The sequence below is a fragment of the Streptomyces sp. NPDC001920 genome (genome assembly GCF_053594495.1).
This window is the reverse complement of sequence record NZ_JBSFEP010000012.1, coordinates 230,403-286,882: the sequence shown is the minus strand read 5'-3', so window position 1 is coordinate 286,882 and position 56,480 is coordinate 230,403. Positions and strand designations below refer to the sequence as shown.

53 protein-coding genes (2 of these 53 cut by a window edge) are annotated in these 56,480 nt (G+C 70.4%); 16 read left to right on the top strand and 37 right to left on the bottom strand.

Going from position 1 to position 56,480, the window contains the following annotated elements; translation table 11 throughout:
- Positions 1-947: the 5' portion of a sensor histidine kinase gene (locus tag ACWCPI_RS22390; RefSeq protein ID WP_451039755.1), read on the bottom strand. Its footprint begins 520 nt before the window's first position; 947 of the gene's 1,467 nt are visible here — the first part of the coding sequence; the start codon lies at positions 945-947; its stop codon lies beyond the left edge, outside the window.
- Positions 944-1,612 carry a response regulator transcription factor gene (locus ACWCPI_RS22385; protein ID WP_451039754.1) on the bottom strand — a complete coding sequence of 223 codons (669 nt, stop codon included), beginning with the start codon at positions 1,610-1,612 and terminating at the stop codon, positions 944-946. Before ACWCPI_RS22385 ends, ACWCPI_RS22390 begins: the two co-directional genes overlap by 4 nt.
- A gap of 150 nt (positions 1,613-1,762) precedes the next feature.
- On the opposite strand from ACWCPI_RS22385, the gene ACWCPI_RS22380 reads away from it, so the two are divergent.
- Positions 1,763-2,422, top strand: coding sequence for a PepSY domain-containing protein (locus ACWCPI_RS22380; RefSeq protein WP_451039753.1), 660 nt, complete (start codon positions 1,763-1,765; stop codon positions 2,420-2,422).
- Here the strand turns inward: ACWCPI_RS22380 and ACWCPI_RS22375 are convergent.
- From ACWCPI_RS22375 to ACWCPI_RS22365, 3 genes are all read right to left on the bottom strand, one after another.
- Complete coding sequence (locus tag ACWCPI_RS22375) at positions 2,392-3,663, bottom strand: MFS transporter (RefSeq protein ID WP_451039752.1); 1,272 nt, start codon at positions 3,661-3,663, stop codon at positions 2,392-2,394. The two genes, ACWCPI_RS22380 and ACWCPI_RS22375, sit on opposite strands and share 31 nt — an antisense overlap.
- 142 nt (positions 3,664-3,805) lie before the next feature.
- Positions 3,806-4,762: a methylmalonyl Co-A mutase-associated GTPase MeaB gene (gene meaB, locus ACWCPI_RS22370; protein ID WP_451039751.1), complete on the bottom strand. Its 957-nt coding sequence runs from the start codon at positions 4,760-4,762 to the stop codon at positions 3,806-3,808.
- Between the two features lie 39 nt (positions 4,763-4,801).
- Complete coding sequence (locus tag ACWCPI_RS22365; protein WP_451039750.1) at positions 4,802-6,004, bottom strand: acetyl-CoA C-acetyltransferase; 1,203 nt, start codon at positions 6,002-6,004, stop codon at positions 4,802-4,804.
- 148 nt (positions 6,005-6,152) lie between these two features.
- On the opposite strand from ACWCPI_RS22365, the gene mce reads away from it, so the two are divergent.
- The 7 genes from mce (at position 6,153) to ACWCPI_RS22330 (ending at position 15,869) form a co-directional block, all read left to right on the top strand.
- The gene (mce, locus tag ACWCPI_RS22360) at positions 6,153-6,593 is read left to right on the top strand and encodes a methylmalonyl-CoA epimerase (RefSeq protein ID WP_451039749.1); all 441 of its coding nucleotides are present in this window, start codon (positions 6,153-6,155) and stop codon (positions 6,591-6,593) included.
- Between the two features lie 233 nt (positions 6,594-6,826).
- Positions 6,827-10,675, top strand: coding sequence for a polarized growth protein Scy (gene scy / locus ACWCPI_RS22355; protein WP_451039801.1), 3,849 nt, complete (start codon positions 6,827-6,829; stop codon positions 10,673-10,675).
- 183 nt (positions 10,676-10,858) lie between these two features.
- Complete coding sequence (locus ACWCPI_RS22350) at positions 10,859-11,794, top strand: coiled-coil domain-containing protein (protein ID WP_381347630.1); 936 nt, start codon at positions 10,859-10,861, stop codon at positions 11,792-11,794.
- Positions 11,795-11,881: 87 nt separating this feature from the next.
- A complete protein-coding gene (locus ACWCPI_RS22345; RefSeq protein ID WP_451039748.1) occupies positions 11,882-12,838 on the top strand; it encodes an ABC transporter ATP-binding protein in 957 nt (318 codons plus the stop codon).
- Between the two features lie 2 nt (positions 12,839-12,840).
- Positions 12,841-13,611, top strand: coding sequence for an ABC transporter permease (locus ACWCPI_RS22340; protein WP_451039747.1), 771 nt, complete (start codon positions 12,841-12,843; stop codon positions 13,609-13,611).
- A gap of 123 nt (positions 13,612-13,734) precedes the next feature.
- Positions 13,735-15,000 (top strand): ATP-binding cassette domain-containing protein, encoded by a 1,266-nt coding sequence (locus ACWCPI_RS22335; protein ID WP_451039746.1) that lies wholly within the window; start codon positions 13,735-13,737, stop codon positions 14,998-15,000.
- Complete coding sequence (locus tag ACWCPI_RS22330) at positions 14,997-15,869, top strand: ABC transporter permease subunit (RefSeq protein ID WP_451039745.1); 873 nt, start codon at positions 14,997-14,999, stop codon at positions 15,867-15,869. The genes ACWCPI_RS22335 and ACWCPI_RS22330 overlap by 4 nt, the downstream gene beginning before the upstream one ends.
- A 25-nt stretch (positions 15,870-15,894) precedes the next feature.
- Here ACWCPI_RS22330 and ACWCPI_RS22325 read toward each other — a convergent pair whose 3' ends face one another.
- A complete protein-coding gene (locus tag ACWCPI_RS22325; RefSeq protein ID WP_451039744.1) occupies positions 15,895-16,236 on the bottom strand; it encodes an ATP/GTP-binding protein in 342 nt (113 codons plus the stop codon).
- Positions 16,237-16,458: 222 nt separating this feature from the next.
- Between ACWCPI_RS22325 and ACWCPI_RS22320 the strand changes: the two genes are divergently transcribed.
- Positions 16,459-17,490 (top strand): LLM class flavin-dependent oxidoreductase, encoded by a 1,032-nt coding sequence (locus ACWCPI_RS22320; RefSeq protein ID WP_451039743.1) that lies wholly within the window; start codon positions 16,459-16,461, stop codon positions 17,488-17,490.
- 95 nt (positions 17,491-17,585) lie between these two features.
- Here ACWCPI_RS22320 and ACWCPI_RS22315 read toward each other — a convergent pair whose 3' ends face one another.
- The gene (locus ACWCPI_RS22315) at positions 17,586-17,978 is read right to left on the bottom strand and encodes an SCO5389 family protein (RefSeq protein WP_451039742.1); all 393 of its coding nucleotides are present in this window, start codon (positions 17,976-17,978) and stop codon (positions 17,586-17,588) included.
- 265 nt (positions 17,979-18,243) lie between these two features.
- On the opposite strand from ACWCPI_RS22315, the gene nucS reads away from it, so the two are divergent.
- Positions 18,244-18,915, top strand: a complete 672-nt coding sequence (gene nucS / locus ACWCPI_RS22310; protein WP_356581894.1) for an endonuclease NucS — start codon at positions 18,244-18,246, stop codon at positions 18,913-18,915.
- A 103-nt stretch (positions 18,916-19,018) separates the two neighbouring features.
- On the opposite strand, the gene ACWCPI_RS22305 is transcribed toward nucS, so the two are convergent.
- The 4 genes from ACWCPI_RS22305 to ACWCPI_RS22290 form a co-directional block, all read right to left on the bottom strand.
- The gene (locus ACWCPI_RS22305) at positions 19,019-21,595 is read right to left on the bottom strand and encodes an ATP-binding protein (RefSeq protein WP_451039741.1); all 2,577 of its coding nucleotides are present in this window, start codon (positions 21,593-21,595) and stop codon (positions 19,019-19,021) included.
- A 258-nt stretch (positions 21,596-21,853) separates the two neighbouring features.
- Entirely contained in the window at positions 21,854-22,177 is a 324-nt protein-coding gene (locus ACWCPI_RS22300) for an STAS domain-containing protein (protein WP_019760944.1), read from the bottom strand.
- A 191-nt stretch (positions 22,178-22,368) separates the two neighbouring features.
- Positions 22,369-23,217, bottom strand: coding sequence for a 3-hydroxyacyl-CoA dehydrogenase family protein (locus ACWCPI_RS22295; protein WP_451039740.1), 849 nt, complete (start codon positions 23,215-23,217; stop codon positions 22,369-22,371).
- A gap of 136 nt (positions 23,218-23,353) precedes the next feature.
- Positions 23,354-23,995 carry a TetR/AcrR family transcriptional regulator gene (locus ACWCPI_RS22290; RefSeq protein WP_451039739.1) on the bottom strand — a complete coding sequence of 214 codons (642 nt, stop codon included), beginning with the start codon at positions 23,993-23,995 and terminating at the stop codon, positions 23,354-23,356.
- Positions 23,996-24,074: 79 nt separating this feature from the next.
- Here ACWCPI_RS22290 and ACWCPI_RS22285 point away from each other — a divergent pair, with 79 nt between their 5' ends.
- Genes ACWCPI_RS22285 through ACWCPI_RS22275 form a run of 3 tightly spaced genes read left to right on the top strand, consistent with a single transcriptional unit; the run spans position 24,075 to position 26,204 of the window.
- Entirely contained in the window at positions 24,075-24,857 is a 783-nt protein-coding gene (locus ACWCPI_RS22285) for an ABC transporter ATP-binding protein (RefSeq protein WP_451039738.1), read from the top strand.
- 11 nt (positions 24,858-24,868) lie between these two features.
- The gene (locus ACWCPI_RS22280) at positions 24,869-25,618 is read left to right on the top strand and encodes an ABC transporter permease (RefSeq protein ID WP_451039737.1); all 750 of its coding nucleotides are present in this window, start codon (positions 24,869-24,871) and stop codon (positions 25,616-25,618) included.
- Positions 25,619-25,631: 13 nt separating this feature from the next.
- The gene (locus ACWCPI_RS22275) at positions 25,632-26,204 is read left to right on the top strand and encodes a cob(I)yrinic acid a,c-diamide adenosyltransferase (RefSeq protein WP_388801501.1); all 573 of its coding nucleotides are present in this window, start codon (positions 25,632-25,634) and stop codon (positions 26,202-26,204) included.
- On the opposite strand, the gene ACWCPI_RS22270 is transcribed toward ACWCPI_RS22275, so the two are convergent.
- Positions 26,201-26,395: a DUF5708 family protein gene (locus ACWCPI_RS22270; RefSeq protein ID WP_451039736.1), complete on the bottom strand. Its 195-nt coding sequence runs from the start codon at positions 26,393-26,395 to the stop codon at positions 26,201-26,203. The genes ACWCPI_RS22275 and ACWCPI_RS22270 overlap by 4 nt on opposite strands.
- The gene (locus ACWCPI_RS22265) at positions 26,392-26,970 is read right to left on the bottom strand and encodes a hypothetical protein (RefSeq protein ID WP_451039735.1); all 579 of its coding nucleotides are present in this window, start codon (positions 26,968-26,970) and stop codon (positions 26,392-26,394) included. The genes ACWCPI_RS22270 and ACWCPI_RS22265 overlap by 4 nt, the downstream gene beginning before the upstream one ends.
- Positions 26,971-27,123: 153 nt before the next feature.
- Here ACWCPI_RS22265 and ACWCPI_RS22260 point away from each other — a divergent pair, with 153 nt between their 5' ends.
- The 3 genes from ACWCPI_RS22260 to ACWCPI_RS22250 all read left to right on the top strand — a co-directional run bounded on the left by ACWCPI_RS22260 (position 27,124) and on the right by ACWCPI_RS22250 (position 30,929).
- A complete protein-coding gene (locus tag ACWCPI_RS22260; RefSeq protein WP_451039734.1) occupies positions 27,124-28,317 on the top strand; it encodes a sensor histidine kinase in 1,194 nt (397 codons plus the stop codon).
- Positions 28,314-28,985 (top strand): response regulator, encoded by a 672-nt coding sequence (locus ACWCPI_RS22255; RefSeq protein ID WP_451039733.1) that lies wholly within the window; start codon positions 28,314-28,316, stop codon positions 28,983-28,985. Before ACWCPI_RS22260 ends, ACWCPI_RS22255 begins: the two co-directional genes overlap by 4 nt.
- 117 nt (positions 28,986-29,102) lie before the next feature.
- Complete coding sequence (locus ACWCPI_RS22250; protein WP_451039732.1) at positions 29,103-30,929, top strand: glycosyl hydrolase family 18 protein; 1,827 nt, start codon at positions 29,103-29,105, stop codon at positions 30,927-30,929.
- Positions 30,930-31,000: 71 nt separating this feature from the next.
- Here the strand turns inward: ACWCPI_RS22250 and ACWCPI_RS22245 are convergent, their stop codons facing one another.
- The 24 genes from ACWCPI_RS22245 to lysA form a co-directional block, all read right to left on the bottom strand.
- On the bottom strand, positions 31,001-31,447 hold the full coding sequence (locus ACWCPI_RS22245; RefSeq protein ID WP_451039731.1) for a DUF2550 domain-containing protein: 447 nt from the start codon (positions 31,445-31,447) through the stop codon (positions 31,001-31,003).
- Between the two features lie 160 nt (positions 31,448-31,607).
- Positions 31,608-31,982, bottom strand: coding sequence for a F0F1 ATP synthase subunit epsilon (locus tag ACWCPI_RS22240; RefSeq protein ID WP_037886622.1), 375 nt, complete (start codon positions 31,980-31,982; stop codon positions 31,608-31,610).
- Positions 31,983-32,113: 131 nt separating this feature from the next.
- Positions 32,114-33,550 (bottom strand): F0F1 ATP synthase subunit beta, encoded by a 1,437-nt coding sequence (atpD, locus tag ACWCPI_RS22235; RefSeq protein WP_388801525.1) that lies wholly within the window; start codon positions 33,548-33,550, stop codon positions 32,114-32,116.
- Positions 33,551-34,468 carry a F0F1 ATP synthase subunit gamma gene (locus ACWCPI_RS22230; RefSeq protein WP_451039730.1) on the bottom strand — a complete coding sequence of 306 codons (918 nt, stop codon included), beginning with the start codon at positions 34,466-34,468 and terminating at the stop codon, positions 33,551-33,553. It abuts the gene before it with no gap.
- Between the two features lie 21 nt (positions 34,469-34,489).
- A complete protein-coding gene (gene atpA, locus ACWCPI_RS22225) occupies positions 34,490-36,097 on the bottom strand; it encodes a F0F1 ATP synthase subunit alpha (protein ID WP_451039729.1) in 1,608 nt (535 codons plus the stop codon).
- Between the two features lie 125 nt (positions 36,098-36,222).
- The gene (locus ACWCPI_RS22220) at positions 36,223-37,038 is read right to left on the bottom strand and encodes a F0F1 ATP synthase subunit delta (RefSeq protein ID WP_451039728.1); all 816 of its coding nucleotides are present in this window, start codon (positions 37,036-37,038) and stop codon (positions 36,223-36,225) included.
- Complete coding sequence (locus ACWCPI_RS22215; protein WP_451039727.1) at positions 37,035-37,583, bottom strand: F0F1 ATP synthase subunit B; 549 nt, start codon at positions 37,581-37,583, stop codon at positions 37,035-37,037. Before ACWCPI_RS22215 ends, ACWCPI_RS22220 begins: the two co-directional genes overlap by 4 nt.
- Before the next feature lie 40 nt (positions 37,584-37,623).
- Positions 37,624-37,857: an ATP synthase F0 subunit C gene (gene atpE, locus ACWCPI_RS22210; RefSeq protein WP_143636214.1), complete on the bottom strand. Its 234-nt coding sequence runs from the start codon at positions 37,855-37,857 to the stop codon at positions 37,624-37,626.
- A 75-nt stretch (positions 37,858-37,932) separates the two neighbouring features.
- Complete coding sequence (atpB, locus tag ACWCPI_RS22205; RefSeq protein WP_451039800.1) at positions 37,933-38,703, bottom strand: F0F1 ATP synthase subunit A; 771 nt, start codon at positions 38,701-38,703, stop codon at positions 37,933-37,935.
- A 273-nt stretch (positions 38,704-38,976) separates the two neighbouring features.
- Positions 38,977-39,423: a hypothetical protein gene (locus ACWCPI_RS22200; protein ID WP_451039726.1), complete on the bottom strand. Its 447-nt coding sequence runs from the start codon at positions 39,421-39,423 to the stop codon at positions 38,977-38,979.
- A gap of 331 nt (positions 39,424-39,754) precedes the next feature.
- Positions 39,755-41,101 carry an MraY family glycosyltransferase gene (locus ACWCPI_RS22195; protein WP_451039725.1) on the bottom strand — a complete coding sequence of 449 codons (1,347 nt, stop codon included), beginning with the start codon at positions 41,099-41,101 and terminating at the stop codon, positions 39,755-39,757.
- A gap of 140 nt (positions 41,102-41,241) precedes the next feature.
- Entirely contained in the window at positions 41,242-42,480 is a 1,239-nt protein-coding gene (locus tag ACWCPI_RS22190) for a serine hydroxymethyltransferase (RefSeq protein ID WP_451039724.1), read from the bottom strand.
- Between the two features lie 72 nt (positions 42,481-42,552).
- Positions 42,553-43,233: an arsenate reductase/protein-tyrosine-phosphatase family protein gene (locus tag ACWCPI_RS22185; protein ID WP_451039723.1), complete on the bottom strand. Its 681-nt coding sequence runs from the start codon at positions 43,231-43,233 to the stop codon at positions 42,553-42,555.
- Positions 43,230-43,877: an L-threonylcarbamoyladenylate synthase gene (locus ACWCPI_RS22180; protein ID WP_451039722.1), complete on the bottom strand. Its 648-nt coding sequence runs from the start codon at positions 43,875-43,877 to the stop codon at positions 43,230-43,232. The genes ACWCPI_RS22185 and ACWCPI_RS22180 overlap by 4 nt, the downstream gene beginning before the upstream one ends.
- Positions 43,878-43,938: 61 nt before the next feature.
- Entirely contained in the window at positions 43,939-44,778 is an 840-nt protein-coding gene (prmC, locus tag ACWCPI_RS22175; RefSeq protein ID WP_388801553.1) for a peptide chain release factor N(5)-glutamine methyltransferase, read from the bottom strand.
- Between the two features lie 94 nt (positions 44,779-44,872).
- A complete protein-coding gene (prfA, locus tag ACWCPI_RS22170; RefSeq protein WP_451039721.1) occupies positions 44,873-45,949 on the bottom strand; it encodes a peptide chain release factor 1 in 1,077 nt (358 codons plus the stop codon).
- 106 nt (positions 45,950-46,055) lie between these two features.
- A complete protein-coding gene (gene rpmE / locus ACWCPI_RS22165) occupies positions 46,056-46,280 on the bottom strand; it encodes a 50S ribosomal protein L31 (RefSeq protein WP_019753312.1) in 225 nt (74 codons plus the stop codon).
- Positions 46,281-46,451: 171 nt separating this feature from the next.
- Entirely contained in the window at positions 46,452-47,588 is a 1,137-nt protein-coding gene (locus tag ACWCPI_RS22160; RefSeq protein ID WP_451039720.1) for an LCP family protein, read from the bottom strand.
- 207 nt (positions 47,589-47,795) lie between these two features.
- Entirely contained in the window at positions 47,796-49,619 is a 1,824-nt protein-coding gene (locus ACWCPI_RS22155) for a trypsin-like serine protease (protein ID WP_451039719.1), read from the bottom strand.
- A gap of 121 nt (positions 49,620-49,740) precedes the next feature.
- Complete coding sequence (gene rho / locus ACWCPI_RS22150; RefSeq protein ID WP_451039718.1) at positions 49,741-51,765, bottom strand: transcription termination factor Rho; 2,025 nt, start codon at positions 51,763-51,765, stop codon at positions 49,741-49,743.
- 407 nt (positions 51,766-52,172) lie between these two features.
- A complete protein-coding gene (gene thrB / locus ACWCPI_RS22145) occupies positions 52,173-53,090 on the bottom strand; it encodes a homoserine kinase (RefSeq protein ID WP_451039717.1) in 918 nt (305 codons plus the stop codon).
- 339 nt (positions 53,091-53,429) lie between these two features.
- A complete protein-coding gene (thrC, locus tag ACWCPI_RS22140; RefSeq protein WP_451039716.1) occupies positions 53,430-54,488 on the bottom strand; it encodes a threonine synthase in 1,059 nt (352 codons plus the stop codon).
- A gap of 6 nt (positions 54,489-54,494) precedes the next feature.
- Positions 54,495-55,793, bottom strand: coding sequence for a homoserine dehydrogenase (locus ACWCPI_RS22135; protein WP_451039799.1), 1,299 nt, complete (start codon positions 55,791-55,793; stop codon positions 54,495-54,497).
- A gap of 160 nt (positions 55,794-55,953) precedes the next feature.
- On the bottom strand, positions 55,954-56,480 hold the 3' end of the coding sequence (lysA, locus tag ACWCPI_RS22130; protein ID WP_451039715.1) for a diaminopimelate decarboxylase. 865 nt of this gene lie beyond the right edge of the window; 527 of the gene's 1,392 nt are visible here — the last part of the coding sequence; its start codon lies beyond the right edge, outside the window; the stop codon is at positions 55,954-55,956.

Genomic DNA, 56,480 nt, shown 5'->3' with positions numbered 1-56,480 from the left:
TCGAGCAACTCGGGGTGGGCGGCGCCCACTTCGAGCTGGGTGCGCAGCGAGGCGATGGGGCTGCGCAGTTCGTGCGAGGCGTCGGCGACGAACCGGCGCTGGCGTTCCACGGAGGCCTCCAGGGCGGCCAGCGTCTCGTTGGTGGTCAGGGCGAGCCGGGCGACCTCGTCGTGCGTGTCCGGTACCGGAACGCGGCGCGCGAGATCCTCGGAGGCCGTGATCGCGGCCATCTCGCCGCGGATGCCCTCCACCGGGCGCAGGGCCCGCCGGGTGACCAGCCAGGTGACGCCGGCGACCACGCCGAGCAGCAACGGGAAGCCGATCAGCATGACGGTCAGCGCGGTCCTGACGGCGCTCTGCTCGGCGGAGAGCGGCGCGCCCGCGTACACGGTGAGCGTGCCCCTGCCCTCGACCTCGACGTGGACGGCCGCGAAGCGGTAGTCGCCGCTCTCGCCGTCGAGCGTGGCGGTGCCGTCGGTGAAGGTGGTGTGCTCGCTGATCTCGCCCGGGCGAAGGGACTCGGTGGTGGAGTCGTCGTCCCAGTCGCCGGAGGCCGCGGGGCCGGAGTCGTCCGCGTCGTCGTCACCGTCGTCGGGGTCCTGGGCGTTCGGGGCCTTGGTGGGCGACGGCTGCGGCCGTACCGCTTCGGTGCCCGTGCCGCTGATCCGTTCCAGGTCCCCGCTGGCCGCGATCAGCCTCCCGTGCTCGTCGACGACCTGGACCGGCTCGTCGTTGTCCACCGACAGCGGTTCGCCCGCCGGCGCGATCGCGATCTCGGTGGCCACGGTCCGCGCGGTGCGCTCCGCCTCGGTGCCGGCCTGCCCGATCAGGTTGGACCGCAGCGACAGCAGTACGGCGGTGCCGGCCACGACCAGGGCCACCGCGACCACCAGCGTGGCGGCCAGCGTCGCCCGGGAGCGGACGGAGCCGAACAGACGGCCCGTCACGGTGATGCCTCCAGCCGGTAACCGGCGCCCCGGACCGTGCGGATGAGCCCGGCGCGCAGCTTGCGGCGCAGGGTGCTGACGTACACCTCGACGATGTTGGGATCGCCCTCGTAGGCGAAGTCCCAGACGTGCTCCAGGATCTCGGCCTTGGACACCACTTCGCCGGCCCGCAGCACGAACTGCTCCAGCACCGCGAACTCCTTGGCGGTGAGGGCCACTTCGTCGTCGCCGAGGAAGACGCGGCGGGCGGCGGTGTCGACCTTGAGGTCGCCGTGGACGTGCACGGGCGAGGCGCCCGCGCCCTGTCCGCCGCGCCGCAGCAGCGCTTTCACCCGGGCGACCAGGACGACGTACGAGAACGGTTTGGTGAGGTAGTCGTCGGCGCCGGTGTCCAGCCCCTCGGCCTCGTCGTACTCGCCGTCCTTGGCGGTGAGCATCAGGATCGGCACGTCCTGGCCGGCGGCGCGCAGTGCGGCACAGACCCGGTAGCCGTTCATGCCGGGCAGCATGATGTCGAGGATCACCAGGTCGTACGACCCCTCCGAGGCCCGGTACAGCCCTTCCCGCCCGTCGTGGACGACGTCCACGGCATAGCCCTCGGCCGACAGTCCCCGGGCGAGGGACTGGGCCAGGCGTCTTTCATCCTCGACGATCAGCAGGCGCATGCGTACAGCCTGGCAAAGCGAAGCTGAAGATCTCTTCAGGGGGCTTCAGGTTCCGCTCAGCGTCGGTTCGGCAGATTGGTTCCCGTCGAAACGAAGCGCCACGAAGCGACTCGGATCGACGGCAATCGCACCGACTCGGGAGGGAACCTCATGAAGCGCAACATCGTCATCGCCACCGTCACCGCCGCGGCGCTGATCGGCGGCGGCACCGTCGCGGCCTACGCCTCCGGTGGCGACGACAGCGCGAGCACCCAGCGCCAGTCGAACGTACGGGTCGCCGACGACCGCGACGACACCGCGGACGACACCGCGGAGGACCGGGCGGATGACACCGCCGACGACCGGGACGACGCCGCCGAAGCCGCGGCGCAGACCCGCACCGCGAAGGTGACCGCCGCCGACGCGATCGCGGCCGCGCTGAAGCACACGCCGGGCACGGCCGTCGCCGCCGACCTGGACGACGACGGCTCGAACGTCTGGGAGGTGAACGTCGTCGAGGGCGACGGCGCCGAGTACGACGTCCGGGTCTCCGCGGACGACGGCAAGGTCCTCGGTGCCCAGCGCGACGACGATGACGACAACGACGGCCGCGAGGACCTGGCCGCGCTGAAGGGTGCGAGCGTGGACGCCCGCGAGGCCGCAGAGGCCGCCGCGGCGAAGGGTGCCGTCAACGACGTCGACCTCGACGACGACGGTCCGGCTGCCTGGAGCGTCCAGACCGCGAAGGGTGAGTGGAAGGTCGACCTGAAGACCGGCAAGGTCACCCAGGACCAGGACGGTCAGGACGACCGCGACGGCGACGACGACTGACGCCGGTCCGCCGCCACGGCACCCCCGTCCCCCACGTCCGCAGGGGCGCCCCCGTGATGGGTGGCGCCCCTCGCCGCTGCGGCGGCCGCGAGCAGTGTCACCGCGCCGGCCGTCGCGAAGCTCCAGCCCGTCGACAGCGGTCCGACCAGGACTCCGGCGACCGCGGCGCCGGCCGTGCCGCCCGCGTTGACGGCGGTGTTGACCCAGGCTCCGGCCTGCACCCGGACCTCGGGCGCCGAGGTCTCGTCGGCGATGAGGTACGCCGTGGTGATGGCCGGTGCCACGAAGAGCCCGGCGACCGCCATGAGCGCCGCGAGCGTGCCGAGTCCCGGAGCGAGCCCCGCGCCGAGCAGCGCCAGCCCCAGGCCCGCCGCCAGCAGGGGCAGCCGTACCGCGGCCGAACTGCGCCAGGCCACCGCTCCGTTGACGAGCCCGCCGACGGCGCTTCCGGCGGACAGGGCGGCGAGCACCCAGGCCACGCTGTCGTCGCCGTGCCCGTGTCCCTCCGCGAACGCCACGACGAGCAGATCCGCCACACCGAGGGCGAGTCCGACGCCCGCGGCGGCGATCACGGGCCGCCGGACCCCGCGCAGCACCCGGCGCCGGCCCTTGCCGCGCGACGCGGCCCTCCCGTCGCCGGGCCGTACGTCCCGCACCGCCGGCGACGACACGAACGCCGCCGTTCCCGCGGCCATCAGCGCCGCTCCGACGATGATCCCGACGGCCGGCGGCGCTGCGCCGACGACCACGCCGACCAGCAGCGGGCCGGAGACGAAGAGCAGTTCCTCGGCGACGCCGTCCAGGCTGTAGGCGCGCTGCAGCAGCGCACGCTCCGGGGCGAGCCTGCCCCACACGGCACGCATGGTCGGCCCCAGCGGCGGGGTGCAGGCCCCCGCGGCGGCGGTCAGGGCACCCAGGAGGAGCGGTGAGGCGGCGCCCGGGCGCCAGACGGTCACCGTCAGCAGACCGAGCAGCGCGACGTAGGCCCCGGCCATCGGCACGAGCGCACGGCGTGGCCCGTGCCGGTCGATCAGGGACGCCCTCACGGGCGACAGAAAGACGCTGGTCCCGGAGAACAGCGCCATCACGACACCCGCCACCGCGTACGACCCGCAGGCCCGGGTCACGGCGAGCATCACGGACAGCGGGACGATCCCGTACGACAGCCTGCCGGTCAGGGCGGCGGCGAAGGTACGGCGGGCATGGGGGATGCGCAGCACCCGCGCATAGGAAGCAGACATGGTGGTTCCTCGAAGGAGGCGTGAAAGGGGACACCGAGGAGCCACGGGAGCGGAGTGCTCGGACCGTGGCTCGGTGTGCGCCCTACGCCAAGGAGAGGAACATGTCGATCAACCTACCAGCGGGCACGCGGAGTTGACCAGATCAGGCCTGCGTCAGCTCCGCCACCAGCTCGTCCGCCGCACGGTAGGGGTCCAGTTCCCCGGCGGTGATCTTCTCCGCGAGGGCACCGAGCCGTCGGTCGCCGTGCAGGTCGGCGATGCGTTCCCGCAGGGCGGTGACGGCGATGGTCTCCACCTCGCGGGCGGCGCGGGCCCGGCGGCGCTCGGCGAGGACACCGCGCTCCTCCATCCAGGCCCGGTGCTTCTCCAGCGCTTCCAGCACCTCGTCGACGCCCTCGCCGCGCGCGGCGACCGTCTTGACGATGGGCGGGCGCCAGTCGCCGGGGCCGCGGGACTCGCCTAGGCCGAGCATGTGGTTGAGCTCGCGGGCGGTGGCGTCGGCGCCGTCGCGGTCGGCCTTGTTGACGACGTACACGTCGCCGATCTCCAGGATGCCCGCCTTCGCGGCCTGGATGCCGTCGCCCATACCGGGGGCGAGGAGGACGACGGAGGTGTCGGCCTGGGAGGCGATCTCGACCTCCGACTGGCCGACGCCGACCGTCTCGACCAGGACCACGTCGCAGCCGGCCGCGTCCAGGACGCGGATCGCCTGCGGGGCGGCCCAGGCCAGGCCGCCGAGGTGGCCCCGGGTGGCCATCGAGCGGATGTAGACGCCGGGGTCGGAGGCGTGCTCCGACATCCGCACCCGGTCGCCGAGCAGGGCGCCGCCCGAGAAGGGCGAGGACGGGTCGACGGCCAGGACGCCGACCCGCTTGCCCTGCTTCCGGTACGCCGTCACCAGGGCGGACGTGGACGTCGACTTGCCCACGCCCGGGGATCCCGTCAGCCCTACGACGTACGCGTTGCCCGTCAGCGGGGCCAGCGCCGCCATGACCTCCCGCAGCTGCGGGGACGCCCCCTCCACCAGGGAGATCAGCCGGGCCACGGCCCGCGGCCGGCCTTCCCTGGCCTGGGCCACCAGGGTGGAGACGTCCTGCATCACAGCTCCGTTCGCGAAAGAGGTCCTACTGAGGAGAACTCAGGCCTTGGGTACCCGCACGATCAGCGCGTCACCCTGGCCGCCGCCACCGCACAGGGCGGCCGCGCCGACGCCGCCGCCGCGCCGCTTCAGCTCCAGGGCCAGGTGCAGGACGAGCCGCGCACCGGACATACCGATCGGGTGACCCAGGGCGATGGCTCCGCCGTTGACGTTCACCTTTTCCGGGGACACTCCGAGGTCCTTCATCGACTGCACCGCGACGGCGGCGAAGGCCTCGTTGATCTCGATCAGGTCGAGGTCGGAGACCTCCAGGCCCTCCTTCTTCAGGGCGTGCTGGATGGCGTTGGAGGGCTGGGACTGCAGCGAGTTGTCCGGGCCCGCCACATTGCCGTGCGCGCCGATCTCCGCGATCCAGTCCAGGCCGAGTTCCTGTGCCTTGGCCTTGCTCATCACGACCACGGCCGCCGCGCCGTCGGAGATCTGCGACGAGGAGCCGGCCGTGATGGTGCCGTCCTTGGAGAACGCCGGACGCAGCTTGCCCAGCGACTCCGCGGTGGTGTCCCCGCGGATGCCCTCGTCCTTGCTGAACAGGACCGGGTCGCCCTTGCGCTGGGGGATCTCGACCGGGGTGATCTCGGCCTCGAAGATGCCGTTCTTCTGCGCGGCGGCGGCCCGCTGGTGGGACAGGGCGGCGATCTCGTCCTGCTCCGGACGGGCGATACCGAGGCGCGTGTTGTGCTTCTCCGTCGACTCGCCCATGGCGATGTTCTCGAAGGAGTCGGTCAGGCCGTCGTACGCCATGGCGTCGATCATCTGCACCGCGCCGTACTTGAAGCCCTCGCGGGACTTCGGCAGCAGGTGGGGGGCGTTGGTCATGGACTCCTGGCCGCCCGCGACGATCACGTCGAACTCGCCGGCGCGGATCAGCTGGTCCGCGAGCGCGATCGCGTCGAGGCCCGACAGGCAGACCTTGTTGATGGTGAGCGCCGGGACGTTCATCGGGATGCCGGCCTTGACGGCGGCCTGGCGCGCCGGGATCTGCCCCGCCCCGGCCTGGAGCACCTGGCCCATGATCACGTACTGCACCTGGTCGCCCCCGATCCCCGCACGGTCGAGGGCGGCCTTGATCGCGAAGCCGCCGAGGTCGGCTCCGGAGAAGGACTTCAGCGAGCCGAGCAGTCGTCCCATCGGGGTGCGGGCACCCGCCACGATGACGGACGTCGCGCCGTTTTCAGAAGACATGAGGTGCGATCCCCTTCCAGCTTGTACAGCCGAGGAGTGAACGAGGGTTTACTTCGAATGTACTGAGTGGCACTCCGTGCCGTCACCGGGCCGTCGGTGTGATCGCGCGCACGTTGCGTAACCATCCCCGGAGCGCTCCACTGAATCCATGCTGACGCGAATCGACCACATCGGAATCGCTTGTTTCGATCTCGACAAGACCGTCGAGTTCTACCGGTCCACGTACGGCTTCGAAGTCTTCCACTCCGAGGTCAACGAGGAGCAGGGCGTGCGCGAGGCCATGCTCAAGATCAACGACACCTCCGACGGCGGCGCCTCCTACCTGCAGCTTCTCGAGCCGACCCGCCCGGACTCCACCGTCGCGAAGTGGCTCGACAAGAACGGCGAGGGCGTCCACCACATCGCTTTCGGTACGGCGGACGTCGACGGCGACGCGGACGACATCCGCTCCAAGGGCGTACGCGTGCTGTACGAAGAGCCCCGGCGCGGCTCCATGGGGTCACGAATCACCTTCCTGCACCCCAAGGATTGCCACGGTGTACTGACAGAACTGGTCACTTCGGCGCCCGTTGAGTCACCTGAGCACTGACCCTCGTACATATGGGCCGGTAGGGTTGGGGGCGGTCGCCGCTCACTCCAGGGTGACCCGGCCCCTCCGTCCCGCGGAGGGACCGTCCGGGGTCCGGGTTTCGGGGGACGAGGGTCGGGGCGACAGCCCGTGCTCCGCCGTTGATCTGACACCATTCCCCGGGGGCCCCGTTCGGCGGATGGACGGTGCCCGTATGGAGAGACTTGCGACCAGGGGACGGATGGGACCGCGCAGTGCGGGGCTACGAACGCCAGGAGCGAGAGCCGGCGGCTGACGTCGACCACCTCTCTCGGTTCGAGGCCGAGATGGATCGGCTGAAGACCGAGCGGGAGAAGGCGATCCAGCACGCCGAGGACCTCGGCTACCAGGTCGAGGTGCTGCGCGCCAAGTTGCACGAGGCGCGGCGCACCATCATGTCCCGGCCGGCCTTCGACGGCGGTGACATCGGCTATCAGGCCGAGCAGTTGCTGCGCAACGCCCAGATCCAGGCCGACCAGCTGCGCCAGGAGGCGGAGCGGGAGCTGAGCCAGGCCCGCGCGCAGACCCAGCGCATCCTGCAGGAGCACGCCGAGCAGGCGGCCCGGCTCCAGGCCGAGCTGCACCAGGAGGCGGTCACGCGCCGCCAGCAGCTGGACCAGGAGCTGGCCGAGCGCCGGCAGACCGTCGAGTCGCACGTCAACGAGAACGTCGCCTGGGCGGAGCAGCTGCGGGCCCGCAGCGAGCAGCAGGCCCGCCGGCTCCTGGACGAGTCCCGCGCCGAGGCCGAGCAGGCCATGGCCGCCGCGCGCGCCGAGGCCGAGCGGCTCGCCACCGAGGCCCGCCAGCGCCTGACGAGCGCGGCCGAGGAGGCACGCGCGGAGGCCGACCAGATCCTGCGCCGCGCCCGTACGGACGCCGAGCGGCTGCTCAACGCCGCCTCCACCCAGGCCCAGGAGGCCACCGACCACGCCGAGCAGCTGCGCAGCTCCACCGCCTCCGAGTCGGACGCCGCCCGCCGCCAGGCCACCGAGCTCAGCCGGGCCGCCGAGCAGCGCATGGCTCAGGCCGAGGAGGCCCTGCGCAAGGCGCAGTCCGAGGCCGAGAAGCTGGTCGCCGAGGCCAAGGCGGCCGCCGAGAAGACGCTCGCGGGCGCCGAGTCGGCCAACGAGCAGCGGATGCGTACCGCGAAGGAGCAGGTCGCCCGGCTGGTCGAGGAGGCCACCAAGGAGGCCGAGAACACCAAGGCCGACGCCGAGCAGGTCATCTCCGACGCCCGTGCCGAGGCCGAGAAGCTGCTCGCCGAGGCCACCGAGAAGGCCCGCACGATCACCGCCGAGGAGAGCGCCACCCAGCTCTCCAAGGCGGCCAAGACGGCCGAGGACGTCCTCAACAAGGCGCAGGAGGACGCCCAGAACACCACCAAGGCGGCGGCCGAGGAGGCCGAGCGGATCCGCAAGGAGGCCGAGGCCGAGGCGGACCGGCTGCGCGCCGAGGCGCACGACATCGCCGAGCAGCTCAAGGGCGCCGCGAAGGACGACACCAAGGAGTACCGCGCCAAGACGGTCGAGCTGCAGGAGGAGGCCCGCCGGCTGCGCGGCGAGGCCGAGCAGCTGCGCTCCGAGGCGGTCGCCGAGGGCGAGAAGATCCGCGCGGAGGCCCGCAAGGAGGCCGTCCAGCAGATCGAGGAGGCGGCCAAGACCGCCGAGGAGCTGCTCAGCAAGGCGAAGGCCGACGCGGACGAACTGCGCCAGAAGGCCACGGCGGACAGCGAGAAGGTCCGCACCGAGGCCATCGAGCGGGCGACGACGCTGCGCCGCCAGGCCGAGGAGACCCTCCAGCGCACCCGTCAGGAGGCCGAGCGGCACCGCGAGGAGGTCGTCGAGCAGGCCGAGGGCATCAGGTCCGACGCCGAGCGCGCCGCCCGGGAGCTGCACGAGGAGACCGAGCGCGCCATAGAGGCCCGCAGCAGCGAGGCCGCCGAGGAGCTGACCCGGCTTCAGGCCGAGGCGGAGCAGCGGCTCGCCTCCGCCGAGCAGGCGCTCACCGACGCCCGCGAGGAGGCCGCCCGCATCCGGCGCGAGGCCGCCGAGGAGACCGACCGGCTGCGCACCGAGGCCGCCGAGCGGATCCGCACGCTGCAGCAGCAGGCCGAGGAGGAGGCCGACCGGCTGCGTACCGAGGCCGCGGCGGACGCGTCCGCCTCCCGCGCCGAGGGCGAGGCCGTCGCCGTACGTCTGCGGTCCGAGGCCGCGGCCGAGGCCGAGCGGCTGAAGGCGGAGGCGCAGGACACCGCCGACCGGGTCCGTGCGGAGGCGCAGGCCGCCGCCGAGCGGCTCGCCGCGGAGGCGTCCGAGACGCTGGCCGCCGCCCAGGAGGAGGCCGCCCGGCGCCGCCGCGAGGCCGAGGAACTCCTCGGTTCCGCACGTCAGGAGGCCGACCAGGAGCGCGAGCGGGCCCGCGAGCAGAGCGAGGAGCTGCTGGCCTCCGCCCGCAAGCGGGTCGAGGAGGCGCAGACCGAGGCGGTGCGGCTGGTCGAGGAGGCCGACCGGCGCGCCACCGAGATGGTGTCGGCGGCCGAGCAGCACGCCCAGCAGGTCCGCGACTCCGTGTCCGGGCTGCACGAGCAGGCCCAGGAGGAGATCGCCGGGCTGCGCAGCGCCGCCGAGCACGCGGCGGACCGTACCCGCCGGGAGGCCGAGGAGGAGGCGGACCGGGTCCGCACCGACGCCTACGCCGAGCGGGAGCGGGCCAGCGAGGACGCGGGCCGCGTCCGGCGCGAGGCGAACGAGGAGGCCGCGGCCGCCAAGTCCCTCGCCGAGCGCACCATGGCCGAGGCCATCGCCGAGGCGGAGCGGCTGCGGTCGGACGCCGGCGAGTACGCCCAGCGGATCCGCACCGAGGCGTCCGACAAGATCGCCGAGGCCGACCAGGCCGCGTCGCGCACCCGGGCGGACGCCCGCGAGGACGCCAACCGGATCCGGTCGGACGCGGCGACCCAGGCCGACACCCTCATCACCGAGGCACGCAACGAGGCGGAGCGGCTCCAGGCGGAGACCGTCGCGGAGGCCGACCGGGTGCGCGCCGAGGCGCTCGCCAAGGCGGAGAAGCTGGTCGGGGACGCCACGTCGGAGGCGGAGCGGCTGCGTGCCGAGGCCGCCGAGACCGTGGGGTCGGCCCAGCAGCACGCCGAGCGGATCCGCAGCGAGTCCGAGCGGGTCAAGGCCGAGGCGGCGGCTCAGGCCGAGCGGTTGGTCGCCGCCGCGCGCGAGGAGGCCGAGCACACCCTCGACGAGGCACGCAAGGACGCCAACAAGCGGCGCTCTGAGGCGGCCGAGCAGGTCGACAAGCTCATCACGGAGACCACGGCCGAGGCCGACAAGCTGCTCACCGAGGCGCAGGCGCAGGCCCACAAGACGACCGCGGACGCCGAGGCACAGGCCGACACCATGGTGGGCGCCGCCCGCAAGGAGGCCGACCGGCTGGTGTCCGAGGCGACGGTCGAGGGGAACTCGCGCGTGGAGAAGGCCCGGACGGACGCGGACGAGCTGCTCGTCGGCGCCCGCCGGGACGCCACCGCCATCCGGGAGCGCGCCGAGGAGCTGCGTGAGCGCCTCACCAGCGAGATCGAGGAGCTGCACGAGCGGGCCCGTCGCGAGGCCGCCGAGACGATGAAGTCGGCCGGGGACCGCTGCGACTCCCTCATCACGGCCGCCGAGGAGCAGCTGGCCAAGGCGCAGGCGAAGGCCAAGGAGATCGTCTCGGAGGCCAACTCCGAGGCGGGCAAGGTCCGTATCGCCGCCGTGAAGAAGGCCGAGGGGCTGCTGAAGGAGGCCGAGCAGAAGCGGTCCACGCTCATCAAGGAGGCCGAGGAGCTCAAGGCCGAGGCGATCCGCGAGGCCAGGCGCACGGTCGAGGAGGGCAAGCGGGAGCTGGAGGTCCTGGTCCGTCGCCGCGAGGACATCAACGCCGAGATCTCCCGGGTCCAGGACGTCCTGGAGGCGCTGGAGTCCTTCGAGGCGCCGTCGGCGGGCAAGGACGGCGGGGTCAAGGCCGGTGCGACGGTGGGGGCACCCCGATCGGGTGGCAAGTCGTCAGACGGCTAGCGCGGCGAGCGGGTTCCGGTGTCTCCTGGGGCCTTTGACCAAGTTTTTGGCAAGCCGTCCGGCGGTTAGCCACTCAAAAGGGGTCTCATTCTCCAGATCAAACACGTATCCGCTCGATGACACACCGCTTCGGCCCCTAGGATTCCACTTATCACCTCACCGGTCTCATTCGACAGGAACCCCATGAGCGACACTTCCCCCTACGGCTTCGAGCTTGTGCGGCGTGGGTACGACCGCGCTCAGGTGGACGAACGGATCTCCAAGCTCGTCTCCGACCGTGACAGCGCTCTCGCCCGCATCACCGCTCTGGAAAAGCGCATCGAGGAGCTCCACCTCGAAACGCAGAACGCCCAGGCCGCCGTGACCGACGCCGAGCCGTCGTACGCGGGTCTCGGCGCGCGTGTCGAGAAGATCCTCCGCCTCGCCGAGGAAGAGGCCAAGGATCTGCGCGAGGAGGCCCGCCGCGCCGCCGAGCAGCACCGCGAGCTCGCCGAGTCGGCGGCCCAGCAGGTTCGCAACGACGCAGAATCGTTCGCTGCGGAGCGCAAGGCCAAGGCCGAGGACGAGGGCGTCCGCATCGTCGAGAAGGCCAAGAGTGACGCGTCCCAGCTGCGCGCCGAGGCCCAGAAGGACGCGCAGTCCAAGCGCGAGGAGGCCGACGCCCTCTTCGAGGAGACCCGCGCCAAGGCCGCGCAGGCCGCCGCCGACTTCGAGACGAACCTGGCCAAGCGCCGCGAGCAGTCCGAGCGCGACCTGGCCTCGCGTCAGGCCAAGGCCGAGAAGCGTCTCGCCGAGATCGAGCACCGCGCCGAGCAGCTGCGTCTGGAGGCCGAGAAGCTGCGCACCGACGCCGAGCGCCGCGCCCGCCAGACGGTGGAGACGGCCCAGCGTCAGGCCGAGGACATCGTGGCCGACGCCAACGCGAAGGCCGACCGGATCCGTTCGGAATCCGAGCGCGAGCTGGCCGCCCTCACCAACCGCCGCGACAGCATCAACGCCCAGCTGACGAACGTGCGCGAGATGCTCGCCACGCTCACGGGCGCCGCGGTGGCCGCCGCCGGCTCACCGGCCGAGGACGAGCCCATCTCCCGGGGTGTTCCGGCGCAGCAGTCCCGGTAACGCCTCGGCGTCCGGAGACTGAAACCTCCGCAAAGCCCTCTGCCGCTGGGGTGGCAGAGGGCTTTGTGCCGTTTTAGCGTGGGCGGCATGATCGAGCTCGAGGGACTGACCAAGCGTTACGGGGAGAAGGTCGCGGTCAACAACCTCACCTTCACCGTCAGACCGGGCATGGTCACGGGCTTCCTCGGGCCCAACGGCGCGGGCAAGTCGACGACCATGCGGATGATCCTCGGCCTGGACCACCCCACCGCCGGGAACGTCCGGATCGACGGAAAGCGCTACGACCGGCTCAAGGACCCGCTGACGTACATCGGCGCGCTGCTGGAGGCCAAGGCCTGGCACGGCGGGCGCAGCGCCTACAACCATCTGCTGTGCCTGGCGCAGAGCAACGGCATCCCGAAGCGGCGTGTGGCCGAGGTACTGGAGACGGTGGGGCTCACCGCGGTCGCGAGGAAGAAGACCAAGGGCTTCTCGATGGGCATGGGGCAGCGGCTCGGCATCGCGGGCGCGCTGCTCGGCGATCCGCGGATCCTGATGTTCGACGAGCCGGTCAACGGCCTCGACCCCGAGGGCATCCACTGGATCCGCAATCTGATGAAGTCGCTTGCCGCGCAGGGCCGTACGGTCTTCGTCTCCTCGCACCTGATGAGCGAGATGGCACTGACCGCCGACCACCTCGTCGTCATCGGACAGGGCCGGCTGCTGGCCGACACCACCATGGCCGACTTCATCGAGCGCAACTCCAGGTCGTACGTCCGGGTCCGCACCCCGCAGCGGGAACGGCTGCTGGACGTGCTGCAGACGGCCGGGATCACGGCCGTGGAGACGGGCAACGGCGCACTGGAGGTGGACGGCGGCAAGGCGGAGCAGATCGGGGAGCTGGCGGCGCGGCACGGGGTCGTGCTGCATGAGCTGAGCCCGCAGCAGGCATCGTTGGAGGAGGCGTTCATGCAGCTGACCGCGGAGTCGGTGGAGTACCACGCGCACACCGGGGCGCCGCCCGCGCCGCAGCAGCCGTGGGGTGAGGGCTGGAGGAGGAGCTGATCATGGCAGCCACCCAGATCATCCGCTCCGAGTGGACCAAGATCCGGTCCGTGGCCTCCACCGTGTGGACGCTGTCCCTCGCCGTGGTGGTGACCATCGCCCTCGGCATGCTGATCTCGATCCTGTCGAGGAACGAGTTCGACTCCATGAGCGAGCGGGACAGGCTCTCCTTCGATCCGACGTTCATCAGCTTCGCCGGGATGAGCCTGGGTCAGCTCGCGATGATCGTGTTCGGGGTGCTGGTCGTCTCGAACGAGTACAGCACCGGCATGATCCGCACCTCGCTGGCCGCCGTGCCGCAGCGCGGCACCTTCCTGTTCAGCAAGATCGCGGTGGCGACCGGCCTCGCGCTGGTCGTCGGCATGGCCACCAGCTTCGTCGCCTTCTTCCTCGGGCAGGCGATGCTGGGCGAGCACCGGGCGCAGATCGGTGATCCCGGTGTGCTGCGCGCGGTGATCGGCGGCGGTCTCTACATGACCCTGATCGCGATGTTCTCGATGGGTGTCGCCGCGATGCTGCGCTCGCCGATGCTGTCGCTGGGCATCCTGATGCCGTTCTTCTTCCTGGTGTCCAACATCCTCGGCAACGTCTCGGCCACCGAGAAGATCGGCCGGTATCTGCCCGACCAGGCGGGCAGCAAGATCATGCAGGTGGTCACCCCGGTCGACGACGAGACTCCGTACGGCCCCTGGGGCGGGCTGGGCATCATGGTGCTCTGGGTGATCGCGGCGCTCGCGGGCGGATACGTCACGCTACGGAAACGGGACGCGTAGCCAGGGGCCGGCGTGGGCGAGGTTTTACTTCCCCTTGAGTGGAACCGTCAGCGCCTCGATATCCTCCTAACCCTTACGGGGGCGTGTGCCCCGCTGTCCTGATTCTTTCGATGGGTGCGGAGCATGATCGAAGCAGTCGGCCTGACCAAGCGCTACGGCGACAAGACCGCTGTGTACAACCTGTCCTTCCAGGTGCGGCCCGGTGCCGTCACCGGCTTTTTGGGCCCCAACGGCTCGGGCAAGTCGACGACGATGCGAATGATCCTCGGCCTGGACAACCCGAGCGCGGGTCATGTGACCATCGGCGGCTACCCGTACCGCAAGCTGCCCAACGCCCCTCGCCAGGTCGGCGCCCTGCTCGACGCCAAGGCCGTGCACGGCGGCCGGGCGGCGCGCAACCACCTGCTGTGCCTGGCCCAGCTCTCCGGCATCCCGGCCCGGCGGGTGGACGAGGTGCTGGGGGTGGTCGGTCTCCAGGAGGTGGCGCGCAAGCGCTCCAAGGGCTTCTCGCTCGGCATGGGCCAGCGGCTCGGCATCGCGGCCGCGCTGCTGGGCGACCCGCAGGTGCTGCTGTTCGACGAGCCGGTCAACGGTCTCGACCCCGAGGGCATCCTCTGGGTGCGGAACCTGATGAAGTCGCTGGCGGCCGAGGGCCGCACCGTCTTCGTCTCCAGCCACCTGATGAGCGAGATGGCGCTGACCGCCGACCATCTGATCGTCATCGGCCGCGGGCAGCTGCTCGCCGACATGAGCGTCAGGGACTTCATCGCGGCGAACTCCGCCGGGTTCGCCCGGGTCCGGACCCCCGACACCGAGCCGCAGCTGCGCGAGAAGCTGGCCGGCGCGCTGGCCGAGGCGGGTGGCCACGTGCTGCCCGAGCAGGACGGCGCGCTGCGGGTGACCGGGCTGCCGCTCCCCCGCATCAGCGACATCGCGCACGACACGGACGTACGGCTGTGGGAGCTGTCGCCGCACCAGGCCTCCCTGGAGGAGGCGTACATGCGGATGACGCAGGGCGCGGTCGACTACCGCTCGTCCATCGACCAGAAGGAAGGGCTCCAGCAGCCGCTGCCGCCGGGGGCCGCGCCGCCGATGCCGGTGCCGGGGCAGGGCCAGCCCGGCTGGTACGCCCCGCCGCCGCCCCAGCAGGGCGGGCAGCCGTTCGCCCCGCCGCAGGGAGCGCCGCAGGGGCCGTACGGCGCCCCGGCCGCGCCCGGCGCGGATACGCCCAACCCGTACGCGCAGGCCGCCCCCCAGGCGCCCCAGGACCAGCCGCCGGCGCAGACACCCGCGCCCCAGGCCGTCGCCGCGCCCCCGCAGCCGCCCGCCCAGCCGCCTGCCGCCCCGCCCGCCCCCGCCGCCCCGACCAAGCCCGAGGACGCCCGATGAGCACGCCCCAGCCTCCGATGCCGCAGACCGCCGCACCGAACTGGCAGGCGGCGCCCGGCTCGTCGTACCCCACCTACACCTCGCCGATCCCGGTCGTGCGCACGCACCTCGGGCACGCGATCGCCTCCGAGTGGACGAAGATCCGGTCGGTGCGCTCCACGATGTGGACGCTCGGTGTGTTCGTGCTGCTCGTCGTCGGCATCGGCCTGGCGGCGGCGGCACTGGTCGCCGCCAACTCCCCGGAGGGCGGCATGGGCGGTGAGAACCCGCTGGCGCTCGGCTTCTTCGGGCTGCTGCTCGGCAGCATGTGCATCATCACGCTCGGCGTGCTGACCACGGCGTCGGAGTACGGCACCGGCATGATCCGCACCACGATGACCGCGTGCCCGAACCGGGTGCGGGTGCTGGCCGCGAAGGCGATCGTGTTCTTCGTGGTCGCGTTCGTGGTGACGCTGGCGTCGGCTCTCCTCGTCGCCCTGGCGGGCGTGTCCATCCTGGACGACGCGCGCGAGCCCACCGGTTCCGAGTGGCTGAAGGGCACGGTGGGCATCTCGCTCTACATCGCGCTGCTGGGCCTGCTCTCGCTCGTCGTGGGCTCGATCATCCGGCACTCGGCGGGCGCGATCACGATCATGATCGGCGTGCTGCTGGCCCCGATGGTCATCGCCCTGTTCATGTTCTCGGAGTCGCTCAAGCACATTCAGGAGGCCCTGCTGGAGTACTCCATCCCGAACCAGCTCAGCGTCTTCTACTCGCAGTCCCTGTCCGACTCCGGCCCGTCGGGCTGGGATCCGCTGTGGATCATGCTCGGCGTGACGGCCGCCGCGTTCGCCGGCGCCTACGCGCTGCTGGAGAAGCGGGACGTGTGAGCCCGCGGGACTTTGCGGACACGACCTAGAACCTCGGCGCGTTACGGGACCGCTGCACCCGCGTGGTGCGGCGGTCCTTCGCGTTCCAGCACGCCTTGTGCCAGTGGCGGCGGTCGTCGACGCCCGCGTGGGCCGGCCAGGCGACGACGTGCGGGACGCCGTCCGGGATCAGCTGGTCGCAGCCCGGGCAGCGGTACGCCTTGCCCTGCGCGCTGGCGCCGGCCACATGCCGTACGTTCCAGTCCTCGCCGTCCCAGCTCTCCGAGGACTGGAAGCCGCCGTAGCGGCCGGAACGGTCGTCGTCGGCGCTGCGTCCGGGCGAGGCAGACCCGTTCGGGGCCTTGGGTCGGTTGCGACGCGGGGACACGGAACACCTCACGGGGCTATACAGGATGCACGGGTCATGTCCAGCCTACGCGGCGGGGACAGGGGTAGTCGTACGGCACCAACCCCCACAAGTCCCTCACTCCGGCGTTCATTCTGCAGACAATCCGCAAATCTCTTCGCCAGGCCGTGTCCTCGGCACGTGTCAGACGGTTATGCCCGGTGGGGGAGCTCCGCGTCGGAGCCAAGGAAGCAGGAAAAAGCAATGCGCGTAGGAAGTTTCGTGTTGGCGGCCCGGTTCCCGGGGCAGGGCGACGGGGAGGCGCTGCACCGCGCGGTCCGCTCCGCCGAGGTCGCCGAGGAAGCGGGGCTCGACACGGTCTGGCTGGCCGAACACCACTTCGTGCCCTACGGCACCTGTCCGTCCGCGATCACCCTGGCAGCGCTCCTGCTGGGCCGCACCAGTCGACTGCGGGTCGGCACGGCGGTCACCGTGCTGCCCACCGCCCACCCGGTGGCCGTCGGCGAACAGGCGGCGCTGCTGCATGTCGCTTCCGGCGGGCGGTTCTCGCTGGGCGTCGGGCGCGGTGGGCCCTGGGTCGATCTGGAGGTGTTCGGCTCAGGTCTTGAGGCGTACGAGGAGGGGTTCCCGGAATCACTCGATCTGCTGGTGCGCTGGCTGCGTGAACCGGCGGTCGCGGCGGCGGGCGAGCGGTTCAGCTTCCGCGAAGTCCCCGTCGTGCCGAGGCCGTCGGAGTGCCTCTCGGAGGTCGAGGGGCCGGAGGTGGTCGTCGCCTGCACCTCGCCGTCGAGCGTCCGCCTGGCGGCCGAGCGCGGGCTGCCGATGCTGCTGGGGATGCACGTGGGCGACGAGGAGAAGGCCGAGATGGTCGCCCTGTGGCGGGAGCACGCCCGGGCCTCCGGCAGGCCCGCGGAGGAGATCCTGGGCGCGGCCCATGTCTCGGCCGGCGTCTGCCAGATCGCGGACCGGCGCACGGACGCGGTCGAGGCCCTGACGAAGGCGATGCCGGGCTGGCTCCGGCAGGGCCTGGAGGCCCATGTCACGGTGGACGGCCGCCGACGCGCGATGCGCGACCCGCTGGCGTACACCGAACTGCTGTGCGGACTGCACCCGGTGGGCACCCCGCGCCTGTGCGCCGACCGGCTGGCGGCCACCAGCGAACGGACCGGTATCTCCCGTTTCGCTCTGCTCGTCGAGGGCACGGGCGACCTGGCGGCGACCGAGGAGAACGTACGGCGACTGGGCGCCGAGGTGCTCCCGCAGCTCGACCGATGACCGGGCCGGGCCGAAGTGCCCGGCGTGCCAGAGGGCTTGCCGCCCCGTACTGAATGCACCTCCCGCGTAGGGAGCGGCAAGCAAACGGCTCTGCGTCAGCAGTCCCTGAACTCCGGAGACTGGTTCAGCAGCTGACTGCGGACCGAGGTGAAGCGGGCCAGCGTCTCGTCGACCGAGGCGTCCAGCGGGAACACCGCAACCCGGTGGCAGTTCTGGAAGGCCAGTCGCACCCCGAAGTGCCGCTGCAGCGCGCCGCGTATCGCGTCACTCGCAAGTGCACGCAGCAGCTGGCCACGTGCCTGCTCGTCCGGCGGGGGCGTCTGGTTGTCGGCGAACTGACCGCCGTCCACCTTCAGCTGAGCCACCAGGGAGCTGATCATCTCCCATGCATAGGGCAGGGAGGTCCGGACGCAGTCGACGAATTCGGCTTCGTCGACCTCGCCTCGCTCGGCCTTCTCGAGTAGGGCCGGTGAGACGTCGAGCGACATGGGTTCTCCTCTCGCACCCCCGCAGCAGCAGGGGTTGCCGGACAGATGAGGGAGACCGCGATGCCGGACACTGTGCGTACACACCTCGCGACCTCCCGTTTAATACGGTAGGCAACGGACGGTGACCGCACCAGGAGAATGCGTACATGGACGGTCCTCGTTAGGCGCACAATCGGCCAGAAATGAACAGGGGCAGTCCGGGGTCATACGGACTCCCCCAGGGCGAATCGCGTCCGCCTGGGCCCGTCGAGTAGCGTTGCCGACCATGCGTCTCGTCATTGCCCGATGCTCCGTCGACTACGCGGGCCGGCTCACCGCCCACCTGCCCTCGGCGCCCCGTCTGATCCTGGTCAAGGCGGACGGCAGCGTCTCGATCCACGCCGACGACCGGGCCTACAAGCCCCTGAACTGGATGTCGCCGCCCTGCACCCTGAAGGAGGGGGACGGCGAGCAGAAGGACGTCTGGACGGTCACCAACAAGGCGGGCGAGAAGCTCATCATCACCATGGAGGAGGTCCTGCACGATTCCTCGCACGAACTCGGCGTGGATCCTGGCCTGATCAAGGACGGCGTGGAAGCGCACCTCCAGGAGCTCCTCGCCGACCGCATCGAAACGCTGGGCGAGGGCTACACGCTCATCCGCCGCGAGTACATGACGGCGATCGGGCCGGTCGACATCCTGTGCCGGGACGCCGAGGGCCGGACGGTCGCGGTGGAGATCAAGCGCCGGGGCGAGATCGACGGCGTGGAGCAACTCACGCGCTATCTGGAGCTGCTGAACCGCGATCCCCATCTCGCGCCGGTCCGAGGCATCTTCGCGGCCCAGGAGATCAAGCCGCAGGCACGGGTCCTGGCGACGGACCGGGGCATCGGCTGCCAGGTGCTGGACTACGACGCGCTGCGGGGCATCGAGGACGACAAGCTGCGGTTGTTCTGAGCGTCCGGGAGCAGTACCACGCCGGCTTCCCCGCGCGAACGGTTCCACGACGACAGGGCCGGGTCCGTGTGACGGACCCGGCCCTGTCGTCGTGATCGGCGCGTCAGATCACGGCGTCCGGGCCGCTGCTCGACGTGCCCGCATCGGTGCTCTGCGGGGCACTCGCGGACGTGGTGGTCTCCGCCGGGCTGGACGGGGCCGGGCCGCTGGCCGACGTCGAGGTGGACGGCGGGTCGGTCGGCGTGTCCGTCGGATCGTCCGTGGGGTCGTCCGTCGGACCCGTCGGATCGTCGGTGGGCTCGTCGGTCGGGTCGTCCGTCGGGTCCGTCGGATCGTCCGTCGGCCTGGTGGGATCGTCCGTCGGCCTGGTGGAGCCGCCGGTCGGCTTCGTCGGATCGCCGGTCGGCCTGGTGGGACCGCCGGTCGGCTTGGTCGGTTCGTCCGACGGCTTCCCCGACTCGGTCGGCGTCGGATCGTCCGACGTGCCGAGCGTGCCGTCGGGCCCCGGATCCGTCGGCCGGCTGGTCGCCGTGCCGGTGTCACCGGAGCTCCGCCCGTCGTCGCCCTCCGCCTGGTCGGCGCCGAGGCTGTCGTCACCGATGTCCTGGCTCGCGGACGGGTTCACGCCGACCCGGTCGGCCGGGGTGTCGGGGTCGTTGTCGGACGTCGCGCCGAGCGTCACCACGGTGCCGAGCACGGCCACGAGCAGCGCGCCCGCGCCGGCCGCGACGAGGTTGCGCCGGGCGAAACTCCGCACGCCGCCCCGGCCCTTGTGCGAGGCCGCCGAGGACGTCGAGGGCCCGGCCGGCGAGGCGAGATGCGTGACCAGCGTCGCGTCGTCCCCGCCCGAGGGGAACGCGGCCGGCACGCCTCCCGGCGGCGACTGCGACTCCTCGTACCGCGCGTCCGGCACCTCCTCCCCCGCGGTCGCGCCGAACGCGGCCACGCCCGGCGTCGTACCGGAGCGGTCCGAGACCAGTGCGAGGGCGCGGCGGCCCGCGACCGTGCCGCGCTTGTCGGCGAGGGCACCGCGCAGGCCGATGGAGGTCTCCAGCTCGGCACGGGCCCGGTCCAGCCGGCCGCGGCAGAGCGCGAGGACACCCAACTCGTGGTGGAAGTAGGCCTGCTCCGCGACGTCACCGGCCAGCCGGGCGGCCTCGGCGCCGGCCCGCAGCGCACGCCCCCAGGCGCTCCAGTGCAGCCCCGCGGCGAACGCGGGCGCGGCCGTGCGGGCCAGTTGCACGGTCGGGCTGTCCTCGCCCTCGGCGGGCGGTGTCGTGGCCGGCACCAGCACGCCGAGCGCGGCGATGACGGCGTCGGCCTCGATGCAGACGCGCTCCGGCGTGACCGAAGGGTGGCCGGCCCACCAGGTGTAGTGCCTGGCCGCGGTGAGGGCGTTGTCCTGGTGGTCCTCGCCGTATCCCGCGGCCTCCAGCTGGGCCTGGACCCCGGCGGCCAGCCGGTAGTGGGCGCCGACCGGCGTGACCAGCCCGCAGTCGGCCAGCTCGCCGAGCGCGGCGTCCGCGTGGGTGTCGCCGACCAGCGCCGGCAGATGGGCCTGGTGCGGCACCTCGCCGCCGAGCGCGACGGCGAACCTCAGGGTGGCGCGGGCCGAGGCGCTGAGCCGCGAGGCGAGCAGTGCCGCGGGCCCGGCCGCCTCGCCGACCGACGGCAGCGGCACGTCGTCGCGGGGGTCCTCGGGCGGCCCGCCGAAGGGCGCGTCGACCGGCGGTTCGTCCTCGAAGACCCCGAACTCGTCGACGGCGTCCGCACCGGCCCGCAGCCGGTCCCGCTGCCGCAGCAGCGCTCCGGCCTGGACGAACCTGAGCGGCAGGCCCTCCGACTCGAACCACAGGTCGCCGGCCCAGTTCGCCTCGTCCTCGGTCAGGGCCCGGCCGACCTGGCGCTCCAGCAGCTCCACGCTGTCGGGCCGGTCGAGACCGCCGAGGCCGACGTCCTCGATGCCGGACTCGGCGGACGGCGCGGGCACGTCGGGCGTGGCGCCGATCAGGAAGGCGCACTCGGGGGTCGCGTCGAGCAGCTCGTCCAGCGCGGCACCGCCGAACTCGATGTCGTCCAGGACGACGACCGCACCGATCTCACGGACGCGGGCCAGCAGTTCGTCCTGATCCGGGCGGTGCAGGGGCGCGCCGTACACGGCGTGGAAGAGGTCGTACAGCAGATCGTCGGTGGTGCGGTGGAAGCCGATGAGGCGGACCACGCCGTCGGGCGCGAGGTCCGCGCAGTCCTCGGCGACGAGGTCGAGGAGGCTGGTGCGGCCGGCGCCGCGGGAGCCGACGAGGCGTACGGAGCGGCCGCGGGCGAGCAGTCGTACCAGTTGTTCGCGCTCGTCCTGGCGGGCCAGGAGCGGCTGGGCGGGCCGGGCCGGGCCGGCCGGCACGGGGGGTCTGGCGGCGCGCTGGGCCTCGGCGCGTTCGGCCGGGGACAGTTTCTCGGACCGGGACGGCCGCTCCGCCGGCGGGCAGACCTCTATCTCGCTGCCGTCGACGGGGTTGACGGTGAGCAGGAGGTCGCCCGAGACCAGCTGCACCGTGCGGGCCGGTGCGGGCGCGTGGTGACCGTAGTCGGTGGCGAGGGGGTCCCTGGGCGGGCGCTGACGCGACGTGGTGCCGTCGCCGTCATGGCCGTACTCCTCGGGCCCCCGGTTGTTCGGGTCCATAGGTTCCAAGCCCCCCAAAAGCGTCGTGTGCCGTTTGCGGCCCCTCCCGGCCTTTGCACACCGCGCTGTCGCTTCTGGTCCGGGCCCGCTCGAAGGGTTTGTCTGGACAGCGGGCAGCCGAACCCTAAACCTTCGCACAGTATCTACGACAGTTCGGGGTACCGCGCCGTCCGAGACATCACAGTCTCGTGAGGATTGCGCGTGACGTGCGCTTCGCAACCGGAACGCCCGGCTGTCACGCCCCACCCGTGCCGGGCGTCACACCCGGGGCAGGGACTCCACCCCGATGCCGCCCTCGATCGCCAGGATCCGGTGCAGCCGGGTGGCCACCAGCAGGCGCTGCATCTGCGGCGGTACGCCGCGCAGCACCAGACGCCGGCCGCAGCGGCCGGCCCGCCGGTGAGCACCCATGATCACCCCGAGTCCGGTGGCGTCCCAGAACTCCAGCTCGGACAGGTCGAGCACCAGATCGCCGACTCCGTCGTCGACGGCCGAGTGCAGGACCGTACGGGCGTCCGCCGCGCTGCGGACGTCGAGGCGCCCCCCGACGACCAGTTCGGCGTGGTCGCCCCTGATGTGCATATGCGCTCCCCAAGCGTGCGTTTGTGCTCCGCGATGTGTCTGTGCCTGTGTTTGCTCTGAGTCTTCGCTGCGGCCGGTGATGCAACCTCTGACTGCGTTGAGCGGTCAGAGGTTGCCGTCTGTGAGCGAACCGATACCGAATTCACCCCATCGCGTGACACGCCTCGGGGGCTCGGGGGATTTACGAAAGCTCAGTAGCTGTAGAAGCCTTGCCCGCTCTTGCGGCCGATGTCACCCGCGTCCACCATCCGGCGCATCAGCTCCGGCGGGGCGAACTTCTCGTCCTGGGACTCGGTGTAGATGTTGCTGGTGGCGTGCAGCAGGATGTCGACGCCGGTGAGGTCGGCCGTGGCGAGCGGGCCCATGGCGTGGCCGAAGCCCAGCTTGCAGGCGAGGTCGATGTCCTCGGCGGTGGCGACCCCGGACTCGTAGAGCTTGGTGGCCTCGACGACGAGGGCCGAGATGAGGCGGGTCGTCACGAACCCGGCGACGTCCCGGTTGACCACGATGCAGGTCTTGCCGACGGACTCGGCGAACTCCCGCGCGGTGGCGAGGGTTTCGTCGCTCGTCTTGTAGCCGCGCACCAGCTCGACGAGCTGCATCATCGGCACCGGCGAGAAGAAGTGCACGCCGACGACCCGTTCGGGGCGCTCGGTGGCCGCCGCGATCTTGGTGATCGGGATGGCGGAGGTGTTGGAGGCGAGCACGGTGTCCTCGCGCACGATCTTGTCGAGCGCGCGGAAGATCTCGTGCTTGACCTCAAGCTTCTCGAATACGGCCTCGACGACGACGTCCGCGTCGGCGGCGGCGTCCAGGTCGGTGGTCGCGGTGATCCGGGCGAGGGCGGCGTCGGCGTCGTGCGCCTCCAGCTTGCCCTTGCTGACGAACTTGTCGTACGAGGCCTTGATGCCGTCGGTGCCGCGCCTCAGGGCCTCGTCGGTGACATCACGCAGAACGACGTCCCAGCCCGCCTGAGCGGAGACCTGGGCGATCCCGGAACCCATCAAGCCGGCGCCGATGACGGCAAGCTTCCGTGCCACTGTTGCGACTCCCCTTAGAAACGCCTTACACCCTGTTGAGGTTGCTCTTCGGCGGACCTTAGCGGGCACGGGGCACTGTGTGACCGGTTAGTAACGCGAGTCACGTCTCATCTGACGGACATCACACCGGCACGGCTCATTGCGCGCCTCGGACGGCGTAGTTGAGCACCTTCTCGCTCAACAGCTCCTCGATGTCGTCGAGAAGCACCAGAACCTCACGGGACACTTCGTCCGGATTGCGCCTCTTGAGCATCTCGCGGCCGACGGTGACGAAGACGGTCTGGTGGGTCCAGGAGATCTGACCGGCGATCAGTCCGGGCAGCGGGTCGCCGTCGGCGGCGCCGGCCTCCTCGCGCAGGGTGGCTTCGAGATGGTCGTGGATCTCCTGCTGCAGGCTCCACAGCCGGGAGCGCAACGGCGGCGCCTCCTGGATGACACGCATGAAGCGGTCGTAGCCCTCCATGAGGCCGATGCGCGGCGAGACCGCCTCGGCCTCGGCGCGCAGCTCGCGCAGCACGGCCCGGGCGGCCGACTCCCCCTCGTCCCGGCCCCGCACCCAGCGGGAGAGCTGCTCGACGACACCGGCGGAGCGGTCGAAGAAGAGGTCCTCCTTCGCGGGGAAGTAGTTGTAGACGGTGTTCACGGAGACGTCGGCGGCCTCCGCCACCTCCGCGATCGTCACCGTCACGAAGCCGTGCTCCAGGAACAGCCCGGTGGCGATGTCCGAGATCCGCTGCCTCGTCTCGCGCTTCTTGCGTTCCCTGAGCCCCTCAGCCATGGCTGCATCCTAGCTTTGGTGGGCTCATTGAAACTTTGGGGTCATTGCAAAATTTAAGAGACTCTGTTTTTCTGAGGCCATGCCCCTCATCAGCGCGGCCGGACTGGCCCGTACCTTCCAGACCAAGCTCGGCCCGGTTCAGGCCGTGCGCGGCATCGACCTGACCGTCCGGGAAGCGGAGATCCTCGGCTTCCTCGGCCCGAACGGGGCGGGCAAGACGACGACCCTGCGGATGCTCACGACCGCGCTGGCCCCCACCGCGGGCACGGCCACCGTGGCGGGCCACGATCTCGCGACCGACCCCGCCGGGGTGCGGCGGGCATGCGGGTACGTGGCCCAGTCGGGCGGCGTCGATCCGCAGATCACCGTGCGGGAGGAACTGGTCACCCAGGGCCGCCTGTACCGCCTGACCAGGACGCAGGCCGCCGAGCGCGCCGAGGAGTTGGCCGCCGAGCTTGCCCTCACCGGCCTCCTCGACCGCAAGGCCGGGGCGCTCTCGGGCGGCCAGCGGCGTCGCCTCGACATCGCGATGGCGCTCACGCACCGCCCGAAGGTGCTGTTCCTCGACGAGCCGACGACCGGCCTCGACCCCGGCAGCCGCGCCGACCTGTGGGACCTGGTCCGCCGACTGCGCGACGAGCACGGCACGACCGTCTTCCTGACCACCCACTACTTGGACGAGGCCGACGCCCTCTCCGACCGCCTGGTGATCGTCGACAAGGGCGTGGTCGTGGCGGAGGGCACGCCGAGCGCGCTGAAGCTGGAGTACGCAGGCTCGATCGACGCCTCGCTCCAGGACACCTTCCTCGCCGTCACCGGCCGCGGCCCCGCCCCCGCCGACACCGCCCCCGTAGCCGTATAGGACCCCGCATCATGCTGCTCCAGGACACGGCCCTCATCTACGGCCGCTACCTCCGCCAGTCCCTGCGCTCCCGCTTCGCCCTGCTCTTCGGCGTGCTGATGCCGCTGCTGTACCTGCTCTTCTTCGGCCCCCTGCTGACCGACCTGCCGCTCGGCGGGCGCGGCAGCTCCTGGCAGGTCCTCGTCCCCGGACTGCTGCTCCAACTCGGCCTGTTCGGCGCTTCCTTCGCCGGCTTCTCGATCATCATCGAGAAGGGTCACGGCGTGGTGGAGCGCATGCGCGTGACGCCGGTCAGCCGGCTGGCCCTGCTCCTGGGCCGGGTACTGCGCGACGCCACCGTCTTCGTCTTCCAGGCCGTGCTGCTGGTGCTGGCGGCACTTCTCATGGGCCTCAGGGCTCCGCTGCCCGGCGTGCTGATCGGCTTCGCGTTCGTGGCGCTGCTGACGGTGTCGCTGGCCTCGCTGTCGTACGCACTCGCCATGAAGGTCCGCACCCCGCAGGAGTTCGGCCCGGCGGTCAACGCCATGACGATGCCGATGATGCTGCTGTCCGGCCTGATGCTCCCGATGACGCTGGGGCCGGCGTGGCTGGACGTCCTGTCCCACTTCGTACCGTTCCGCTATCTCGTGGACGCGGTGCGGGACGCGTATGTGGGCTCGTACGCGACGGCGCACATGCTGTACGGCGTCCTGGTGGCCGTCGCCTTCACCGCGCTGGCCGTGACAGTGGGCACACGCGTGTTCCGAACGGCCGCGGCGTAACTACGCTGACCTCATGGTCAATCTGACGCGCATCTACACCAGGACCGGCGACCAGGGCACCACCGCCCTCGGCGACATGAGCCGGGTCGCCAAGACCGACCTGCGGATCTCGGCCTACGCCGACGCCAACGAGGCGAACGCCGCGCTCGGGACGGCGATCGCGCTGGGCAACCTGGACGAGGAGATCGTCACGGTCCTCACCCGCGTGCAGAACGACCTGTTCGACGTGGGGGCGGACCTGTCGACGCCGGTGGTGGAGAACCCGCAGTTCCCGCCGCTGAGGGTCGAGCAGTTCTACATCGACAAGCTGGAAGCGGACTGCGACCGCTTCCTGGAGGGCCTGGAGAAGCTGCGCTCCTTCATCCTGCCCGGCGGCACCCCGGGCGCCGCCCTCCTGCACCAGGCCTGCACGGTCGTACGCCGGGCCGAGCGGTCGACGTGGGCGGCACTGGAGGTCCACGGCGAGACGATGAACCCCCTGACCGCGACCTACCTGAACCGCTTGTCCGACCTCCTGTTCATCCTGGCCAGGACGGCGAACAAGGAGGTCGGGGACGTGCTGTGGGTGCCGGGCGGGGAGCGCTAGGTCCTGCTGCGCGCCGCCTGCCACAGGCCGGAGGCGACCAGTGCGCCGCCCACGCACATCATCACGACACCGACGGACGTGAGGGTGACGACGGGGACCCTCACGTCGTCGGCGAACAGCCGCAGCACCAGGCCGGCCACAAAGGTGACGGCGCCTTCGGCCAGGTTCCCGCGCGCCCTGCTCGTGCTCATCGGCGAACGCTCTCCTTCCGGGCCGGGGCGGTGTCCTTCCCGCCCTCGGGTTTGCGCGGCCAGATCAGGTACGACAGCGTGATCAGGCCGTGGATGCCGGCCGCCCGCCAGGCCACGTAGCGCCAGCTCTCCAGGGAGGTGACACGGCTCGGGTCGTCGACGTACCAGATGGCGAGCTGGAGGAGCACGGTCGCGACGGCGGCGCCCGCCACCGAGCCCAGCCAGACCTTGCCCTCGTGGCGTGCCCGGGCCATGCCGTAGCGCGGGGGCTTCAGCGGGGGCGGGGCGCCGCCGAACCGGTGGGCCGCGTGGCCGTCGAGCCACTTCACGGTGCGATGACCGTGTCCGACGGTGTAGCCGATGTACAGCGCGGCCAGGCCGTGCGTCCAGTTCGGCTCGGCGCCGTTGCGCAGGTCCAGAGCGGTGGCGACCAGCAGGACCAGCTCCAGCAGCGGCTCGCACAGCAGCAGCACCAGCCCGGTACGCGGCATGCGCAGCACGTAGCGGAAGGCCAGCCCGGCGGCCAGCAGCACCCAGAAGCCGATCTCGCAGGCGGCGATCAAGGCGACGATCACGGTTCGCTCCTCTCGTTCACCCTTCAAGGCTCCCGGCCCGGGCGGCCGGAATCGTCGTCGCCACTGACGAACCCGCGGTACATCGAAGGATGCAGTCAGGGACCCTCCGCGAGGATCAGGCGCCGGGCGCGGGGGCCGTGTTGGATGGTGGACATGGCCGTCTCGTTCCCCCGCCCCCGCCGCTTCGACGTCTGCGTCGCGTTCGGCGGTCTGCTGGGCGGGCTGACGTTGTGGGGTCTCGGCCTGGGCACCCGTCCGAGCACCGAGGTGTACGTGCTGCTGCCGGGCCGCTGGGCGGTCCTGGTACCGCTCCTGGTCCTGACCGGCTGCGAGCTGCTGCGCCGCACAGCCCCGCGCGTCGCCCTGTTGATCGGCACCGGCGCGATCTTCATGGACCTCGTCACGCAGGGCAACCTGGTCACGGTCCTGATGTACACCGACCTCTTGTACTCGGCCGTCCTCTACGGCCCGCCCGCCTCGGCGCACCGCATCCCGCGGATCACCGGGCTGCTCTCGGTGGCCGGAGCCGTGGTGCCGTTCGCGGTGTGGCGCGAACCCGAGGCGCTGCTGATCGGCGTGGTCACCGGCCTCGTGGCCTTCGGGCCCGCGGCGACCGGCCTGATCGTCCGCAACCACCGCGACGCCGCCGACGCCGCCCGCCTGCGCGCCGAGCAGACCGCGCTGCTGGCCGAGATGGACCGCGCCCAGGCCATCACCTCGGAACGCGCCCGGATGGCCCGCGAGTTGCACGACATGGTGGCCAACCACCTCTCCGCGATCGCCATCCACTCCACGGCCGCGCTCTCCCTCGACGAGCCGAAGACCTCGCGGGAGGCGCTGTCCGTCATCCGCGAGAACAGCGTGGAGGGACTCGCGGAGATGCGCCGGCTCATCGGCATCCTGCGCGACTCCAGCGGCGACACCGAGCCCGTCGCCGCCCCCACCCTCGACGGACTCGGCGCCCTGGTCGACGGCGCCCGCACCAACGGCCTCGACGTGGCCCTGGACATCGCGTACGACACCGTGCCCGCCCCGGTCGAGCTCGCCGCGTACAGGATCGTGCAGGAGTCCTTGACCAACGCCCTCAAGCACGCCTCCCCCGGCCGGGTCACGGTCGCGCTCGCCCAGCGGGACGGTCTGCTCACCGTCACCGTGGTGAGCCCCTTCGGTGACCGCGACGGACCACGCGCTCCCGGCTCCGGCGCCGGACTCGTCGGGATGCGCGAGCGGGTCGCGCTGCTGGGCGGCGCCTTCGAGGCCGGCCCCGTCGAAAGCCCCGAGTCCGGCGGCGGCAAGATCTGGATCGTACGCGCCACGCTTCCCGTGTCCGAAGGAGACAGCCAATGATCCGCGTCCTGGTCGCCGAGGACCAGTCCGCCGTCCGCGCGGGGCTCGTCCTCATCCTGCGCAGTGCGTCCGACATCGAGGTGGTCGGCGAGGCGGCGGACGGTGAGCAGGCGGTGGCCATGGCGCGTGAGCTGCGGCCGGACCTGGTGCTGATGGACGTACAGATGCCGCGTCTGGACGGGGTGTCGGCGACCCGGCAGGTCGTCGCCGAACAGTTGGCGGACGTCCTCGTGCTCACCACGTTCGACCTCGACGAGTACGTGTTCGGGGCGCTGCGGGCCGGGGCCGCGGGGTTCCTGCTGAAGAACACGGACGCGAAGGACCTGATCGAGGCCGTCCGGACGGTGGCACGCGGGGAGGGGCTCATCGCCCCGGCCGTCACCCGGCGCCTGATCGCCGAGTTCGGCGCGAGACCCGTACGGGAGTCGAAGGCGGACCCGGCCGTCCTGGACGCCCTCACGCGCCGCGAGCGCGAGGTGCTGGCCTGCCTGGGCGAGGGCCTGTCCAACGCCGAGCTCGCGGTGCGGCTCGACATGGCGGAGGCGACGGTGAAGACGCACGTCAGCAGGGTGCTGGGCAAGCTGGAGCTGCGCAGCCGGGTGCAAGCGGCTGTACTGGCACAGGAGTTGGGGCTACGGCAGGGCGAAGCCGGGCGCGGCGGGGCCTGAACGGACAAGTGGTCCAGACCTATTGACCCGTGGTCCAGACCTTTCTATTCTCACCGCACCATGAGTGCGGCATGAGGCTCAGTCATGCCCCTGACTCCCCATACAAGGAGGCGCAGCATGCGCTTCAGACACAGAGCCGTGGCAGGATTCGCGACCCTGTTGCTCCCGCTGGCCGGCCTCGTCGGCCTGGCGAGCCCGGCCCAGGCGGCGACATCGGCCACCGCGACCTACGCCAAGACCCAGGACTGGGGCTCCGGCTTCGAGGGCAAGTGGACGGTGAAGAACACCGGCACCACCACCCTCAGCTCCTGGACCGTCGAGTGGGACTTCCCCTCCGGCACCTCGGTGACCTCCTCCTGGGACGCCGACGTCACCTCCTCCGGCACCCACTGGACGGCCAAGAACAAGTCCTGGAACGGCACCCTCGCCCCCGGCGCCTCCGTCTCCTTCGGATTCAACGGCACCGGCTCCGGCTCCCCCGCCAACTGCAGGCTCAACGGGGGCAGCTGCGACGGCGGCACCACCGAACCCGGTGACAGCGCGCCGAGCGCCCCCGGCACCCCGACCGCCTCCGGCATCACCGACACCTCGGTGAAGCTGACCTGGTCCGCCGCCACCGACGACAAGGGCGTCAAGAACTACGACGTCCTGCGCGACGGCGCCAAGGTCGCGACCGTGACGGGCACCTCGTACACGGACACCGGCCTGACCAAGGGCACGGACTACTCCTACTCCGTGCAGGCACGTGACACCGCCGACCAGACCGGCCCGGTCAGCGGCGCCGTCCGCGTCCGTACCACCGGCGGCACCACCGAGCCCCCGCCCACCGGCGACAAGGTCAAGCTCGGCTACTTCACCGAGTGGGGCGTCTACGGCCGCAACTACCACGTCAAGAACCTGGTGACGTCCGGCTCGGCGTCCAAGATCACGCACATCAACTACGCCTTCGGCAACGTCAAGAACGGCCAGTGCACGGTCGACGACACCTACGCCGCCTACGACAAGGCCTACACCGCCGACCAGTCCGTCAGCGGCACCGCCGACACCTGGGACCAGCCGCTGCGGGGCAACTTCAACCAGCTGCGCCAGCTCAAGGCGAAGTACCCGCACATCAAGGTGCTGTACTCCTTCGGCGGCTGGACCTACTCCGGCGGCTTCGGCCAGGCTGCGCAGAACGCGGCCGCGTTCGCCAAGTCCTGCAAGGCCGTCGTGGAGGACCCCCGCTGGGCCGACGTCTTCGACGGCATCGACATCGACTGGGAGTACCCGAACGCCTGCGGCCTGACCTGCGACACCTCGGGCCCGGCGGCCTTCAGGACCCTGATGCAGGCCCTGCGCGCCGAGTTCGGTTCGAACTACCTGGTCACCGCGGCCATCACCGCCGACGGCTCCGCCGGCGGCAAGATCGACGCGGCCGACTACGGCGGCGCCGCGCAGTACCTCGACTGGTACAACGTGATGACGTACGACTACTTCGGCGCCTTCGACAAGGACGGCCCGACCGCCCCGCACTCACCGCTCACCTCGTACGCCGGGATCCCGCAGGCGGGCTTCAACTCGGCCGACGCGATCGCCAAGCTGAAGTCGAAGGGCGTCCCGTCCGCCAAGCTGCTGCTCGGCATCGGCTTCTACGGCCGCGGCTGGACCGGCGTCACCCAGGCCGCCCCCGGCGGCTCGGCGACCGGCGCGGCGCCCGGCACCTACGAGGCCGGCATCGAGGACTACAAGATCCTGAAGAACTCCTGCCCCGCGACCGGCACCATCGCCGGGACGGCGTACGCCCACTGCGGCAACAACTGGTGGTCCTACGACACCCCGTCGACGATCGCCGGCAAGATGACCTGGGCCAAGAACCAGGGCCTGGGCGGCGCGTTCTTCTGGGAGTTCAGCGGCGACACCAGCAACGGTGAGCTGGTGACCGCCATCAACAACGGCCTCAACTAGCAGGTCTTCAAGCGACGTTGACGCTCCCCCAGACTTCGTCCGGGGGACCCCCACCCAGCGAGTGAATGTGGCTACGCCACATTCACTCGCTGACCGGGCGGGGCTGCCTCCAGCCACGCAAGGAAACCGGTCAGCGCGTCTTCGCTCATGGCCAGTTCGAGTCGCGTGCCCCGGTGCAGACAGGTGAGGATCACCGCGTCGGACAGCAGCGCCAGCTCCTCCTCGCCGTCGGGGACACGACGGCCGGCCACCTCGATCGACGCACGCTCCAGGATGCGGCGCGGACGGTAGGCGTACGAGAAGACGCGGTACCACTCGACGCGGTCGCCGTTGTAGCGGGCGACGCCGTAGCTCCAGCCCTTGCCGTTGGTGTCGGGTTTCTCCGGCACGTCCCAGCGCAGGGAACAGTCGAAGGTGCCGCCCGAGCGCTGGATGAGCCTGCGGCGCAAGCCGAAGACGAACAACCCCAGCACCACAAGGGCGACGACGATTCCGCACACAGTCAGAGCGAGGACCATCGACACCGACCTCCTCGTCTCCTAGGTAACGGAACGGAAAAAACTTCCATATCTGCCTCAGCCGCGACCGGCACCGGATTGCTCCGGTCCCAGCCGCGGCTGAGTGACGTCATCGCGTGCGCTCTCCCAGACTAAAGGGCCCGGGCGGTACCCCCAGGGGTCAGCGCGCCGTCGCCGCCCGCAGACGGACCTCCGCGCGGCGCTCGGCGGAGGCGTCGTCCGCCGACTTCGCACGCTCGAGCGCCCGCTCCGCGCGCTGGACGTCGATCTCGTCCGAAAGCTCGGCGATCTCGGCCAGCAGCGACAGCTTGTCGTCCGCGAAGGAGATGAAACCGCCGTGCACCGCGGCGATGACGGTTCCACCTTCACTCGTACGGATGGTCACCGGGCCCGACTCCAGCACACCGAGCAGCGGCTGGTGACCGGGCATGACGCCGATGTCGCCGGACGTGGTGCGCGCGACGACCAGGGTGGCCTGGCCCGACCAGACCTCACGGTCGGCGGCGACCAGCGCGACGTGCAGCTCAGCAGCCAAGGTGGCTCCTCGGGTCACCACCCGGCGGTTCTGCCGGGTGTTGGTTACAAGTCTAGTAGGCGTGGAAGAGGGGGCGGGACGAACCCCCGCCCCCTCGATCACGAGCTCAATGGCTCACGAAGACCGGTGCGTCAGGAGACGCCCAGCTCCTTCGCGTTCTTCTTGAGGTCCTCAAGACCACCGCACATGAAGAACGCCTGCTCCGGGAAGTGGTCGAACTCACCGTCGCAGATCGCGTTGAACGCGGCGATCGACTCGTCCAGCGGCACGTCCGAGCCGTCCACACCGGTGAACTGCTTGGCGACGTGCGTGTTCTGGGACAGGAAGCGCTCCACGCGGCGGGCACGCTGGACGACCAGCTTGTCCTCCTCGCTGAGCTCGTCGATGCCGAGGATCGCGATGATGTCCTGGAGGTCCTTGTACTTCTGCAGGATCCCCTTGACGCGCATGGCGCACTGGTAGTGGTCCTGCGCGATGTAGCGCGGGTCCAGGATGCGGGACGTGGAGTCCAGCGGGTCCACGGCCGGGTAGATGCCCTTCTCGGAGATCGGACGGGACAGAACCGTCGTCGCGTCGAGGTGGGCGAAGGTGGTGGCCGGGGCCGGGTCGGTCAGGTCGTCCGCGGGGACGTAGATCGCCTGCATCGAGGTGATCGAGTGACCACGGGTCGAGGTGATGCGCTCCTGGAGGAGACCCATCTCGTCGGCCAGGTTCGGCTGGTAACCCACCGCGGAGGGCATACGGCCGAGCAGGGTCGACACCTCGGAACCGGCCTGCGTGAAGCGGAAGATGTTGTCGATGAAGAACAGCACGTCCTGCTTCTGGACGTCACGGAAGTACTCGGCCATGGTCAGGCCGGCCAGCGCGACGCGCAGACGGGTGCCCGGGGGCTCGTCCATCTGACCGAAGACCAGCGCGGTCTTGTCGATGACGCCGGACTCGCTCATCTCGTCGATGAGGTCGTTGCCCTCACGGGTGCGCTCACCGACACCGGCGAACACCGACACACCGTCGTGGTTGTTGGCGACGCGGTAGATCATCTCCTGGATGAGCACCGTCTTGCCGACGCCGGCACCACCGAACAGACCGATCTTTCCACCCTTGACGTACGGGGTGAGAAGGTCGATGACCTTGACGCCGGTCTCGAACATCTCGGTCTTCGACTCGAGCTCGTCGAAGTTCGGGGCCTTGCGGTGGATGGACCAGCGCTCGCCGTCGTAGGTCTCGTCGACGTTCAGCACCTCACCGAGGGTGTTGAACACCTTGCCCTTGGTGAAGTCGCCGACGGGGACGGTGATGCCCGTGCCCGTGTCGGTGACGGCGGCCTGGCGGACCAGACCGTCGGTGGGCTGCATGGAGATGGTGCGGACCAGGCCGTCACCCAGGTGCTGGGCGACCTCCAGGGTCAGGATCTTCTTCTCGCCCGCGTTCGCCGGGTCGGCGACCTCGACGTGCAGGGCGTTGTAGATCTCCGGCATCGCGTCGACGGGGAACTCCACGTCGACGACCGGGCCGATGACCCGGGCGACGCGGCCCGTAGCCGTCGCGGTCTCAACAGTGGTGGTCATTTATCGGTCACTCCCCGCGGTCGCGTCGGCCAGGGCGCTCGCGCCACCGACGATCTCGCTGATTTCCTGGGTGATTTCGGCCTGGCGGGCCGCGTTGGCAAGACGGGAGAGCGTGTTGATCAGCTCGCCCGCGTTGTCGGTGGCCGACTTCATCGCGCGCCGCGTGGCGGCGTGCTTGGAGGCGGCCGACTGAAGCAGCGCGTTGTAGATCCGGCTCTCCACGTACCGCGGCAGCAGGGCGTCGAGGACGTCCTCCGCCGAGGGCTCGAAGTCGTACAGCGGAAGGATCTCGCCCTTGGCGGGCGTTTCCTCCGCGACCTCTTCGAGGCTGAGCGGCAGCAGACGCGAGTCCATCGCCTGCTGGGTCATCATCGAGACGAACTCGGTGTAGACGATGTGGAGCTCGTCCACGCCGCCCTCAGCCGTGTCCTTCTCGATGGCCTCGATCAGCGGGGCCGCGACCTTCTTGGCGTCCGCGTACGTGGGCTCGTCGGTGAAGCCGCTCCACGACTCCGCGATCTTGCGCTCACGGAAGTTGTAGTGGGCGACACCGCGCCGGCCGACGATGTAGACGTCGACCTGCCTGCCCTCGCGCTCCAGGCGCTCGGTCAGCTGCTCCGCCGCCTTGATGGCGTTGGAGTTGAAGGCGCCGGCAAGGCCACGGTCGCTCGTGAGGAGCAGCACCGCGGACCGCGTGACCGTCTCGGCCTGCGTGGTCAGCGGGTGCTTGGTGTTCGAGCCGGTACCGACCGCCGTGACCGCGCGGGTGAGCTCGGTCGCGTACGGCATGGAGGCCGCCACCTTGCGCTGCGCCTTGACGACGCGCGAGGCGGCGATCATCTCCATCGCCTTCGTGATCTTCTTGGTCGCGGTGACGGATCGGATGCGACGCTTGTAGACCCGGAGCTGGGCTCCCATGAGTCAGGTCCCTTCCTTACGTCACTTGGAGGCGTTGGTCGCCTTCGGAGCGGCCGGCGCCTCTTCGCCGAGCAGCTTGCCGTCCGCGGTCTCGAACTGCTTCTTGAACTCCGCGATGGCGTCGGCGACGGCGGTCAGGGTGTCGTCCGACATCTTGCCGCCCTCCTTGATGGAGGTCATGAGGCCCTGCTCCTTGCGGTGCAGGTACTCCAGGAGCTCCTTCTCGAAGCGGCGGATGTCGGCGACCGGCACGTCGTCCATCTTGCCGGTGGTGCCGGCCCACACCGAGACGACCTGGTCCTCGGTCGACATCGGCTCGTACTGGGCCTGCTTCAGCAGCTCGACCATGCGCTGACCGCGCTCCAGCTGCGCCTTCGACGCGGCGTCCAGGTCGGAACCGAAGGCGGCGAACGCCTCCAGCTCACGGAACTGGGCGAGGTCCACGCGCAGACGGCCGGAGACCTGCTTCATCGCCTTGTGCTGCGCGGAACCACCGACTCGGGAGACGGAGATACCGACGTTCAGCGCGGGGCGCTGACCGGCGTTGAACAGGTCCGACTCCAGGAAGCACTGGCCGTCGGTGATGGAGATGACGTTGGTCGGAATGAACGCCGAGACGTCGTTGGCCTTGGTCTCGACGATCGGCAGACCGGTCATCGAGCCGGCGCCCATCTCGTCGGAGAGCTTGGCGCAGCGCTCCAGCAGACGGGAGTGCAGGTAGAAGACGTCACCCGGGTAGGCCTCACGGCCCGGCGGGCGGCGCAGCAGCAGGGACACGGCGCGGTAGGCGTCGGCCTGCTTCGACAGGTCGTCGAAGATGATCAGGACGTGCTTGCCCTCGTACATCCACTGCTGACCGATGGCCGAGCCGGTGTACGGCGCCAGGTACTTGAAGCCGGCCGGGTCGGACGCCGGGGCGGCGACGATGGTCGTGTACTCCAGAGCACCGTTCTCCTCCAGCGCGCGGCGGACCGACGCGATGGTGGAGCCCTTCTGGCCGATGGCGACGTAGATGCAGCGGACCTGCTTGTTCGGGTCGCCGGTGCGCCAGTTGTCGCGCTGGTTGATGATCGTGTCGACGGCAAGGGCGGTCTTGCCGGTCTGACGGTCACCGATGATCAGCTGACGCTGACCACGGCCGATCGGGGTCATCGCGTCGACGGCCTTGTAGCCGGTCTCCATCGGCTCGTGCACCGACTTGCGCTGCATGACCGTGGGGGCCTGCAGCTCAAGGGCACGACGACCGCTGGTCTCGATCTCGCCGAGGCCGTCGATCGGGTTGCCGAGCGGGTCGACGACGCGGCCGAGGTAGCCCTCGCCCACCGCGACGGAGAGAACCTCACCGGTGCGCTGCACCGGCTGCCCCTCCTCGATGCCGCTGAACTCACCGAGGACGATGGCACCGATCTCGCGCTCCTCGAGGTTGAGGGCGAGGCCGAGGGTGCCGTCCTCGAACTTCAGCAGTTCGTTGGCCATGGCCGAGGGCAGACCCTCGACCTTCGCGATGCCGTCGCCGGCAAGGGTGACCGTACCGACCTCCTCGCGCGAGGCCGCGTCCGGCTTGTACGACTGGACGAAGGTCTCCAGTGCGTCCCGGATCTCCTCCGGCCGGATCGTGAGCTCCGCCATCTGGGTTCCCTGCTCTCCTTGTTGGGCCCGAAGTTTCACTTTGGGGGTCTGGGGGCGACCCCCAGGATTCTTCTGCACGGCCCAACCAGGGCCGTCATGAGTACGTCTTGCTATTGAGTTGCTGCTCAGCTCGCCAGACGGCGGCCGGCGTCCTCGATGCGGTCCGCGAGGGAGCCGTTGATGACCTCGTCACCGACCTGCACCCGGATTCCGCCGACGACCTCGGGGTCCACGTCGAGGTTGAGGTGCATCGTGCGGCCGTAGAGCTTCGCGAGGGCGCCGCCCAGGCGTCGCTTCTGCACGTCGCTCAGCGGTACCGCCGAGGTGACGACGGCGACCATGCGCTCCCGGCGCTCGGCGGCGAGCTTGGACAGGGACTCCAGTCCCGACTCCAGGCTACGTCCACGAGGCGCGGTCACAAGACGCGTCACCAGACGCTCGGTGGTCGCCTTGGCCCGACCGCCGAGGAGGCTGCGCAACAGCTCGCTCTTGGCCGAGGTGGTGGCGGCGCGGTCGGTCAGCGCGGCGCGCAGCCCGGTGCTGGAGGAGACGATCCGGCCGAACCGGAACAGCTCGTCCTCGACGTCGTCGAGCGTGCCCGCCTTCTGCGCGGCGGTGAGGTCGGCGGTGTCCGCCAGCTCCTCCAGCGCGTCCACCAGGTCGCGGGACTGCGACCAGCGGGAGCGCACCATGCCGGCCAGCAGGTCGGCGGTCGCGCCGCTGACCTGTGCGCCGAGCAGGCGCTGGGCCAGGTCGGCCTTGGCCTCTCCGGCCTGCGCCGGGTCGGTGAGGACCCGACGCAGCGACACCTCGCGGTCGAGCAGCGCGGTGACGGCGGCCAGCTCGTCGGCGAGCTTGGCCGCGTCGACGGACGTCGAGTCCGTCAGCGCGTCGAGACGCTCACGTGCGGCTGCCAGGGCCTCGCGGCTCGCTCCGTTCATCGTCCGGCCTCGGCCTTCTCCTCGAGCTCGTCGAGGAAGCGGTCGATGACGCGGCTCTGCCGGGCGTGGTCCTCGAGGGACTCGCCGACGAGCTTGCCGGCCAGGTCGGTGGCGAGCTTGCCGACGTCCTGGCGCAGCGCGGACGCGGCGGCCTTGCGGTCGGCCTCGATCTGGGCGTGACCGGCGGCGACGATCTCCTCGCGCTGCCGCTGGCCCTCGGCCCGCATCTCGGCGATGAGCGCGGCACCCTGCTCCTGCGCCTCCTGGCGCAGACGCGCGGCCTCGTGCCGGGCCTCGGCGAGCTGGGCCTTGTACTGCTCGAGGACGCTCTGGGCCTCGACCTGAGCGGCCTCAGCCTTCTCGATTCCGCCTTCGATCGCCTCGCGGCGCTCCTCCAGAACCTTGTTGATGTTCGGAAGCAGCTTCTTCCAGAAGAAGAAGAACACGATGGCGAAGGCGATGGTGCCGACGAGCAGCTCGGGGCCCGGAGGAACGAGCGGGTTCTGCTCCTCCTCGGCCGCCAGCTGTACCAGGTTGGCGATCACATCAGTGCCTTTCGTTGAAAGGTTTGCTCGTCAGGGTTCGTCAGTTGTAGACGAACGGCATGACGATGCCGATGAGGGCGAGCGCCTCACAGAAGGCGAAGCCGAGGATCTGGTTGGCACGGATCAGGCCGGCGGCCTCGGGCTGACGGGCGAGCGCCTGGGTGCCGTTACCGAAGATGATGCCGACGCCGACGCCGGGGCCGATGGCGGCGAGGCCGTAGCCGATGGAACCGATGTTGCCTTCGACGGCGGCGAGGGTCTCAAGGGCAGCCATGCTGATTCTTCCTTCTCTTTCATGGACCGGCGGGGGTTGGCCACCGGACGTTCTTGGGGGGTGGTGCGGCGGGGCTCAGTGGTGCTCGGCCAGAGCGCCCTGGATGTACGAGCAGGCCAGCAGGACGAACACGTATGCCTGGACGGCCTGCACGAAGAGCTCGAAGAGGATCATGACGACCGTCATGACGAAGGAGACACCGGCCGCCGGGATCATCCAGCTGTTCAGCAGGTACCAGGAGGCGACGGTGAACATCACCAGCATCAGGTGCCCGGCGAACATGTTGGCGAACAGTCGCACCGCGTGCGTGAACGGCCGCACCAGCAGGTTCGAGAAGAACTCGATGACCATCACGAGGGGCAGGACCGGGCCCAGCGACTTGTCGTAGCCCGTGACGTTCTTGAAGAAGCCGATGAAGCCGTGCTTCTTGAAGGTCAGCGAGACCCAGACGACGTAGACGATGAGCGCCAGAACCATCGGGAAGGCGATGATCGAGGACACCGGGAACTGGGCCAGCGGGATCACGGACCAGATGTTCATGATCCAGATGAAGAAGAAGAGCGAGACCATCAGCGGGACGTACTTCTCGCCCTCCCGCTTGCCGAGGGTCTCGTAGACGATGCCGCGGCGCACGAAGTCGTAACCCGCCTCGCCGACCATCTGCAGCTTGCCGGGAACCACCTTGGCCTTGCCGAAGGCCGCCCAGAAGAAGGTGATGACGAGCAGGGTCGTGATGAGCGCGAGCAGCATCACCTTGTTGAACTCAAACCCGCCGACCGTGGCGATCGGCTTGAAGAGGAACGAGTGCAGGCCCGGAGCCGGGAAGCCGCAGCCGTTGTCGGACATGATCCGACAGCTCCAGTCAAAGGCGAGCTGGGTCTGGTCAGCACTCACCACGGGCTCCTTCGGCGTGACGCATGGGTACGGCAACCTCGTTGTGTCGGCGCGGCGCGCAGCCGCGGTTCGGCACGGGACTGGTGTTACGGATATGGGGGCGGCTGTGGGGCATCTCGCCTCGCGAATGAGCAGGCGTCAGCTCAGATGCCCGCGCCCGCGATGCCGCAGTTGGCACCGGACGATAGCAGGATCTCTTGAGTGGCTTTATCCCGGCCCTACCTCTCACGACGAGGGCCCCGTCTTTTCGGGCTTGTCACCCTTCGAGGAGGTGCCCGAATCGGGTTCGACGTAGAGGATCTTGGCCTTCATGTGGGCGCGCGTCTGCGCGGCGATCCACACGAGCGTGCCGACCACGAGCGTGATCGCGAAGGCCCGGGGGTTGAACAGCGTCGTGTTCTTGAAGACGGAAAGGAAGACGAACAGCAGCAGGATCTGAGCCGCGTAGAGCATCAGGCCCATCGCCTGGAACAGGTGCGGAAGCGATTTGGCAATGCGCTGCAGAACGTAGAGACCGATTCCCATGAACAGGATCACGACCAGCGTCGCGACGACCGCCCCGATCGCACCTTTGCCACCGGCGACCACACCGCTGACGACGGCTGCGACAGCGCCGGCGGCGGCTGTGGGCACAGCGGCCTGGAGCAGGGTCCGGGCGTCATTGGACGGCATGGCGGCAACTCCGCTTTCACGGTGGGGGCAGGGTGTCGTCATGGACGAGCGTAGTCCCGGGCTGAGAGAGAACCTCACGCCGGTGGACCGTCGCACTACGGTCCTTCGGCTCTATCCGGGGGTTCTCGTGAACCGTATCACAAACTATTTGATGAGGTCTTTACCTGAAGGGTGTGCCAGCCGTCACACATGAGAGTGACGGCGCGCGTATGTGCAGAATCACGGCCTATTTGTCTGGTATTGCACCGCTTCGTTCACCCATGGCTTGGCAATGCTCTAGTCAGATTCTTACCTTGAGCCCTGGGGGCGGCCCGTTCTCACCTCGACGCGGTCAGCGTGACGTCCCGGCCTTGCGCCGGTCCATCAGCCGCGAACGGGCGCCGATCGCGGTCGCTCCGTTGACGTGGGAGACCCCGGCGGACACCGCAGGGCGCGGCTGCTCCTCCGCGTCGGCCCGCCCCTCGGCGCCCGCCACCTGCGGCGTGGTGGCCGCGGGCTCGGCGACCGCCCCGCGGCGGCGGTAGCGCGGCGGCACGAACGCCTCCGCCCAACGGGGGGTGCGCGGCGTGAAGCGCGGGAGCAGCAGCAGGACCAGGCCGATGGCGCTGAGGAAGACCACGCCGAGCACGATCCACATGGACGCCGAGTTGACGGAGTAGGCGAGTGCGCCGAAGGCGATCAGCGCCGACCAGAAGTACATGATCAGCACCGCGCGGCTGTGCGAGTGCCCGATCTCCAGCAGGCGGTGGTGCAGATGGCCGCGGTCGGCGGCGAACGGGGACTGGCCGCGCCAGGTACGGCGGACGATCGCCAGCACCAGGTCGGCGGCCGGGATCGCGATGATCGTGAGCGGCAGCAGCAGCGGAATGTAGACCGGGACCGTCTGGTGCACGGCCGCCTTCTCGGAGCCGGCGAACAGCTTCAGCGCGTCCGGGTCGACCTGGCCGGTGATGGAGATGGCGCCCGCGGCGAGCACCAGGCCGATCAGCATCGAACCGGAGTCGCCCATGAAGATCCGCGCCGGGTGCATGTTGTGCGGCAGGAAGCCCAGGCACATGCCCATCAGGATCGCCGCGAACAGCGTGGCCGGGGCGGCGGCCTCGATGCCGTAGGAGACCCAGACCCGGTAGGCGTAGAGGAAGAACGCGGCCGATGCGATGCAGACCATGCCGGCCGCGAGGCCGTCCAGGCCGTCGACGAAGTTCACCGCGTTGATGGTGATGACGACCAGTGCGACCGTCAGCAGGGTGCCCTGCCACTGGGTCAGCGCCACGTTGCCGAGGCCCGGGATGGGCAGCCACAGGATCGTCAGACCCTGCATGACCATCACGCCGGCGGCGATCATCTGGCCGCCCAGCTTGATCAGGGCGTCGATCTCGAACTTGTCGTCGAGGACGCCGATCAGCCAGATGAGCGCCGCTCCGGAGAGCAGCGCCCGCGGTTCGTTGGACCTCTCGAAGACCGCGCTGAGGTTGGTGAGGTGGTCGGCGACCAGCAGACCCGCGCACAGGCCGAAGAACATCGCGATCCCGCCGAGCCGCGGAGTGGGTTCCCGGTGCACGTCGCGTGCCCGGATCTCCGGCATCGCTCCGGCCACGATCGCGAACTTCCGCACCGGCCCTGTCAGCAGATACGTCACCGCGGCCGTGATGCAGAGCGTCAGCAGGTATTCACGCACGGGCTTCCCCACAAGTCTCGCCGGCCATCTCAGCCCCACACCCTAGCGACGGACACGTACGCGACGCATATGTGTGGGGACTACCGGGTAGCGACGATGGTTGCACGTGTGGCTGTGTGCCCAGGTGCGTCTACCCCGCCTCAACCGGGATACGGCGGAAATCTACCGGCCAGCTCCCGCACTTCTTCACGTGCCTTCTGAGTCTCGGTCTCCTCCCGCAGCACGCTCGCCAGCAGCTCGGCGATCCGCGCCATCTCCTCCTCCCCCATGCCCTGGGTGGTCACGGCCGCCGTCCCCAGACGCAGGCCGCGGGCGTCGCCGTGCGGCAGGGCGCAGCAGTCCAGCACCATCCCGGCCGCCGCGAGGCGCCCTCGCGCGTCGCGGCCGTCGACACCGAGGGGCGCCGGATCGGCGGTGATGAGGTGGGTGTCGGTGCCGCCCGTGGTGACGCCCAGCCCCTCGGCCGCGAGGCAGGCCGCGAGCGCCCGCGCGTTGGCGACCACCTGATTGGCGTACGCCGTGAACGCCGGCGTCGCCGCCTCACCGAACGCGACGGCCTTGGCGGCGATGGTGTGCATCTGGGCGCCGCCCTGGGTGAAGGGGAAGACGGCGCGGTCGACGCGCTCGGCGAGGTCCGCACCGCACAGCAGCATGCCGCCGCGCGGTCCTCTGAGCACCTTGTGGGTGGTGGCGCACACCACATCGGCGTACGGCACCGGACTCGGGGCCGCTCCCCCGGCCACGAGCCCCATGGGGTGGGCGGCATCGGCGATGAGATACGCGCCCACCTCGTCCGCGATGTCGCGGAAGAGGGCGTAGTCGATGTGGCGGGGGTAGGCGATGGACCCGCACACCAGGGCCTTGGGACGGTGGTTGCGTGCCAGCGTCCGCACCTGTTCGTAGTCGATGAGCCCGGTCTCGGCGTCCACCCCGTACCCGACGAAGTCGAACCAGCGGCCGGAGAAGTTGGCGGGTGAGCCGTGGGTGAGGTGTCCGCCGTACGGCAGCCCGAGGGCGAGGACGGTGTCACCGGGCCGCAGCAGGGCGGCGTACGCGGCCAGGACGGCCGAAGACCCCGAGTGGGACTGCACGTTGGCGTGTTCGGCGCCGAACAGCAGCTTGGCGCGCTCCACGGCGAGCCGCTCGGCGACGTCCACCATCTCGCATCCGCCGTGGTACCGGCTGCCCGGGTACCCCTCGGCGTACTTGTTGGCCAGCTGCGAGCCGAGGGCCGCCAGCACGGCCGGCGAGGTGAAGTTCTCGGCGGCGATGAGCTGCAGCGTCGTCGACTGCCGCGCCAGCTCGCCGAGCAGGATGTCCGCCAGCTGCGGATCCTGCCGGCGCAGGACGTCGGCCTCGATGGCATGGGTGACCGTCATGGTGGGCTCCGGACGTGCGTCGACGGTGACGTACGTCCAATGTAGGCCCGGGACGACGGGGACGCCCGGCTGTTACGCCCTCGCGGGTACGCCGGTCAGGGCGGTCACCACCGGATCCAGCGCCTCGTGTATCTCGTCGCCCACCGACCGGAAGAACGTCAGCGGTGCCCCGTACGGGTCGTAGACCTCGTCCGCCTCCACCGTCGGCGCCAGAAGCCACCCGCGTAGAGCGGCCGCCGCACGCACCAGGGCACGTGCCCGCTGGACCACGCCGTCCTCCAGGGGAGGCAGCGTCGCGGGGTCTATCGCCTTCACCAGGCGGGTGAACTCCTTCAGGGTGAAGGTGCGCAGGCCCGCCGAGTGCCCCATGGAGATGACCTGGGCGCGGTGGTCGCGGGTGGCCGTCAGGACCAGGTCGGCCATGATGACGTGCTCGTCGAGGAGCTCGCGGCCGACGAAGCCGGAGGCGTCGGCGCCGAAGTCGGCGAGGACGGTCTCCGCGTTGGCCTCCATGGGCGCGCCCTCGTGGCCCCAGGTGCCCGCGCTCTCCACGATCAGCCCGCCGCCCAGTACGCCGAGCCGCTGCGTCACGAAATGACGGGTCAGCCGCTCGGTGATCGGCGAGCGGCAGACGTTTCCGGTGCTGACGTGGAGGATGCGGAAGCTGTCGCGCGGAAGCCCGACGAAGGTGGTCGTGATCTCCGCGGCACGTTCCCCGCTGCCTATGCCACGCCCCGCCTCGGGGGCTGTCAATTCGCCACCTCGAGGTCGGGTACGACCTTGCGCAGCTCGTCCGCCGAGATGGCGCCGGCGCGCAGCAGGAGCGGGACCTCCCGGGAGACGTCGACGATCGAGGAGGGCACGTTGCCGGGGGTCGGGCCGCCGTCCAGGTAGACGGAGACCGAGTCGCCGAGCATCTCCTGCGCGGCGTCGCAGTCCTCGGGGGCGGGGTGGCCGGTCAGGTTCGCCGAGGACACGGCCATCGGGCCGACCTCGGTGAGCAGCTCGATGGCGACCGGGTGCAGCGGCATGCGCACGGCAACCGTGCCCCGGGTGTCGCCCAGGTCCCACTGCAGGGACGGCTGGTGCTTGGCGACCAGCGTCAGCGCGCCCGGCCAGAACGCGTCGACCAGTTCCCAGGCCGGCTCGGAGAAGTCGGTGACGAGACCGTGGAGCGTGTTCGGGGAGCCGATCAGCACCGGGGTGGGCATGGAGCGGCCCCGTCCCTTGGCCTCCAGCAGATCGCCCACGGCCTCCTTGGAGAACGCGTCGGCGCCGATGCCGTACACCGTGTCGGTCGGGAGGACCACCAGCTCGCCACGGCGGACGGCGGACGCTGCCTCACGCAGACCCGTCGTGCGGTCGGTCGCGTCGTTGGTGTCGTATCGCCGTGCCATCTCTAGCGGGCCTCCTCGTACACGAAGTACACGTACTGCGGGACTGAAGTGCGGGGGGTGGTCACGGCAGCGCCTTGCGGGCGGTCGCGAACCTCGGTCGGTTGTTGAGGTCGGGGTGGTCGGCCGCGTCGGCCCAGCCCCGCTCCTCGGTGAAGATCCACGGCACCTGGCCGCCCTGGGTGTCGGCGTGCTCGATGACGACGACACCGCCGGGACGCAGCAGACGGTGCGCGGTCCGTTCCAGACCGCGGATGAGGTCGAGGCCGTCCTCCCCTGAGAACAGGGCGAGTTCGGGATCGTAGTCCCGCGCCTCGGGAGCGACGTACTCCCATTCGGTCAGCGGGATGTAGGGCGGGTTGGAGATCACCAGGTCGACCTGGCCGTCCAGGTCGGGGAACGCGTCCAGGGCGTTGCCCTGCCGCAGGTCGACCCTGGACCCCTCGACGTTCTTGCGGGTCCACCGCAGGGCGTCCTCCGACAGTTCCACGGCATGTACGCGTGAGCGCGGGACCTCCTGGGCCAGGGCCAGCGCGATGGCGCCGGAGCCCGTGCACAGGTCGACGATGCAGGGCTCGACGACGTCCATCGCGCGCACGGCGTCTATGGCCCACCCGACGACCGACTCGGTCTCGGGGCGGGGCACGAACACACCCGGTCCGACTTGGAGTTCGAGATAGCGGAAGTAGGCCCGCCCGGTGATGTGCTGCAGCGGCTCGCGCTGCTCACGCCGGGCGATGACCTCCCAGTACCGGGCGTCGAAGTCCGCGTCCTTCACGGAGTGCAGCTCGCCCCGCTTCACGCCGTGCACGAACGCGGCGAGTTCCTCCGCGTCGGTGCGCGGCGAGGGCACGCCGGCGTCGGCCAGCCGCTGGGTGGCCTGTGCCACCTCCGCGAGCAGCACGCTGCGGGGGCTTTGGGGTCGCCCCCCAAAAGATTGCTGCACGCATTCCTCCGTGTCGTACTCGTACGTGCGTACGTCCCTTACGTCCGCGTCCCTACGCGGCTGCCAGCTTCGCCGCCGAGTCCGCGTCGACACAGGCCTGGATGACCGCGTCGAGGTCGCCGTCCAGGACCTGGTCCAGGTTGTACGCCTTGAAGCCCACGCGGTGGTCCGAGATGCGGTTCTCCGGGAAGTTGTAGGTGCGGATCTTCTCGGAGCGGTCGACCGTGCGCACCTGGCTGCGGCGGGCGTCGGCGGCCTCCTTCTCGGCCTCCTCCTGCGCCGCGGCGAGCAGCCTGGAGCGCAGGATACGCATCGCCTGCTCCTTGTTCTGCAGCTGGCTCTTCTCGTTCTGGCAGGAGGCGACGACTCCGGTCGGAATGTGCGTGATGCGCACGGCGGAGTCGGTGGTGTTGACGGACTGGCCACCCGGGCCGGACGACCGGTACACGTCGATACGCAGGTCGTTCGGGTTGATCTCGACGTCGATCTCCTCGGCCTCGGGCGTGACCAGCACACCGGCCGCGGAGGTGTGGATACGGCCCTGGGACTCGGTCGCCGGCACCCGCTGCACGCGGTGCACACCGCCCTCGTACTTCAGTCGCGCCCACACGCCCTGTCCGGGCTCCGTCGCTCCCTGGCCGCCCTTCGTCTTCACCGCGACCTGGACGTCCTTGTAGCCGCCGAGCTCGGACTCGGTGGAGTCGATGATCTCGGTCTTCCAGCCGACGCGCTCGGCGTAGCGCAGGTACATGCGCAGCAGGTCGCCCGCGAAGAGCGCGGACTCGTCGCCGCCTGCGCCCGCCTTGATCTCCAGGATGACGTCCTTGTCGTCACTCGGGTCACGCGGGACGAGCAGGAAGCGGAGCTTCTCCGTCAGCTCCTCGCGCTGCTTCTCCAGCTCCTTGACCTCGGCGGCGAACTCCGGGTCGTCGGCGCCGAGTTCCCGGGCCGTCTCGATGTCGTCGCCGGTCTGCTTCCAGGAGCGGTACGTGGCGACGATCGGGGTGAGCTCGGCGTAGCGCTTGTTCAGCTTGCGCGCGTTCGCCTGGTCGGCGTGGACCGACGGGTCGGCGAGCTTCTTCTCCAGGTCGGCGTGCTCAGCGACCAGGTCCTCGACGGCCTCGAACATCTTGGGGCTCCTGTGGGGTTACGACTGTGAAGGGCAGGCGACCAAAAACGCCGGTCCCGGCACGCCTGTGGAAGGGCGCGGCCGTGGACCGGCGAATTGGAGCTCGCTACTTCTTGGAGCCGGCAGCAGCCTTGCCGAAGCGGGCCTCGAAGCGGGCCACGCGGCCACCGGTGTCGAGGATCTTCTGCTTGCCCGTGTAGAACGGGTGGCACTCGGAGCAGACCTCGGCGCGGATGGTGCCGCTGGAGATCGTGCTGCGGGTGGTGAACGACGCGCCACAGGTGCAGCTGACCTGCGTCTCGACGTACTCGGGGTGGATGTCGCGCTTCAAGGTGTCTCCTAGTTTCGGGAGGGCGCCGGGTCGCAGCCCGCGGGATGCGGGAGCGTGAACCGGAGCCGACGTACCAGTCTGCCAGGACTGGGGCCATCCCCCAAAACCGGGGGTACGCGCTGTGTATTCCCTGCGGGCCCGGCGGGGGCTCGGCACGCGGTGCCCCGCCCCCTAGGACGGCGTCACCACACCCTTGGCGGCACCGGTGGCGGTGCCCTTCGTGGCCGCCGCGGGGATCGGCCTGTCGTGCTTCAGCGCGTCCCACACCAGCTGGGACTTCGTCTTCTCCACGAGGACCCGGTTGGGGTCGGCCGGGTCGTACCGGACCGGCATTGTGATCATGCTCATGTTCTTGGAGCTGATGCCCTTCAGGCCGCCCGCGAAAGACATGAGCTTGTCGACCGAGCCGAGATCGGAGTCGGTGGTCACGGCGTTCGTGGCGGTGTCGGCCAGGTCGTACAGCTTCTTGGGGTTGCCGAACAGGTCGATGTCCTTGACCTGGTTGATCAACGCCTTGATGAAGGCCTGCTGGAGCTGGATACGCCCGAGGTCGGAGCCGTCGCCGACGCCGTGCCGGGTGCGGACCAGGCCGAGGGCCTGCTTGCCGGTGAGCCGGTGGGGGCCGGCCTTGAGGTCGAGGTGGCTGTCGGGGTCGTTGATGTCCTTGGTGGTGGTGACCTCGACGCCGCCGAGTTCGTCGATGAGCTTCTGGAAGCCGGAGAAGTCGACCTCCAGGTAGTGGTCCATGCGGATACCGGTGAGGGACTCGACGGTCTTCACCGTGCAGGCGGCGCCGCCTGTGGTGTACGACTCGTTGAACATCACTCCGGACGCTGCGGCGTGCGTGTCGCCCTGGGTGTCGGTGCACTTGGGGCGGTCGACCAGGGTGTCGCGCGGGACGGAGACCACACTGGCCTTCTTGCGGCCCTCGTGGACGTGCACGATCATCGCGGTGTCCGAGCGGGCGCTGCCGTCGTCGGCGCCGCCGCCGAGCGCCTTGTTGCCGCCGGAGCGGGTGTCCGAGCCGAGGACGAGGATGTTCTCCGAGCCGTTGTCGACCTTCTCGGGCCGCTCGGTGCCGAGGGCCTGGTCGATGTCGACGCTGCTGATGTTGCCGTTGAGTTTGAAGAACAGGTATCCGGCGCCGGTGCCGCCCAGAACCACGATCCCGGCGGCCGTCCACGCCGCGATCATCAGGCCCGTGCGCTTGTCGCGGGGCTTGCGGCGTCGGCCCTTGGCTCGGCGGCGCGGACCTCTGGTGCCGGTCTCGCCCGGTATGCCGGGCTCCGGCGTGCTCTCGGCGGACACTGTGCTCCTCGGTTCTCGTCCGGTCGGTTACCCCCTGCTTTCAGGGTCAGACGTGGCCATTCGGCCCGTACCACCCCATCGTCACCCCGTCCGGTCAGACGGGGAAACCCGGAAGAGGGTTGCATGAACGACCGTGCCCACCGCCTGGGGAGCGGTGGGCACGAGGTGACCTCGGTGATACGGGCGGCGCCGCCCTCACCTGCGGTTTCAGCCGAAGATGTCGTACTGCCCGAAGTCGGTGCCGACGGAGATCCTTGTGGCAAAGATCTCGCTTGTGGCCTTTCCGGTCCCCTTGTACAGGTAAAGCGTGCCGCCGGGCGTACGGGCCAGGAAGTCCGCCTTGCCGTCACCGCTGATGTCGCCGACCGCGTCGAAGGCGTTGTAGCCGGCCCACTCGCGCACCTTGATGCGGCTGGAGAAGGCGCCGCTGCCGGACTTGCCGGTGCCCTTGTACAGGTAGAGGTAGCCGGTGCTGCTCGCGCGGGCGATCAGGTCGGTCTTGCCGTCACCGGTGAAGTCGCCGCGGCCGCGCAGGGAGTTGTACTGGTTCCAGCCGGAGCCGACCTGCACCCGGGTCCCGAACGTGCCGTTGCCCTTGCCCGGGTAGATCCACAGATAGCCGCCGGAGTCGACGGACAGCAGGTCGGGCAGGTAGTCGCCGGTGACGTCACCGGGCACGACGATGCGGGTGCGGGTCTTCCAGTTGTCGGCGATCTGCTGGGTCGTCCAGGTGCCGCTGGAGTGCACGTAGTGCGTCCAGAACACGTCTCCGTCGGAGCTGCGCCGGTACACCAGGTCCTGGTAGCCGTCCCGGTCCAGGTCGGTCTGCAGGACGACGTTGACGCCGTCCCAGTTGCCCCAGGACACACGCGCGGCGAAGGAGCTGCCGGCCGAGTCCTTGGAGTAACCGGTCTTCGTGGAGGAGTTGCGCACCCACAGATCGGCCTTGTGGTCACCGCTGATGTTGGTGTCGTCGACGCGCGGGTAGGCGGCGCCCACATAGCTGCTGACCTTGGCGAAGACGCTGTACGCGCCCTGGGCGACGCAGGTCTCCACACCCCAGGAGACGACCCCGACGATCCGTCCGTTCACGACGAGCGGTCCGCCGGAGTCACCGTTGCAGGCGGACGTGGTGCCGCTGTCGCTGCCGCTCGCGGGCTTGCCCGCGCAGACCATGTGGCCCTTGATGAACTCGCCGCCGTAGTACCCGGCGCAGGTGGTGTCGGACTGGACGGGCAGCGTGGCCGTCTTCAGGGTGTCCGAGATGTTCTCGCTGGTGGAGCTGGTACGCCCCCAGCCGTAGACCTTGGCGCTGGTCCCAGCCGCGTACGAGGCGGTGTCGCCGGACGTCGTCATACGGATCGGCGTCGCCTTGACGGCGTTGGCCAGCGTGACGACGGCGATGTCGTTGTCGATCGTCGTCGAGCTGTAGGACGGGTGGGACCACTGCCGGTGCGGCAGGGTGACGGTGCCGCCGTGCAGGTCGGTGCCGCCCGCCCCGTCGCTGGTCGGCAGCTGGGCGGTGCCGGTGATGACGGCGCCGTGGTTGTACCAGTCGTAGCCCTTGACACAGTGCGCGGCGGTGAGGATCTTCGTCGGCGCGACGACCGCGCCGCCGCAGAAGAACCCGAGGTCGTCGGCCTCGTCGGCGGTGCCCTGGTCGTCGTGGTACCAGAGCTGGGCCATCCAGGGCGCGGAGGAGATGGTGGTCTCGGTACCACCGATGATCATGGGACTGACGGTCGCGTCGTCCGAGGAGCCGTCGGCGCTCGCGCTGAACGACGACTTCGCGGGCGTCTTGCCCGCGGTGTCGTCCCCGGCGAGGGCACCCGCGACGCGCTGTTCCAGCTCGGCGAGCGGGACCGAGCTGGTGGCCGGCTTCACGGCGGGCTTCGGCAGCGCCGTGGCGGCCCCCGCGGACGAGCTCAGCAGGGCGGCGGCGACGGCCGCGGCGACACCGGCGGCGGCGACGGGCAGCCCGATACGGATCCGGCGTCTGTGACGACCGACGCCGGACGGAGAGGTGCTCAAGAAGGTCCCCCCAGAGACACATGAGTAGGAAGGGGCGCACGTATACACCCGTCCCTAACAGCGCCAGAAGGCCGCTCCCCGTCACTTCAGTGACGGAAAGCGGCCTTCTTGAGCGTCCGGCTCAGTCGCCGTTGCCGGGCGCCGGGGTCGTCTTCTGAATCTGCATCAGGAACTCGACGTTCGACTTCGTCTGCTTCATCTTGTCGAGCAGCAGCTCGATCGCCTGCTGCTGGTCGAGCGCGTGCAGCACCCGGCGCAGCTTCCAGACGACGGCCAGCTCCTCGTTGCCGAGCAGGATCTCTTCCTTACGGGTACCGGACGCGTCCACGTCCACCGCCGGGAAGATGCGCTTGTCGGCGAGCTTCCGGTCGAGCTTGAGCTCCATGTTGCCGGTGCCCTTGAACTCCTCGAAGATCACCTCGTCCATGCGGGACCCGGTGTCGACGAGAGCCGTCGCCAGGATGGTGAGCGAGCCACCGTCCTCGATGTTGCGCGCGGCACCGAAGAAGCGCTTCGGCGGGTACAGCGCGGTCGAGTCGACACCACCGGAGAGGATGCGGCCGGAAGCCGGGGCGGCGAGGTTGTACGCACGGCCCAGACGCGTGATCGAGTCGAGCAGCACGACGACGTCGTGACCCAGCTCCACCAGGCGCTTGGCGCGCTCGATGGCGAGCTCGGCGACCGTGGTGTGGTCCTCGGCTGGGCGGTCGAAGGTCGAGGAGATGACCTCGCCCTTGACCGACCGCTGCATGTCGGTGACCTCTTCCGGACGCTCGTCGACGAGGACGACCATCAGGTGGCACTCGGGGTTGTTGTGCGTGATCGCGTTGGCGATCGCCTGCATGATCATGGTCTTACCGGTCTTCGGCGGGGCCACGATCAGACCGCGCTGGCCCTTACCGATCGGCGACACGAGGTCGATGATGCGGGTGGTCAGCACGCCCGGGTCGGTCTCCAGGCGGAGCCGGTCCTGCGGGTACAGCGGGGTGAGCTTGTTGAACTCCGGGCGGCCGCGGCCGTGTTCGGGCGCCATGCCGTTGACGGAGTCGAGACGCACCAGCGCGTTGAACTTCTCGCGCCGCTCGCCTTCCTTGGGCTGACGGACCGCACCGGTGATGTGGTCACCCTTGCGCAGGCCGTTCTTGCGGACCTGGGCGAGGGAGACGTACACGTCGTTCGGGCCCGGCAGGTAGCCCGACGTACGGATGAAGGCGTAGTTGTCGAGGATGTCCAGGATGCCCGCGACCGGGATCAGGACGTCGTCCTCGGCGATCTGCGGCTCCTGCACCTCGTCGCGGCCACGACGGCCCCGGCGGTCGCGGTAGCGCCCGCGACGGCCGCGACGGCCGCCCTCGAAGTCGTCCCCGTCCTCGTCGGCCCGCTGCTGGCGGTCACGGTCCTGACGGCCGCCGCCCTGCTGCTGGTTCTGCTGGCCGCGCTGGCCGCCCTGGTCGTCGCCCTTGCGACGGTCGCCGCGGTCACGGTCGCCGCGGTCACGGTCCCGGCCGCGCTCACGGCGGTCGCGACGGCGGCCCTCGCCGCCGTCACCGGCCTCGCCCTTGGCGTCACCCTGCTGGTTCTGCGACTGCGCGGGCGTCTCGGCCTTCGGCTCGCTCTTGGCCTCGGCGGCGACCGTCTCGGGGGCGCCCGCCTCGGCGGTGGCGCGGCGCCGGCGGCGCTCCACCGGAGCGTCGTCTCCCCCACGCTCGATGTCGCTCGCGCGGGAGGGGCCCCCGGCCGGCTGGCCGGGAATCTCGATCTGCTGCTGGGCCACGGCCTTCTCGGCGGGGGCCTCAGCCGCCTTGTCCGCCTTCTTCTCGGCGCTCTCGCCGGTACGGGCCTTGGAGGTGGCGCGGCGCTTGGGCTTGGTCTCGGTGGCGGTGTCGGCCTTCGCGGCCGGGGCGGCGCCACCTCCTGCCTGCGCCTCCTTGATGACCTCGATCAGCTGGCTCTTGCGCATGCGCGCGGTGCCCCTGATACCGAGGCCGGATGCGACCTGCTGCAGCTCGGCCAGCACCATGCCCTCAAGGCCGGTACCGCGGCGCCGCCGGGAGCCGGCACCGGTGGCAGGCGCGGAGGCGTCCGTGGCGGGCGCGGCAGCGGTCTCCTCGACACGTGCGCCCATCAGATCGGTGGTGTCGCTCACGAAGGGTCCTTCCCTGGAGCGGACGTCGGCCTGTCTGGCTCGGCGACCGGTTGTGCTGTCCGACTTCGGTCCCTGGTGTGTGGACCGTGCCGGGGCGGTGGTCCGCCAAAACGGCGGAGGAATATCTGGTGATGGCGCTTCCCAGGGCCGTGGCACGGACTGTCTGTGTCACTCGGCTCGGTCGCGCCGGTTCCGGAGCGTGCCCGGCAAGTCGCTCAGTGCCCGCGTACGAGGTACTGCCCGCGTACGACGTACGGAACACAGTGCGGCTTGGGAGGCTCCCGGAAGAATGTCTGTCCCGGACGGGGACACGAAGCACCTCGCCATGGTGGGGTCGGGTGCAGACTTGAGGTTAACACTACCGGATCCAACAAACATTCCCCCTCTCGAAATCCGGCAACCGTGTGTCAGGGCGCAAGCGGCAGCACGCTCGCTCCCCGGGCGTCCAGCTCGAGCCGGTTCGCGGCCCAGCCGTCGCCTGCCAGATGGGCGACCTTGTCGGCGCTCTCGTGGTCGGCCAGCGCCAGCACGGTGGGACCCGCGCCGGAGATGACCGCCGGGATCCCGTCCGCCCGCAGCCGCTCCACCAGCGCCGCGCTCTCCGGCATGGCGGGCGCGCGGTACTCCTGGTGGAGGCGGTCCTCGGTGGCGGGCAGCAGCAGCTCGGGGCGCCTGGTCAGGGCCTCGACGAGCAGGGCGGCACGGCCCGCGTTGGTGGCGGCGTCGACGTGCGGCACGGTGCGCGGGAGCAGCCCGCGGGCGGTCTCGGTCAGGACCGGCTTCCCGGGCACGAAAACCACCGGAACGATGGAATCGGCTGGATCCATCCTGATGGCCCGGGCGGCACCGCCCTCCATCCAGGACAGGGTGAAGCCGCCGAGCAGACAGGCGGCGACGTTGTCGGGGTGGCCCTCGATCTCGGTGGCGAGTTCCAGCAGCGCAGTGTCGTCGAGCTTGGCCTCGCCGCCTATGGTCACGGCACGCGCGGCGACGATGCCGGCGCAGATGGCAGCCGAGGAGGAGCCGAGGCCGCGGCCGTGCGGGATGCGGTTGGCGCAGACGATCTCCAGGCCGCGCGGCTGGCCGCCCAGCAGGTCGAAGGCGGTGCGCAGGGACCGTACGAGAAGGTGCTTCTCGTCGCGCGGCAGCGTCTCGCTGCCCTCACCCGCGATGTCGATGTGCAGCCCGGAGTCGGCCACCCGGACGACGACGTCGTCGTAGAGCCCCAGCGACAGGCCGAGGGCGTCGAAGCCCGGGCCGAGGTTGGCGCTGGTGGCGGGGACGCGCACCCGGACGGCGGCGGCGCGGAACGCTGGACCGGCCATCGCTCGATGACTCTCCTTGAGCTGCGTGATTGGCGTGATTGTCGAAGACATTCGATGACCTACGACGGACCCTGGGGCCGCGTCCGACCGCGAGGCCGGCGGCGTGCCCCTGCCGCTTCCGGGCCGCGGAGACGGCGCGGCACCGCGCCCCATGCGGAGGCATATGCGGCGGGCGGGTTCGGTACAGCCTATCGAAGGTGGGTTCTGTGGCGACATAGGGCGCACAGGAGGCGCACGATGCGTGTCGTAAGCCCCCTGTGCACCCCCCGTAAGGAAGTTCCCCAGGTAAGCGCCCTCTTACTCGCGTACGCGAGTCTTCTGCGACCGGGCGTGTGCCGCTTACACCAGCCCGAGCCGCTCGGCCGCCGTCGCCGCGTCGACCGGGACGGTGACGGGCTGCGGGGCGCCGGCGACGGCCCAGTCGGGGTCCTTGAGGCCGTTGCCGGTGACGGTGCAGACGATGCGCTGGCCCGGGTCGACCTTGCCCTGCTCCGCGGCCTTCAGCAGACCGGCGACGGACGCGGCGGAGGCGGGCTCGACGAAGACGCCCTCCTGCGCGGCCAACAGCCGGTAGGCGCGCAGGATTTCACGGTCCGTCACCTCGTCGATGAACCCGCCGGACTCGTCCCGCGCGGCCAGGGCGAACTGCCAGGACGCGGGGTTGCCGATGCGAATCGCGGTGGCGATGGTCGACGGGTCCTTGACGACCTCACCGCGCACGATGGGCGCGGAGCCGGAGGCCTGGAAACCCCACATGCGCGGCGTGCGCGTGGCGGCACCGTCGGCGGCGTACTCCTTGTACCCCTTCCAGTACGCGGTGATGTTGCCCGCGTTGCCCACCGGAAGGACGTGGATGTCAGGCGCGTCGCCGAGCATGTCCACGATCTCGAAGGCGGCCGTCTTCTGCCCCTCGATACGCACCGGGTTGACCGAATTGACCAGCGCCACCGGGTAGTTCTCACTGAGGGCGCGCGCGAGCGTGAGGCAGTCGTCGAAGTTTCCGTCGACCTGCAGGATCTTCGCGCCGTGCACGAGCGCCTGGCCCATCTTGCCGAGCGCGATCTTGCCCTGCGGGACGAGAACGGCCGACACCATGCCCGCGCGGACGGCGTACGCGGCGGCCGACGCCGACGTGTTGCCGGTGGAGGCGCAGATGACGGCCTTGGCCCCCTCCTCCTTGGCCCGCGTGATCGCCATGGTCATACCGCGGTCCTTGAAGGACCCGGTCGGGTTCGCACCCTCCACCTTGAGGTGGACCTCGCAGCCCGTGCGCTCGGAGAGCACCTGCGCGGGCACGAGGGGCGTGCCGCCCTCGCGGAGCGTCACGACCGGCGTGGTGTCGGAGACGGGCAGCCGGTCCCGGTACTCCTCGATGATTCCGCGCCACTGGTGGGTCATTGCTGGTTACTCTCCTTCAACCCGCATGATGCTGGCGACACCCCGCACGGTGTCGAGCTTGCGCAACGCCTCGACGGTGCCGCCGAGGGCCGCGTCGGACGCACGGTGGGTGACGACGACGAGGGAGGCCTCGCCGACGCCGTCTTGTCGTCCTTGCTGCCGCACCGTATCGATGGACACCCCGTGCTCGGCGAACACGGTCGCCACCTGGGCGAGAACGCCCGGTTTGTCGGCCACGTCGAGGCTGATGTGGTACCGCGTGACGACCTCACCCATGCCCGAGACGGGCAGAGCGGCGTACGCCGACTCGCCGGGCCCGGTGGCCCCGCTGAGCCGGTTGCGGCAGACGGCGACGAGGTCGCCGAGCACGGCCGAGGCGGTCGGGGCGCCGCCCGCGCCGGGGCCGTAGAACATGAGCTGCCCGGAGGCGTCGGACTCCACGAACACGGCGTTGTACGCGCCGCGCACCGAGGCCAGCGGGTGGGTCAGCGGGATCATCGCGGGATGCACGCGCGCGGTGACGGACGCCCCGTCCCCGGCCCGCTCGCAGATGGCGAGCAGCTTGATGGTGCAGCCCATCTCCTTCGCGGAGGCGAAGTCGGCCGCGGTCACCTCGGTCATGCCCTCGCGGTAGACGTCGTCGAGGCGCACGCGCGTGTGGAAGGCGATGCCGGCGAGGATGGCGGCCTTGGCGGCGGCGTCGAACCCCTCGACGTCGGCGGTCGGGTCGGCTTCCGCGTATCCCAGGGCGGTGGCCTCGTCGAGGGCCTCCTGGTACCCGGCCCCGGTCGAGTCCATCTTGTCGAGGATGAAGTTGGTCGTCCCGTTGACGATCCCCAGCACCCGGTTGACCTTGTCGCCGGCGAGGGACTCGCGCAGCGGGCGGATCAGCGGGATGGCACCGGCGACGGCGGCCTCGTAGTAGAGGTCGCGGCCGTGCTGCTCGGCCGCGGCGTGCAGGGCGGCGCCGTCCTGGGCGAGGAGCGCCTTGTTGGCGGAGACGACCGAGGCGCCGTGCTCGAAGGCGGTGGTGATGAGGGCGCGGGCGGGCTCGATGCCCCCGATGACCTCGACCACGACGTCGATGTCGCCGCGTTTGACGAGCGCGGTGGCGTCGGTGGTGACGAGATCCGGGTCGATGCCCTCACGGACCTTCGAGGGCCGCCGTACGGCCACTCCCGCGAGCTCGACGGGCGCTCCGATCCGCGCGGCGAGGTCGTCGGCGTGCGTCGTCATGATGCGCGCCACCTCTGAGCCGACCACTCCACAGCCCAGCAGCGCCACCTTCAGCGGACGCGTACGCATCATCCGACCTCGTTTCCTCATACCGTCTACGGTTGCACCAGTCTCACTCACCGGACGGGAGTTTCTGTCCTTCGTCCGGATTGTGAGACATCTATTTCATTTGTACGGGGGTGCAAGACAGGAGATCTTCCACCCCGCTCTTCCCGGGGGTTCCGGCGCTTCAGCCGACGTCGAGACGCAGGAGGTCCTCCTCCGTCTCACGCCGGACGATCACCCGGGACTCGCCGTCGTGCACGGCGACGACCGGCGGCCGGAGCACATGGTTGTAGTTGCTCGCCATGGACCGGCAGTAGGCGCCCGTCGCCGGTACGGCGATGAGGTCACCCGGTGCCAGGTCGGCGGGCAGGAACGCGTCCTTCACGACGATGTCCCCGCTCTCGCAGTGCTTGCCGACCACGCGGGCGAGCATGGGCGCGGCGTCACTCGTCCGGGACACCAGGGCGACGCTGTACTCGGCGTCGTACAACGCCGTGCGGATGTTGTCCGACATGCCGCCGTCGACGGAGACGTACGTCCGCAGCCCGTCGAGGGGCTTGACGGTGCCGACCTCGTAGAGCGTGAAGGCGGTGGGCCCGACGATGGCACGTCCCGGCTCCACGGAGATCCGCGGGGTGCGCAGCTTGGCGGCCTCGCACTCACGGGTGACGATCTCGGTGAGCGCCTTGGCGATCTCGTGCGGCTCGCGCG

Coding starts and splice junctions, on each gene's coding strand:
- ACWCPI_RS22345 (WP_451039748.1), top strand. CDS start 11,882: ATGATCGAGCTCGAGGGACTGACCAAGCGTTACGGGGAGAAGGTCGCG.
- ACWCPI_RS22385 (WP_451039754.1), bottom strand. CDS start 1,612: ATGCGCCTGCTGATCGTCGAGGATGAAAGACGCCTGGCCCAGTCCCTC.
- ACWCPI_RS22380 (WP_451039753.1), top strand. CDS start 1,763: ATGAAGCGCAACATCGTCATCGCCACCGTCACCGCCGCGGCGCTGATC.
- ACWCPI_RS22315 (WP_451039742.1), bottom strand. CDS start 17,978: ATGTCGCTCGACGTCTCACCGGCCCTACTCGAGAAGGCCGAGCGAGGC.
- ACWCPI_RS22190 (WP_451039724.1), bottom strand. CDS start 42,480: ATGACGGTCACCCATGCCATCGAGGCCGACGTCCTGCGCCGGCAGGAT.
- thrC (WP_451039716.1), bottom strand. CDS start 54,488: ATGACCCACCAGTGGCGCGGAATCATCGAGGAGTACCGGGACCGGCTG.
- ACWCPI_RS22320 (WP_451039743.1), top strand. CDS start 16,459: ATGCGCGTAGGAAGTTTCGTGTTGGCGGCCCGGTTCCCGGGGCAGGGC.
- ACWCPI_RS22200 (WP_451039726.1), bottom strand. CDS start 39,423: ATGCCGTCCAATGACGCCCGGACCCTGCTCCAGGCCGCTGTGCCCACA.
- ACWCPI_RS22280 (WP_451039737.1), top strand. CDS start 24,869: ATGCTGCTCCAGGACACGGCCCTCATCTACGGCCGCTACCTCCGCCAG.
- ACWCPI_RS22300 (WP_019760944.1), bottom strand. CDS start 22,177: ATGCACATCAGGGGCGACCACGCCGAACTGGTCGTCGGGGGGCGCCTC.
- atpE (WP_143636214.1), bottom strand. CDS start 37,857: ATGGCTGCCCTTGAGACCCTCGCCGCCGTCGAAGGCAACATCGGTTCC.
- atpD (WP_388801525.1), bottom strand. CDS start 33,550: ATGACCACCACTGTTGAGACCGCGACGGCTACGGGCCGCGTCGCCCGG.
- ACWCPI_RS22270 (WP_451039736.1), bottom strand. CDS start 26,395: ATGAGCACGAGCAGGGCGCGCGGGAACCTGGCCGAAGGCGCCGTCACC.
- ACWCPI_RS22250 (WP_451039732.1), top strand. CDS start 29,103: ATGCGCTTCAGACACAGAGCCGTGGCAGGATTCGCGACCCTGTTGCTC.
- atpB (WP_451039800.1), bottom strand. CDS start 38,703: ATGTCCGACAACGGCTGCGGCTTCCCGGCTCCGGGCCTGCACTCGTTC.
- ACWCPI_RS22275 (WP_388801501.1), top strand. CDS start 25,632: ATGGTCAATCTGACGCGCATCTACACCAGGACCGGCGACCAGGGCACC.
- prfA (WP_451039721.1), bottom strand. CDS start 45,949: ATGTTCGAGGCCGTCGAGGACCTGGTCGCTGAGCACGCCGACCTGGAG.
- ACWCPI_RS22335 (WP_451039746.1), top strand. CDS start 13,735: ATGATCGAAGCAGTCGGCCTGACCAAGCGCTACGGCGACAAGACCGCT.
- ACWCPI_RS22230 (WP_451039730.1), bottom strand. CDS start 34,468: ATGGGAGCCCAGCTCCGGGTCTACAAGCGTCGCATCCGATCCGTCACC.
- ACWCPI_RS22180 (WP_451039722.1), bottom strand. CDS start 43,877: ATGGCACGGCGATACGACACCAACGACGCGACCGACCGCACGACGGGT.
- ACWCPI_RS22330 (WP_451039745.1), top strand. CDS start 14,997: ATGAGCACGCCCCAGCCTCCGATGCCGCAGACCGCCGCACCGAACTGG.
- mce (WP_451039749.1), top strand. CDS start 6,153: ATGCTGACGCGAATCGACCACATCGGAATCGCTTGTTTCGATCTCGAC.
- ACWCPI_RS22290 (WP_451039739.1), bottom strand. CDS start 23,995: ATGGCTGAGGGGCTCAGGGAACGCAAGAAGCGCGAGACGAGGCAGCGG.
- ACWCPI_RS22285 (WP_451039738.1), top strand. CDS start 24,075: ATGCCCCTCATCAGCGCGGCCGGACTGGCCCGTACCTTCCAGACCAAG.
- ACWCPI_RS22135 (WP_451039799.1), bottom strand. CDS start 55,793: ATGCGTACGCGTCCGCTGAAGGTGGCGCTGCTGGGCTGTGGAGTGGTC.
- meaB (WP_451039751.1), bottom strand. CDS start 4,762: ATGCAGGACGTCTCCACCCTGGTGGCCCAGGCCAGGGAAGGCCGGCCG.
- ACWCPI_RS22365 (WP_451039750.1), bottom strand. CDS start 6,004: ATGTCTTCTGAAAACGGCGCGACGTCCGTCATCGTGGCGGGTGCCCGC.
- ACWCPI_RS22220 (WP_451039728.1), bottom strand. CDS start 37,038: ATGAACGGAGCGAGCCGCGAGGCCCTGGCAGCCGCACGTGAGCGTCTC.
- ACWCPI_RS22350 (WP_381347630.1), top strand. CDS start 10,859: ATGAGCGACACTTCCCCCTACGGCTTCGAGCTTGTGCGGCGTGGGTAC.
- ACWCPI_RS22255 (WP_451039733.1), top strand. CDS start 28,314: ATGATCCGCGTCCTGGTCGCCGAGGACCAGTCCGCCGTCCGCGCGGGG.
- nucS (WP_356581894.1), top strand. CDS start 18,244: ATGCGTCTCGTCATTGCCCGATGCTCCGTCGACTACGCGGGCCGGCTC.
- ACWCPI_RS22375 (WP_451039752.1), bottom strand. CDS start 3,663: ATGTCTGCTTCCTATGCGCGGGTGCTGCGCATCCCCCATGCCCGCCGT.
- ACWCPI_RS22245 (WP_451039731.1), bottom strand. CDS start 31,447: ATGGTCCTCGCTCTGACTGTGTGCGGAATCGTCGTCGCCCTTGTGGTG.
- ACWCPI_RS22340 (WP_451039747.1), top strand. CDS start 12,841: ATGGCAGCCACCCAGATCATCCGCTCCGAGTGGACCAAGATCCGGTCC.
- ACWCPI_RS22260 (WP_451039734.1), top strand. CDS start 27,124: ATGGCCGTCTCGTTCCCCCGCCCCCGCCGCTTCGACGTCTGCGTCGCG.
- thrB (WP_451039717.1), bottom strand. CDS start 53,090: ATGGCCGGTCCAGCGTTCCGCGCCGCCGCCGTCCGGGTGCGCGTCCCC.
- atpA (WP_451039729.1), bottom strand. CDS start 36,097: ATGGCGGAGCTCACGATCCGGCCGGAGGAGATCCGGGACGCACTGGAG.
- ACWCPI_RS22305 (WP_451039741.1), bottom strand. CDS start 21,595: ATGGACCCGAACAACCGGGGGCCCGAGGAGTACGGCCATGACGGCGAC.